Raw genomic sequence first — 54,850 nt, forward strand, 5'->3', positions numbered from 1 at the left:
GAAGAAGAAGGCGGGGGCGCGGGTCGGCAGGTCGGTGGCGATGGCCTGGCGCAGGTTCCAGTCGATCTGGCCCACCGCCGCCAGCACCGAAAGCCCGAGGCCGAGCGAGAGGACGACCGAGGTGGCGTCGGAGCGGGGCGCGCCGATGGCGGCCAGCGCCGCGCGGGTGGCGGGGCGGCCGCGGGTGAGGCGGGTGCGGGCCAGGCGCCTGGCGACGAGACGCAGCGCGCGCGCCGCGAGCGCAAGCACGAGGAGCGATCCGAGGACGCCGCCCGCTGCCCCGAGGGCAAGTTCGGGGATGCCGGAGAGCCAGGTGGCGGTGCCGATCAGGGCGACGGCGAGGAGGGCGAGGGCGGCGAGATAGCGTTTGCGGGGCCAGGCGCGGGTGCCGCTGCCGCCGCGATAGAGGGCGGCGGGGCGGATGCGCTCGGTCCGGGCGAGGGGGAGGAGGGTGAAGATCAGGGCGGAGAGGGCACCGTAGGCGGCGGCCTCGACCAGCGCGCCGGGAGCGAGGCGGATCGCGGCCGGGAAGGGGAGCGAGGCCTCGATCAGGGGCGCGGCGAGGATCGGGGCGACGGCGCCGAGGGCGAGGCCGATGGCGATGCCGAGGGCGGAGAGGATCGCGGTCTGCCAGAGATAGATGCGGAAGATCAGCCCGCCTTCCGCGCCAAGGGTCTTGAGGGTGGCGATGGTTTCCACCTTGCCGTCGAGATAGCTGCGGATCGCGGCCGAGATGCCGACCCCGCCCACCGCGAGGCCAGCGAGGCCGACGAGGACGAGGAAGCTGCCGATGCGGTCGACGAAATTCTCGACCCCCGGCGCGGCGCGGCGGCTGTCGGTCCAGCGCATCCCCTTGTCGCGGAAGGTGGATTCCGCCTCGGTCTCGAGGGTCTGCAGGTCGGCGCCGGGCGGCAGGAGCAGGCGGTAGCGGGTCTCGTACATCGAGCCTGCGGTGAGGAGGCCGGATGACGCCAGCGCCTCGGACCGGACCACGGTGCGGGGGCCGAGGGTGAAGCCGGCGGAGGCGGAGTCGGGCTCTCGGGTCAGGGCGGCGGTGAGGCGGAAGTCTTGCGTCCCGAGGCGGAAGGTGTCACCCGGTTTGAGAGAGAGGCGGTCGATCAGGACGGGGTCCATGATCGCGCCGGGGAGGCCATCGGTGTCGGCCAGCGCCTCGGCAACGGGAATCGGCGGGTCGAGCTGCGCGGAGCCGGTGAGGGGCCAGGCGCTGTCCACCGCCTTGATCTGGGTAAGGGCCTGGTCGCCGGGGGTCAGCGCCATGGAGCGGAAGTCGTAGACTTCGGAGACCTTGGTGGCGATCCGCTGCATATAGGCGCGTTCTTCCGTGTCGGCGCTGCGCCAGGTGAAGCGCATCTCGGCATCGCCGCCGAGGATCACCGCGCCCTGATCGGCGAGGCCCTGCTGGATTCCGGCGCGAAGGGTGCCGACGGCGGCGATGGCGGCGACGCCAAGGGCGAGGCAGGCGAGAAAGACGCGGAAGCCGCGAAGGCCGCCGCGAAGCTCGCGCCGGGCGATGGTGAGAGAGAGGCTCATTCGGCGGCTTTCGCGTGGGTCTCGGGCGCGAGGCGGCCGTCGGCGAGGCGGATGATCCGGTCGCAGCGCGCGGCCAGCTCCGGCGCGTGGGTGACCAGGACCAGCGTCGCGCCGTGGCGGTCGCGAAGGGAGAAGAGCAGGTCCATGATCGCCTGGCCGTTGACGCCGTCGAGATTGCCGGTGGGCTCGTCCGCCAGAAGGATTGCGGGACGCGGCGCGGCAGCGCGGGCCAGGGCGACGCGCTGCTGTTCGCCGCCGGACATCTGGCTGGGATAGTGATGCATCCGGTTGCCCAGGCCCATGGCGGCAAGCTCGGCCTCGGCGCGGGGGAAGGCGTCCGATGCGCCCGCCAGTTCCAGCGGCAGGGCGACGTTCTCCAGCGCGGTCATCGTCGGAATGAGGTGGAAGGATTGGAACACAACCCCCATATTCCCCCGGCGGAAGCGGGCGAGCGCGTCCTCGTCCATCGCGGTCAGGTCCTGCCCCAGGGCAAGCACGCGGCCTGCGGTGGCGCGCTCCAGCCCGCCCATGAGCATGAGGAGCGACGACTTGCCCGACCCCGATGGCCCGATGAGCCCGACCGTCTCGCCCTTGTGGACGGTCAGCGTGATGCCCTTCAGGATTTCCACCGGCCCGGCATTGCCCGCGAGGGTGAGGCGCGCGTCGGTGAGCGCGAGGATGTCGTCGGCCATGAAACGGTCCCTCGGGGCAATGGTTGCAAAGGGATATGGCGCGGGGCGGGGGCTGCGCAATGGGCTGGCGGTCACGTTGTTGACGGCCGGGCTTGCCTCGGCCGAGCCGGTGACGCTGGTGGCGCTGGGCGACAGCCTGACGGCGGGGTTCGGGCTGGCGGACCCTGCGCAGGGTCTCGTGCCGCAGCTGGAAGGCTGGCTGAAGGCGCGCGGGCATGAGGTGGTGGTGCAGAATGCGGGCGTTTCGGGCGACACGACGGCGGGGGGCCTTGCGCGGGTCGGCTGGGCGCTGGGGCCGGATGCGGACGGGGTGATCGTCACGCTGGGCGGGAACGATCTGTTGCGCGGGATCGACCCGGCGGCCTCGAAGGCCAACCTGGAGGGCATCCTGAAGGAGGCCGGGGCTCGGAAGCTGCCGGTGCTGCTGGTGGCGATGACGGCGCCGGGGAACTTCGGGCCGGAGTACAAGGCGGCGTTCGATGCGATGTATGGCGATCTGGCGGGCCGGTATGGCGCGCTTCTGGCCGAGGACTTCTTCGCCGGGTTGCGGGCGGCGGGGGCGGATCCTGCGGACCCGGCTTCGATGGCGGCCTACATGCAGGCGGACGGGCTGCATCCGGGCCCCGAGGGGGTGCGGCTGATCGTCGAGGGGCTGGGGCCGAAGGTCGAGGAATTGCTGGCGGAGATCCGGGCGGGGGGCGCGCAGGACCCTTGAACAAGGCCTGGCAGGTTCCTTGCGGGGAGGTGGCGGTGGAGCATGAGGTTCTCTGGCGGGTCGGGGTGTTCCTCGCGGTGCTTCTGGCGCTTGCGGGGCTGGAGCGGCTGGCCCCGCGACGGCCGCCGCTGCAGCCGAAGGCGCGGCGCTGGGCGACGAACCTCGGACTGGTGGTGATCGACACGCTGACGCTCCGGGCGCTGGCGCTGGCGCTGCCGATCCTGGCGGTCGCGGCGGCGCTGGATGCGGGGCGGCTGGGCTGGGGCCTGTTCAATGCGCTTGGCTGGCCTGCCTGGCTGGAGGTCGTGCTGGCGATGCTGATCCTGGACCTTGCGATCTGGACGCAGCATCTGGTGACGCACAAGGTGCCGATCCTGTGGCGCTTTCACCGGGTGCACCATGCCGACCGCGATTTCGACGTGACGACGGCCCTGCGCTTCCACCCGGTCGAGATCGCGGGCTCGGCGATGCTCAAGGCCGGGCTGGTCTATCTGCTTGGTCCCTCGGCGCTGGCGGTGGTGCTGTTCGAGATCGCGCTGAACGCCACGGCGATGTTCAACCATGCGAATCTGCGCCTGCCCCCCTGGCTGGACCGGGTGGTGCGGCTGGTGTTGGTGACGCCGGACATGCACCGGGTGCACCATTCGGTCCACCGTGAGGAGCATGACAGCAATTACGGCTTTGCCCTGTCGCTTTGGGACAGGCTCTTCGGGACCCATGTGCCAGAACCGAAGGCAGGGCAGGACGGCATGGTGGTGGGGCTGGAATGGCAGGACGACAGGACGATGCGGCTGGGATGGGTGCTGGGGCTGCCCTTCTTCCGGCGCTAGAGGCGCGGCTGGCCGAGGAGCGGCTGGAGGTGCTGGGCGGCTTTGCCGTCGCCGGGGACGAGGCGGGTTTTCCGCCGGGCACGCGGACGCTGCTGCTTCTGGGGCCGAGGGAGCCTGAGTTCTGGGCACATCTGACGGCGGCGCCGGAATGGGACGGCGCGCCCGATCCGGTGGACCGCTGGTCGCGGCGGGTGATCGGGCGGATCGCCTGCGACCTGGGGGCCAAGGCGCTGTTTCCCTTCGGCGGGCCGCCCTATCATCCGTTCTACCAATGGGCGCTGCGCACGGGGCGGGCCTGGGACAGTCCGGTGCGGCTTTTGGTCCATGCCGGGCAGGGGCTGATGGTCAGCTTTCGCGGCGCGCTGGCGCTGCGCGAGGCGGTGCCGGTGCCGCCTCCGGTCGCGAAGCCCTGCGGGACCTGCCCGGCCCCCTGCCTGAGCGCCTGCCCGGCCGGCGCGCTGGGTGCTGCGGGCTATGACGTGCCCGCGTGCCATGCTTTTCTGGACCGGCCCGAGGGGGCGGAATGCATGACTGGCGGCTGCCTGGTGCGCCGCGCTTGCCCGCTGTCGCAAAGCTATGCAAGACTGCCGGAACAGTCGGCCTATCACATGGGAAAGTTTCACAAATGAAGCGGTTGATCCTGACGCGGCACGCGAAATCCTCGTGGGACGATCCGATGATGCCCGACCACGACCGCCCGCTGAACGAGCGCGGCAAGGCGGCGGCGGCGGATCTGGGGCAATGGCTGGCCAGCCGCGACTATATCCCCGGCGAGGTGCTGTGCTCGGACGCGCTGCGCACGCGCAAGACCTTTTCCGGCATTGCCCCGGCGCTGCCCGGAACCCCGGTGCTGGAGCTGAAGCCCGTGCTTTACCATGCCGGGCCGGATGTGATGATGGCGGTCCTGCGCCATGCGACGGCGGATGTGGTGATGATGATCGGCCACAATCCCGGCATCGCCGAATTCGCCCAGCGGCTGGTGGCGCATCCGCCCGCGACGCCGGACTTCCAGCGCTATCCGACCGGGGCAACGCTGGTGGTCGATTTCGACGCGCCGGACTGGGCCTCGGTCGGCTTCGGCTCGGGCGTGGCGGCGGATTTCGTCGTCCCGCGCGAGATCGTGGCCTGAGGACATTGCCGCCGGAAGCGGAGCTGTGGCCGGGGGACTCCCCCGGCCCCTTCCGTCAGTGATCGGCGAGCGCGGCGGCCGATTTCGCCTCTGCGACCGAGCCCTGCGTGCCGTTGAAGAAGGCGTTCAGGATCACCGCCGCGATCGAGGCGAGCAGGATGCCCGATTCGATCAGCGGGTGGATCTCGTGCGGCATCCACTGCTTGAAGTTCGGCGCGACCAGCGGGATCATCCCCATGCCAAGGCTGACCGCGACGATGAACAGGTTGTTGCGGCGGCCGAAATCGACGCCGGCCAGGATGCGGATCCCGGTCGCGGCGACCATGCCGAACATCACCAGCCCCGCGCCGCCCAGCACCATGGTGGGGATCGATTCGACCAGCGCGCCCATCTTCGGCACCAGCCCCAGCACGATCAGGATCGCGCCCCCCGCGACGCAGACGAAGCGCGAGCGGACGCCGGTCACGCCGACGAGGCCGACGTTCTGGCTGAACGAGGTATAGGGGAAGGTGTTGAAGATGCCGCCGATCAGCGTGCCGAGGCCGTCGGTCCTGAGGCCCGCCGAGAGCATCGGCTGGGTCACCGGCTTGCCGGTCATGTCGCCGAGCGCGAGGAACATGCCGGTCGATTCGATCATCACCACGATCATCACCAGCACCATGGTCACGATCATCACCAGGTCGAAGGTCGGCATCCCGAAGTGGAAGGGCGTGATCATCCCGAACCAGGCGGCATCCGCCACCTTGGCGAAGGTCATCTTGCCCAGGGCGACCGCGATCATCGCGCCGATCACGATGCCGAGGAGCACCGAGATGTTGCACAGGAACCCCTTGGCATAGCGCGCGATCAGCAGGATCGAGACCAGGACCACGGTCGAGACCGCGACATTGCCGAGGGGGGCGTAGGCCTCGTTCGGCAGGGTCGCGGCGGCGGAGAATTTCGCGGGCAACTCGGGCAGGCCGGAGATCGTGCCGGCGGCGGCTCCCTCGGTCACGGCCTTCAGCCATTCGGCATGGGCCGGGTCGACGACCATCGGCGCGGTCGGGCCGACCGGGTTGCCGAAGATCCAGTTGATGCCGATCCGCATCAGGCTGACGCCGATCACCAGGATGATCGTGCCGGTCACCACCGGCGGGAAGAAGCGCAGCATGCGGCTGACGAAGGGGGCGATGAGGATCGAGATGATCCCGGCCGCGATGATCGCGCCGAAGATCGCCCGCGCGCCCTCGGGCCCGCCGCTCGCATTGGCCATGGCCACCATCGGGCCCACGGCGGCGAAGGTGACGCCCATCATCACCGGCAGCCTGATCCCGAACCATTGCGTCGCGCCAAGCGACTGGATCAGCGTGACCAGGCCGCAGACGAAAAGGTCGGCGGAAATCAGGAAGGCCACGTCGGCGGGCTCCAGCTTCAGGGCGCGGCCGACGATCAGCGGCACCGCGACGGCGCCGGCATACATGACAAGGACATGCTGGAGGCCAAGCGTGAATAGCTTGGGCGGGGCCAGAACCTCGTCCACGGGGTGGACCTGCTGGGTCATTCGTTCACTACCTTTCCCTCGGGGCTTTCTGTTCGCGCCGTCTGCACATCGCCCCGGGATGTGCTCCGGTTAAGGACCCCTCAGGGGGCCAGGACCGTCCAGGCCTGGCTGTAACGGTATTCTTCCAGGTTCGGGGTGCTGCCGATCCGGTCCACGACGGCGAACCGGCCGGGCGCGGAGAGCGGGGTGAGGACGCCGTGCCAGGTGCCGCGATGCAGGTTGATGCCCTGGGTGCCGTCGGTCAGGAAGGCCAGCGGGACCGCCTCCGGGCCGGGGGCGACGATGACGAGGAACGGGTGTTCCGTCATCGGCAGGAAGGCCTGGGAGCCTTCGGGGTGGCGCTCGATCAGGTCGAAGCTGTAGGGCAGGGCGCGGGGTTCGGCCAGGAAGATCGAGATGCCGGCGCGGCCCTCGGGTCCGAAGTCCAGCGCCGCGCGGTCGTGGTGGCGGCGGCAGAGGCCCGCGTTGATCAGGCGGTGCGCGCCGGTTGCGTCGAGCAGGTCGCCGAAGGGGGCGAAGGCCTCGGGCGTCAGGGGGGCGGGGCGGATGGACCTCATCGGCCGCTCCTCGTCGGTCTTCGACCGCTCGTCGCAGGGCGGGCGGCCAGCGAGGAGTGCCGAAGGCGCAGGCGCGCGGCGCTCATCGGGCGGGACCGAAGGCGCCGGGGCCGCGCAGCCTGGCGTGGCGGTTGACGTCCTTGTAGAGGAGATAGCGGAAGCGGCCGGGTCCGGCGGCATAGCAGGCCTGCGGGCAATAGGCGCGCAGCCACATGAAGTCGCCGGCCTCGACCTCGACCCAGTCCTGGTTCAGCTTGTAGACGGCCTTGCCCTCGAGCACGTAGAGGCCGTGTTCCATGACATGCGTCTCCTCGAAGGGGATCACGCCGCCGGGCTGGAAGGTGACGATGTTGACATGCGCGTCGTGGCGGATGTCCTCGGGTTCGACGAAGCGGGTGGTGCCCCAGCGTTCGCCGGTGTCGGGCATCCAGCGGACGGGGACGTCGCGTTCGTTGATGACGAAGGCTTCGGGCGCGGGGGTGCCGGGGGCGGGTTCGTAGATCTTGCGCAGCCAGTGGAAGCGGGCGGGTTGGGTGCCCTCGGCCAGGAGGGTCCAGCGCGATCCGGCGGGGATATAGGCGTAGGAGCCGTCCTCCATCTCGTAGCCGGTGCCGTCGATGGTGAGGGTGGCGAGGCCGCCGGTGAAGAAGAGCCAGGCTTCTGCGCCCGTCTCGGGATCGGGGGCGTCGGAGCCGCCGCCGGGCTGGACCTCCATCACATACTGGCTGAAGGTTTCCGCGAAGCCCGACATGGGCCGCGCGATCAGCCAGAGCTTCGTCCGGGTCCAGCCGGGCAGGCAACTGGTGACGATGTCGGAGAAGCAGCCCTTGGGGATGAAGGCATAGGCGGTGGTGAAGACCGCGCGCTGGGTCATGAGCGCGGTCTGCGGCGGCAGGCCGCCGGGCGGGGCGTAGTAGCCGGTCATGGCAGTTGATCCTTCAGGCGAAGCTCGGCGATGCGTTCCACCTGTTTGCAGGCAGTGGCGAATTCCGTGGCGGTGTCGTTGTCGATGCGGGTCTGGAAGGCCTTGAGGATCGAGGCCTTGCTGTTGTCGCGGACGGCGATGATGAAGGGGAAGCCGTGCTTGCGCACATACTCCTCGTTCAGCCGCTGGAAGCGGCTTCGCTCCTCGTCGGTCAGCGCGTCCAGCGCGGCGGAGGCCTGTTCGGCGGTGGACTCGGGCGTCAGCCGTCTGGCCGCCGCCAGCTTGCCCGCAAGGTCGGGATGGGCCTTCAGGACGCCGAGGCGTTCCTCGGGCGTGGCCGAGCGGAAGATGCGGGCCAGCGCGTTGTGCAGGCCCGTGGCGCTGTCATGCGCGGGGCCGAGCTCCAGATCGAAGGCGCGCTCGGCGATCCAGGGGGAATGTTCGAAAATGGAGCCGAAGCGGGTGACGAAGCGTTCGCGCGGCATCTGCGACGGCCGCTCGAACCGCTTGTGCGGATGGGTTTTTCTCCAGTGCTCGGCAATCTCGATCCGGCGCGGGAACCAGACGCCGTCATGCGATTTCGCATGGTCGAGGAAGCGTTTCAGCCCGGCGATCTTGCCGGGGCGGCCGATCAGGCGGCAGTGCAGGCCGATCGAGAACATCTTGGCCGCACCCGCCTCGCCTTCGGCATAGAGCGTGTCGAAACTGTCCCTCAGATACTGGAAGAACTGCTCGCCGGTGATGTAGCCCGGCGCGGTGGCGAAGCGCATGTCGTTGGCTTCCAGCGTATAGGGGATCACCAGCTGGTCGTGGTCGCCATATTCGCGCCAATAGGGCAGGTCGTCGTCGTAGGTGTCGGAAATCCAGGCCAGCCGCCGGGTCTCGGCGGTCAGCTGGACGGTGTTCATGCTGCACCGCCCGGTATACCAGCCCTGCGGGGCCTCGCCCACCACCTCCTCGTGCAGGCGGAAGGACTCGGCGATCTGGCGGGCCTCCTCCTCGGGGGCCATGTCGCGGTGGTCGACCCATTTCAGGCCGTGGCTGGCGATCTCCCACCCGGCGGCCTTCATCGCGGCGACCTGCTCGGGGTTGCGGGCAAGCGCCGAGGTCACGCCGTAGATCGTGACGGGAATCTCCATCCCGGTGAACAGCCGGTGCAGGCGCCAGAACCCGGCGCGGGCGCCGTAGTCGTAGATCGACTCCATGTTCCAATGCCGCATCCCCGGCCAGGGCGCGGCCCCGGCGATGTCGCTGAGGAAGGCCTCGGACTGGGCGTCGCCGTGCAGAAGGTTGTTCTCGCCGCCCTCCTCGTAGTTCAGGACGATGGAAACGGCGATCTTTGCGCCGCCGGGCCAGCGGGCATCGGGGGGCGTGGGGCCGTGGCCACGGAAATCTCGGGGATAGCGGTTCAAGGTCGGTCTCCTTCGCGGGAAGGTTAGGCCAGGAGGGGCGAAGATATTTTCAGGATTTCACGAAAGGTCATATGTGCGCAATGCAGGGTCGCGGGGGCGGGGGTTTCGTGGTCAGATGCAGGCAAATCGGGGGGGTGTCATGGGGCGCTTGTCGACGCATGTGCTGGATACCGCGCGGGGAAAGCCTGCCGCGGGCGTGGTGATCCTGCTTTACCGGCTGGAGGACACCGGACGGAGCCTCTTGCGCGAGGTCGTCACCAACGCCGATGGACGGACCGACGGCCCGCTGCTGGAGGGGGCGGCGCTGGCGGCGGGGAGCTACGAGCTTCTGTTCCGGGCGGGCGATTATCTGCGCGCCAGCGGGCAGGCGGGCGGGGACGTGCTGTTCCTGGACGAGATTCCGATCCGCTTCGGGGTGCCCGATGCCGGCCAGCATTACCATGTGCCGCTTTTGATCTCTCCCTTCGGTTATTCGACCTATCGCGGGTCCTGACACAAGCGTTATGATGGTCGTGAAACCGCCACTTGCGAAGGGCGGCGAGAGGGTATTTTGTGCAGCCGTCCATTGCAGGGGTTAAGGAGAAACCGCATGTTTCGTATGACGTCTTATTTGGTGGCGCCGGCTGCCGTCTTCCTGATGGGAAGCACCGCCTCGTTCGCGCTGACGGCGGACCAGGTGTGGCAGTCGTGGAAGGACGCGGGCGCCTCGGCCGGGCTGGAGGTGAAGGCCGCGACCGAGAACAATTCCGGCGGCGTGCTGACGCTGAACGGCGTCTCCATCGCTCCGGCCGGAGAATCGGGGATCACCATCTCGGACATGACCCTGACCGAGGCCGCCGACGGTTCGGTCAGCATCGCGCCGGGTGCGAATATCGGGCTGGAGCTCGCGGGCGAGACCAAGGGCTCGGTCAAGGTGACGCATGACGGGCTGACGCTTGTCGCGCGCGAGGCCGACGGCGGCCTGGCCTACGACTATGGCGCGGCGAAGCTGGACCTCGTCTATGACGCCACCTCCCCGGGCGTGTCGCTGGACGGCTCGCCCGCGCCGGAAGTGAAGAATTCCGGCACGGTCGGGCTTGCGGGCCTGTCGGGGACCTATTCCGACACCCCCGGCGCCAACCGCGCCTTCGGGCTGGACATGAAGGCCGAGACGCTGGCCTATTCGACCAGCATGGACGACCCGTCGCTGGAGATGAAGCAGACCAGCACCAGCACCACCGCCGCGGTGGAGATGGCCTTCGACCTGGTGCTGCCGACCTCGATGTCGGCGGCGGGCGGCATGGCGCCGGACTTCGCCACCGCGCTGAACGAGGGGCTTTCGGTCACCTTCGCCAGCAAGCAGGGCGAGACCAGCGGCACGATGAACCAGGAAAGCCCCTACATGCCGATGAACCTGACCATCAAGGCGGGTGGCGGCGAGGCTTCGGGCCTGTTCAACAAGGACAGCCTGTCGCTCAAGTCGGCCGGCTCGGGGCTGGAGATCGAGGGCACCTCGGGCATGATGCCGGCGCCGGTCAAGGTGACCTCGGGGCCGATCGAATTCGGGCTGAGCATGCCGGTGACGGCCGCCGAGGCCGCGGGCGACTATTCCTTCCTGGTCAAGCTGAGCCAGTTCAGCCTGAACGAGGAGACCTGGGCGCTGTTCGACCCGCAGGGCGCGCTGAAGCGTGACGCGGCGGATCTGGTGATCGACCTGTCGGGCAAGACCAGGATCGACCTGCCGGCGATGATCGCCGCGGAAGAGACCGGGGTCGAGCCGCCGGTGCCGCAGCCGGAAAGCCTGAACATCAACGAGGTCCTGCTGAAGGTCGCAGGCGCGGCCCTGACCGGGACCGGGGCCTTCACCTTCGACAACTCGATGGGCTTCCCGGCGCCGCTGGGCGAGGCGAACGTGACCGTGACCGGCGCCAATGCGCTGATCGACGGGCTGATCGCGACCGGGCTGATCACCGAGGACGATGCGATGGGCGCCCGGATGATGATGGGCATGTTCATGGTGCCCTCGGGCGACGATGCGCTGACCTCGAAGATCGAGGCCAAGGAGGGGATGCAGATCCTGGTGAACGGGCAGCCGCTGCCGATGTGATCCCGGATCGGGGCTTTGGGAAGGGCGGGGCTTTCGGGTCCCGCCCTTCTTCATGCCGGGAGGGCGGATCGCCTACCTTACGGGGCCGCAGATCCGGTGCCGGGGCAGGGTGGATGAGTCACCCACCTTGTGCGGGAAGACTGGCGCGGCGGAGGTCCTCGCGGATCTGGTTGGCCATGAAATCGGTGAAAAGCTGCACCTTGGGGTCCTTCAGCCGCCGGTGCTGGCTCAGCGCCGAAAGCTGCACCGGCAGCGGCGGCGTGGCGGCCGCGACCGGGACCAGCCGGCCCGTCCGCAGATGCTCGGCCACTTCGAACAGCGGTTTCAGCACGATCCCGTGCCCGTCCAGCGCCCAGCCGGTCAGCACGTCGCCGTCGTCGCTCTCGAACGGGCCCGAGATCTCGAACCGGCGCGGGCCCTCCGGGGTGAGGAGGGTCCATTGGAACTCTTTCGCGCCGGGGAAGCGCAGGTTCAGGCAGTCGTGCCGGTCATGGACCAGCGCCGCCCCGTCGGCCGGCATCCCCCGCCGCGCGACATAGGCGGGGGCGGCGCACAGCAGGCGCGGGCAGTCGGCGATGGTGCGGACCTTCAGCGTCGAATCCTCCAGCAGCCCGAGGTGGAAGGAGACGTCGATCCCCTCGGCCACCACGTCGATGCCGCGGTCCGACAGGCGCAGGCGCACGTCGATCTGGGGGTAAAGCTCCTTGAAGGACGGCACCCTTGGCGCGATCAGCCGCCGCCCGATTCCCAGCGGCGCCGCCACGAAGATCGTGCCGCGCGGGTTCTGCGTCAGGTCCATCACCGCGGCCTCGGCCTCGTCGATCGCCTCCAGCACCCGGCGCGCGCCGTCATAGAAGATGCGGCCGTTTTCCGTGGCTTGCAGGCTGCGCGTGGTGCGGGCGAAGAGCCTTACGCCGAGATGTTTCTCCAGTTCCGAAATCCGCGCCGAGGCGACCGCCGGCGAGGTCCGCTGGTCGCGGGCGGCGGCGGACATGCTGCCCAGTTCGTAGACGCGGACGAACATGCGGATATTGTTCACATAGGACATGCGGGGGCCATTTTTCGGCACGGCTTGAAAGTGATGCGGGCTTTCGCTGAATTAACAGAAAGGTGTGCGACGGTATAGCGTGAAGGCGGCAGACCGGGGGGGCGGGCATGTACGACTGGGCGGTGCTTTGGGATTGGGTCGAGATCGCGGTGCGCTGGCTGCATGTGGTCACCGCGATCGCCTGGATCGGGTCGAGCTTCTATTTCATCGCGCTGGACCTTGGCCTGCACCGGGACCGCAACCTCGCCTCGGGCGCGGATGGCGAGGAATGGCAGGTCCATGGCGGCGGGTTCTACCACATCCAGAAATACCTGGTCGCGCCCTCGGCGATGCCGGACCATCTGGTCTGGTTCAAATGGGAAAGCTATGCGACCTGGCTGTCGGGCTTCGCCATGCTGGTACTGGTCTATTACCTCGGGGCCGAGCTGTTCCTGATCGACCCGACGGTGATGGAGCTTTCGGTCTGGCAGGCCGTCGCGATCTCGCTGGCCTCGCTGGCCTTCGGCTGGCTGGCCTACAACACGATCTGCAAGGTCTTCGTGAACGCCAACCAGACGCTGCTGATGGTGGCCTTGTTCGTGGTCCTGGTGGGGATGAGCTGGTTCTACACCCAGGTCTTCAGCGGAAGGGCGGCGATGCTGCATCTGGGGGCCTTCACCGCCTCCATCATGTCGGGGAACGTGTTCTTCGTGATCATGCCGAACCAGCGCGTGGTGGTGGCCGACCTGAAGGCGGGGCGGAAGCCGGACCCGAAATACGGCAAGATCGCCAAGCAGCGCAGCACCCACAACAACTATCTGACGCTGCCGGTCGTCTTCCTGATGCTGTCGAACCATTATCCCCTGGTCTTCGCGACAAAGTGGAACTGGGTGATCGCCAGCCTCGTCTTCCTGATGGGCGTCACGATCCGGCACTGGTTCAACAGCCGCCATGCCCGCAAGGGCAGCCCCTACTGGACCTGGGGCGTCACGCTGGTCCTGTTCCTGGCCATCGCCTGGCTTTCGACCGCGCCGATGCGGCTGGTCGAGGGCGAGGCCAAGCTGGAGGGGGCCGCGCTGACCTATGCCTCGGCCGAGGGGTTCGAAGATGTCGTCGGCATCGTGCAGGGCCGCTGCAGCATGTGCCACGCGGCCGAACCCTCGTGGGAGGGGCTGCACCGGCCGCCGAAGGGCGTGGTGCTGGAGACCGAGGCCCAGATCGCGCATGAGGCGCGGCGGATCTACCTGCAGGCCGGTGTGACCCATGCCATGCCGCCGGGCAACCTCAGCTTCATGGAGCCCGAGGAACGCGCGGCGATCCTGCGCTGGTTCCGCGCGGCGGGCGCCGGCGCGCCGATCTGACGGCGGCAAGGACCCGCGCAGCGTCTTTTCCTGTTTCGGGGGCCCGGGAACAACCCGGCCCCGGCCCGGTTGGGGACGCGAACCTTGGCTGGAAGCGGCCCGCCCGGACGGCGGCCCCGCTCTTGCCCGGGGTTTGCCAAGGAGCCATCCAATCCGGAGATAGAAGATGAAACTCTATGCAACCCTTTTCGCTGCCCTTCTGGCCGTTCCGGCCTTTGCCCAGACCGAGGGCGACGCCACGGGTGAGGCCACCGGCAACAGTGCCGGCGCCGATGCCCGGATGGAGGCCGAGATGTCCTCGCGCGTGGGGCCGGCCTTCTATAGCGACACCGAGATGACCACGCTGCGCCCGGCGACCGAGATCCAGACCCAATGGGCCACGATCAGCCCCGAGGACCAGACCGCGCTGCGCGACCGCTGCGAGAAGCTGATGAACCAGGCGTCGGAAAGCGAGGGCGGTGACGCTTCGGCGTCGGGCGGCGGCACTGCGACCGACTCGACCACGGCCGGCACGACGGCGGCCGAGATCAACATGTTCGAGAACGACGCCCACATGCGTCAGATCTGCGAAGCGATCAAGGGTCTCTGACCCGGACCTCGGGCGGGGCTTCGCGGCCCCGCCCATCCGCAGGGTGGCACCCCGCCGGGCTTCGTGGCAATACTGGCCCAAGCCAGCCAAGGGGGGCCAGGGACATGACATTCGGCAAGGGCCACCACCTGCACCTGATCGACGGCTCGGCCTATATCTTCCGGGCCTACCACGCGCTGCCGCCGCTGACGCGCAAGTCGGACGGCCTGCCGGTGGGCGCGGTCGCGGGCTTCTGCAACATCCTGTGGAACGAGCTGTCGCGGTCGAACGGGTCGAACGGGGACAAGGCCGCCACGCATCTGGCGGTGGTTTTCGACCATTCCTCCAGGACCTTCCGCAACGCGATCTATTCCGACTACAAGGCCAACCGCCCCGAGCCGCCCGAGGATCTGCGCCCGCAGTTCCCCCTCACGCGCGAGGCGACGCGGGCCTTCAACGTCGCCTGCCTGGAGACCGAGGGCTTCGAGGCCGACGACATCATCGCCACGCTGGCGCGGCGCGCGGTGGCGGCGGGGGGAAGCTGCACGATCATCTCCTCGGACAAGGACCTGATGCAGCTGGTCGGGCCGGGGATCGACATGTTCGACCCGATGAAGTCCCGCACCATCGGCCCCGACGAGGTGATCGAGAAATTCGGCGTCCCGCCGGACCGGGTGATCGACGTGCAGTCGCTGGCCGGAGACAGCGTCGACAACGTGCCGGGCGCGCCGGGCATCGGGCTGAAGACGGCGGCGCTCCTGATCCAGGAATACGGCGACCTCGACACGCTTCTGGCCCGCGCCGGAGAGATCAGGCAGCCCAAGCGCCGCGATACCCTGATCGAGAACGCCGACCGCATCCGCATCAGCCGCGAGCTGGTGACGCTGCAGGATGACACGCCCGTCGACGCGACGCTCGAGGATCTGGAGATCCGGCTGCCCGAGGCCGACAAGGTTATGGAATTCCTCGCGAAGATGGAGTTCCGCACCCTGACGAAGCGCGTGGCCGACAAGCTGGGCATCGCACCCCCGTCGCTGCCCGAGACCTCGCAACTGCAGGTCACCCCCCGCGAGGAGGAGACGCAGTCGAACGAGGAGCCCCTGCCCTTCGACCACGCCTCCTATGTCCGCATCCGTGACTCCGCCACGCTGGACCGCTGGATCGCCCGCATCCGCGAGGTCGGCCATGTCGCCGTCGACACCGAGACCACCAGCCTTGACGAGATGCAGGCCGCGCTCGTGGGCATCTCGCTGGCCGTCGATCCGGGGCAGGCGGCCTATATCCCCCTGGGCCACACCACCGGCGGCGGCGACCTCTTCGGCGCGACGGCGCTGGCGCCGGACCAGCTGCCGCTTGCCGATGTGCTGGCGGCGCTGAAGCCGGTGCTGGAAGACCCGGCGGTGCTGAAGATCGGCCAGAACATGAAATACGACTGGAAGATCTTCGCCCGGAACGGCATCCGCATCACGCCCTTCGACGACACGATGCTGATGAGCTATGCCATGCAGGCGGGCCTGAACGGCCATGGCATGGACGAGCTTGCCGACCGCTACCTCGGCCACCAGTGCATCCCGATCAAGTCGCTCCTCGGCTCGGGCAAGTCGCAGATCACCTTCGACAAGGTCGCCCTCGACGACGCGGTGAAATACGCGGCCGAGGATGCCGACGTGACCCTGCGGCTCTGGCAGCTTTTCAAGCCGCAGCTCCACCGCGCCGGGGTGACCACCGTCTACGAGACGCTGGAGCGCCCGCTGGTCCCGGTCCTGGCCGAGATGGAGATGGCCGGGATCAAGGTCGACCGCGAGGTCCTGCGCGGCATGTCCAACGTCTTCGCGCAAAAGCTCGTGCAGCTCGAGGAGGAGATCCAGTCTATCGCCGGCGAACCGTTCAATGTCGGATCGCCGAAACAGCTGGGCGAGATCCTGTTCGACCGGATGCAGGTGCCGGGGGGCGAGCGCGGCAAGACCGGCGCCTATGGCACCGGCGCCGATGTGCTGGAAGACGTCACCACGCTGGAGGACAGCCATCCGCAGGGCGCGCGGCTGGCCGCCCGGGTTCTGGACTGGCGGCAGATCGCCAAGCTGAAATCCACCTATACCGACGCGCTGCAACAGGCGATCAACCCCGATACCGGCCGGGTCCATACCTGCTATTCCATCGCCGGGGCGAACACCGGGCGGCTGGCCTCGACCGACCCGAACCTGCAGAACATCCCCGTCCGTACCGAGGAGGGCCGCCGCATCCGCGAGGCCTTCGTCGCCCCCGCGGGCCGGGTCCTGGTGTCGCTCGACTACTCCCAGATCGAGCTGCGCATCCTCGCCCATATCGCCGACATCCCCGAGCTGCGCCGCGCCTTCGAGGAGGGGATCGACATCCACGCGCTGACCGCGTCCGAGATGTTCAACGTGCCCTTGGACCAGATGACCCCCGAGATCCGGCGCAAGGCCAAGGCGATCAACTTCGGCGTGATCTACGGCATCTCGGGCTTCGGTCTCGCCCGCAACCTGCGCATCCCCCGGGCCGAGGCGCAGGGCTTCATAGACCGCTATTTCGAACGCTTTCCCGGCATCCGGACCTATATGTCCGATACTGTCAAGTTCGCGCAGTCGAACGGCCATGTGCAGACGCTTTTCGGTCGGAAAATCCATACGTCCGAAATCAACGCCAAGGGTCCGGGGGCAGGTTTCGCCAAGCGCGCGGCGATCAACGCGCCGATCCAGGGCACGGCGGCCGACGTGATCCGCCGCGCGATGATCCGCATGCCCGCGGCCATCGCCGGGCTCGACGCGAAGATGCTGCTCCAGGTCCATGACGAACTTCTGTTCGAGGTGGCCGAGACCGACGTCCCCCGCCTGATCCCGGTCGCGAAGGAGGTAATGGAAAGCGCCGCCCGTCCCGCCGTCGCGCTGAAGGTCCATCTCGCGGTCGAGGCCGGGCAGGGCCCGACCTGGGCGGCGGCGCATTGATCGGGGCCTGACCCCCGGATTTCCCCTGGTGGAAATACTCCGGGGGTCCGGGGGCAGCGCCCCCGGCGGCCGGCCAGGGCCCCCCGCTCAGGCCGGCTCGATCATCCGGCCGATCGGGCGGCCGCCCAGGATGTGCAGGTGGTAGTGCGGCACCTCCTGGTGCCCGTGGTCGCCGGTGTTCGAGATCGCGCGGAACCCGTCCTCGCCCGACAGCCCCAGGATCGCGCAGGTCTTGGCGATGGTGCGGTGGAAATCGACGATCTCCTCCTCGGATCCTTCGGCCGCGAAATGGTCGAGGCTGACATAGGCGCCTTTCGGGATCACCAGGACATGCACCGGGGCAAGCGGCCGGATGTCGTGGAAGACCAGCGTATGCGGCGTCTCCATCACGGTCCGGTTCGGGATCTCGCCGCGCAGGATGCGGGCGAAGATATTGGTGGGGTCGTAGGTCCAGCCCATGGGCACAGCCTTTCTTCAATCGACGAACAGATAGTCGGTGGCCGCGATCTCGCGCGCCACTTCCACCGGGATACCTAGGAATTCCGCCAGGGGCGAGGCGTTTTCCTCGGGGCTGGCGGATTGGCGGATGCGATGGTGGCCGGAAAGGTCCATGTCGCGCAGCCGGTCGCTCTCGAAGCGCAGGTCGTAGCGGATCGTCGGCAACAGCCGCGCCAAGGCCGAGGCCGGGGTGTGCGGCCCGGCCAGCCCGACGCGGCGGGCGTGGCCGATCAGGTAGTCGTCGCTGAAGTCGCAGCCGATCTCCAGAAGCCGCACCTCCGCCCGGTCGGCGTAGAAGTCCTGGATCAGGTCGGTCGAGGCCGGATCGAGGCACAGCACCAGCCGGTCGGTCCCCCAGTAGTCGAAGAGCATCCGCACCAGCGCCCGGCGGTGGCGCATCCGCTTTTCCAGGCGGCTCTGGATGCCGCCAAGGTCGGGCAGGGGGGTGGCCTCCTCGTTGAACAGATAGTCCACCGCCGGCAGTCCGGTCGCCTGCCGCACCCTCTCGACCAGGCGCTTGGCCACATGCCATTTCTTGCAGGTCACCAGCATCAGCGTGCGCCTGTGGCCGAGACTGGCCTCGGCCTCCCAGAAGCGGGGGGCAAAGCGGCGCCCCTCGCGGCCGCGGGCGGTCAGGAACTCGAACTGCCGCTTGCCGTCGCCGCCGGTGTCGAAGCTGCGCCCGGTCTCGGCATAGAGCGCGCCAAGGCTGTTCTTCAGCAGCTTCGCTTCCGGGCTGATCTTGCGGGCGAACAGGTAATCCTGGCCGAGCAGCAGATCGAGATGGTCGTCGTGGAAGGTCACCGGCATCCCGTAATCGGTGAACATCAGGAAGGTCGGCGTGCGCTTGCGCAATTCGCGGTCGGGGACCAGATGGGCGACGAGGGTCTGGAAGAAGGTCTCGTCCGGGATCCAGCTGGTGCGGAAGAAGCGCACCAGGTCGCGCCGCCTTGCGACCAGCTCCAGCACCGCCTCGACCGTGCGGCGGCGCAGGCACCACCACTGGCTGCCGATGCGCATCTTCAGGTCCGCGGGCACCCGGCGCCTCAGCCCCAGCCGCTTCTGCCAGTCGAGCGAGGCATAGAACAGCCGCTTCCGCCGGCGCTCGTTGAACCAGTGGCGATAGATCAGCCGTTCTTCCCGGATCCCGGTCTTGATCCAGTCCGAGGTGAAGAAGTCGAAGCTCTCGATATGATCCACATCCTCGGCCTCCAGCCACCGATGCGCATATTCCGCCGTCTTGACCGGCATGCAGTCGCCCGAGAGCATGTAGAAATGCGTGGCCGCGGGAAAGGCGGCCTCGGCGGCGCGCAGGGCCTCCAGCGTCGCAGCCACCAGGCTCCACTCCCCCCAGCCGCATTTCACCCGCCGCCGGGTGAAGGTCACGCGCGGATTGTCCGCCAGCGCGCCGCGGATGCGGGCATGGTCGAAGGGATTGGCGCGGGCGTCGAAATGGATCGCAATGCAGTCGCCCCCGGCCGTCAGCCGCAGCGCCTGGGCGATGATCCCCTCGGGGTCCTTGTGACAAAGCAGGATAAAGGCAATCTGCGTCATGCTGCGCACTGGTTAACCGGGACCACGGCCTTGGGACCACGGTCCTCCCTAAACCGCGGCAAGCTTCCTTGAAAAGCCCCAACTTGTCTGCTTGATTGCCGCAGTCCTCGTGCAGTGCTCGTTTCTGCAGGATGCCTTTGGATGGAGCGTGGCATGGGTTTCCCCGGAACCTGGATGACCGAAAGCGAAAGCGTCGTCTACCGGGTGGTGCCGAAATGCGCCTGCTCGACCATCGGGCAGATCCTGTATTACTCCGACCACGGCCGGTTCTTCGACGGCGACATCCACGATTCCACCACCGGCCTGCACAAATGGGCGCAGGAGCATAGCCAGCCCCGGATCGAGGCGGTGGTGCACGGCCGCAAGGCGCCGGCCTTCACCTGCGTGCGCAATCCCTACACGCGGATCCTGTCCTCGTTCTTCGACAAGATCTGCGGCATCCAGCGCAACGGCCGGCGCTACCGGGGCAATCTGGTGCCGCTTCTGGTGCAGAAATACGGGGTCGAGGTCGGCGGCGAGGACGGCAGGCAGGAATTCGACCAGATCGCCAGTTTCCGCCGCTTCCTTCTGTTCGCGCGCGACACCATCCGCTTCAAGAAGCCGATGGAGCCCGACATCCACTGGTCGGCGATGGCGGGCCATGTCTCGACCTTCATCGTCAACGGCGGGCGCTACGACCGGATCTTCTTCACCGAGGATTTCAATGCCGGGATGCAAACGGTGCTGGAGGGGATCGACGCGCCGCATCCGGTGGATCTGGCCACGATCCCGCGCTTCAACGAGAGCGAGGGCCACGGGCCGAAGCGCGCCCATCCGGTCGAGGCCTATTTCGACGACCTCTCGATGCATCTGATGTGGGAAATCTACAAGCGGGACTTCCAGCTGTTCCGCTATGACTTCGACAACCCGGCCAACAAGATGCCGAAGGGCCCCGTCGACCTGGACGAGGTGCACGCCAAGCTGGGCGACTGAGGGGGAGCCCCCTCAGTGATCGTCGTGGGCGTGCTCGCGGTCGATGACGTAGCGCTTGTCGCAATAGCCGCATTCGACCCAGCCGATGTCGGCCGGGATCGTCAGCCAGACGCGCGGATGGCCCAGCGCGCCCTCGCCGCCGTCGCAGGCCACTTTCCAGCTGGTAACGATCTGGGTCTCGGGGGCATCATCGCGCATGGGCCGGGTCCTGTCTGCTGTCGCTGCCCGCTTTTAGCGGTCACCGCCCCCCGGACACAAGGGACAGAGCGCCGCCCGGCACCGAAAACCACCGCACGCGCGCTCTGCGACCGGCGCCGGCCGTCCATGGCAATGCGGGCTTGCCCCCCTCGATGGGGGGCAAGCCCGCCGCCCCTATCCCCCGATCAGCGCCCCGCGCGACTTCAGTGCCGCCAGCCAGCCCAGGCCCTGCGCGGTGCCCCTGGCCGGGCGGTATTCGGCGGCGATCCAGACCTCGGGGCAATGGGCGTCGATCTCGTCGCAGAGGTCGGGCAGCGAGAAGCCGCCGCCGCCCGGCTCGTTCCGCGCCGGGAAGCCGGCGATCTGGACGTGGTTGATCCGGTGGCGGTGCTCGGCCCAGACCGCGCCCGCGTCGCCATGCAGGCGCGCCGCGTGCCAGAGGTCGAACTGGAGTCCGATCCGCGGATCGCCGATGTCGTCCAGGATGCGGGCGGCCTGATCGTAGTCGTTCAGGAAATAGCCCGGCATGTCGTCGGGGTTCAGGGGCTCGACCGTCAGGGTCAGCCCCGGCACCTCGGCCAGCGCCCAGGCGAGGTTCTCCGCATAGCACTGCTCCGCCTGCGGACCCTTGGCGACGCCCGACATCACATGCACCCGCCCCGCCTTCAGCCGCGTGGCATATTCCGCCGCGCGCAGGAAACTGTCGCGGAAGCGCAACTCCATTCCCGGCACCGCGGCGAAACCCCGGTCGCCCGAGGCCCAGTCGCCCGGCGGCGTGTTGATCAGCGCCAGCGGCAGGCCGTTCAGTGCGGTCTCCCAGTCGCTCATCGGCTGGTCGTAGGGGAACAGGACCTCGACCCCGTCGAACCCCGAGCGCACCGCCCAGTCGGGGCGGTCAAGCATCGGAACCTCGGTGAAAAGAAGCGTCAGGTTGGCGGCGAAACGGGGCATGTCTGATCAGGGCAATTCCGACGAGGGGATGACCGGGAAGAACTGCCCCGAGGACCACAGGCCGAACCACTTATGCCCGTCATGCTCGTGATGGCAACAAAGATCGACCAGCCGGTAGAAGGATTTCCGGTCCACCAGCGCCCATAGATTGCTGCGGATCAGGATATAGGGCGACGGCTCGCCGCTCTCGGGGTCGCGCTCGACGCGCAGGGGATGGTCCGGGCCAAGCACCGCCACATCCTCGGTCCTGGTGGTGAAGGTCAGGGTCTGGTCGCGCTCCGCGCCCCTGGCGTCGAAGTCGATGGCGAGGAGCGGCGCGTCGTCGACCCGGATTCCGACCTTCTCGACCGGAGTGACCAGGAAATAGTCGTCGCCCTCGCGCTTCAGGATCGAGGAGAAGAGCTTCACCAGCGGTGCGCGCCCGATGGGTGTGCCAAGATAGAACCAGGTCCCGTCCCGGGCGATGCGCATGTCGAGGTCGCCGCAGAACGGCGGATTCCACAGGTGGACGGGCGGCGGGCCCTTGGTTCCGGCGGCCTTGGCGGCGGCGGCGAGCGTATCGGCGCTGGGTTTCGTCATCGGGCGCACTCTAGCGGCGTCTCGTGCGGGTGCAACGGGAGATGGGAGCCGGGGTTCCCGCATGGCGCGCGCAAATCTTTTCGAAAAGATTTGCAAAAGCCTTCGAAGGCTTTTGGTCCCGCTGACAAACCTCTCACGATCATTTGTGCCAAGGCGCCTTTTGCCATTTGTGCCCGGCGGGATAACTCGCTTTACTGACCGCGTATCACCCTGGAGGGAGCATCGGGCATGGCCGACACCAAGGCGCTTGTAGCGGAAATCGAGGCGCTGGGCGCGGTTCTGGGCCAGGCCAAGGCCTCGATCAACCGCCGCTTCATCGGGCAGGAGAAGGTGGTGGACCTGGTGCTGGCCAGCCTGCTTTGCGGCGGCCATGCGCTGCTGGTCGGCCTGCCGGGGCTGGGCAAGACCCGGCTGGTGGACACGCTCGGCACGGTGATGGGGCTGAAGGCCAACCGTGTCCAGTTCACCCCCGACCTGATGCCCGCCGACATCCTCGGCTCCGAGGTGCTGGAGACTGCCGCCGATGGCAGCCGCTCGTTCCGCTTCGTCGAAGGTCCGATCTTCTGCCAGCTCCTGATGGCGGACGAGATCAACCGGGCCTCGCCCCGCACCCAGTCGGCGCTGCTGCAGGCGATGCAGGAGAAGGAAGTGACCATCGCCGGCCAGCACCGCGCGCTCGGCCGGCCCTTCCACGTCCTCGCCACCCAGAACCCGATCGAGCAGGAGGGCACCTATCCCCTGCCCGAGGCGCAGCTGGACCGCTTCCTGGTGCAGGTCGATGTCGAATACCCCACGCGCCAGACCGAACGCGACATCCTGATCGCCACCACCGGGGCCGAGGAGGCCGAGGCGCATCAGGTCTTCACCGCCGGGGAACTGATCGCGGCGCAGGCCGTGATCCGCCGGATGCCGGTGGGCGAGCAGGTGGTCGAGGCGATCCTGGACCTCGTCCGCGCCTGCCGTCCCGGCGAACCCGAGGGGCGCGAGCTGGCGGATTCCCTCTCCTGGGGCCCCGGCCCCCGCGCGGCGCAGGCGCTGATGCTGACGGTGCGGGCGCGCGCGCTTCTGGACGGGCGGCTGGCGCCCTCGATCCCGGACGTGGCGGAACTGGCGCAGGCGGTGCTGGTGCACCGGATGGCGCTCAGCTTCGCCGCCCGCGCGCGGGGCGAGACGCTCTCCGGCATCATCGCCCGCACCACCGGCCGCGTGCTGGGCCTCGAGGCGGCGGCGTGAGCAGCAGCCCCGACCTCCGCTCCCGCGCCGAGGCGCTGGGGCAGACCCTGCCGCCCTTGCTGGCCGAGGCCGAGATGCTGGCGGCCACGGTCATGCTGGGTGAGCATGGCCGCAGGCGGGCGGGGCTCGGGGATGAGTTCTGGCAGTACCGGCCGGCGCATCAGGGCGATTCGGCGCGGATGATCGACTGGCGGCGCAGCGCCCGGTCGGACGCGCATTTCGTGCGCGAGCGCGAATGGCAGGCGGCGCAGTCGGTGACGATCTGGGTCGATCCCTCGCGGTCCATGGCCTTCACCGGCGACAGGTCGCGCCCGGCCAAGGCCGACCGGGCAAGGCTCCTCGGCCTCGCGCTGGCGGTCCTTCTCCTGCGCGGCGGCGAGAGGGTGGGCCTCGCGGGCCTTGCCGCCCCCCGCGCGGGGCGGACGCAGCTTCTGCGGCTGGCCGGGCGGCTGGCGGGCGAGGAGGGGACCCAGGACTACGGCGCCCCCGAAACCGAGGGCATGGTCAGCCACGGCCGCGCGGTTTTCCTGTCGGATTTCCTGGGCGACCTTTCCGGCATCGAGGCCGGGCTGGCCCGCGCCGCCGACCGCGGGGTGAAGGGCGTGCTCCTGCAGATCCTCGACCCGGCCGAGGAGGAGTTTCCCTTCGACGGCCGCACGATCTTTGAATCCATGGGCGGCAGCCTGCGGCACGAGACCCGCCAGGCCGGGGAATTGCGCAGCCGCTACCTCTCCCGCCTGGCCGAGCGCAAGGACCGGCTGGCCACCCTTGGCCGGGCGGTCGGCTGGCATTTCAGCACGCATCACACCGGCCAGCCGGCGCAATCGGCGCTTCTCTGGGCCTATGCGGCGCTGCAGGGGGGGCGGTAGATGTTCACCCTTGGGCCCATCGGCTTTGCGACCCCCTGGCTTCTCCTCGCGCTGATCGCGCTGCCGGTGCTGTGGTTCCTCCTCCGCGCCGTGCCGCCCGCGCCGATCCGCCGGCGCTTTCCCGGCGTGGCGCTCCTGCTGGGCCTGAAGGATGACGAGGCCGAGACCGACCGCACGCCCTGGTGGCTCCTGCTGCTGCGGATGCTGGCGGTGGGGTTGGCGATCGTCGCCTTCGCCGGGCCGATCCTGAACCCCGAGGCGCGGGTCGCGGGCTCGGGTCCGCTGCTGGTCGTGGTCGACGGCAGCTGGGCCGATGCCCGCGACTGGCCGCGCCGGGTGGAAAAGGCCGGGGCCCTGGTCGCCGAAGCCGGGGCCGAGGGGCGTCCGGTGGCGCTGCTCCGGCTGACCGATGCCCCCGAAGCTTTGACGTTCCAGACCGCCGAGGCCTGGACCGGCCGCGTCGCGGCGCTGGAGCCGCAGCCCTGGACCCCGGCGATGGAGCCCTGGGCCGGGACGCTGCCCGAGGGCAGGTTCGAGACCGTCTGGCTGTCCGACGGCCTTGACCACCCCGGACGCGGGGCGCTTCTGGACGCGCTGCAGGGCCGGGGCACGGTGCGGGTGATCGAAAGCCCGCGCCCCGTCCTTGCCCTGCATCCGGCGCGCTTCGATGCGGGCAAGGTCGTGCTGGCCGCCAGCCGGATGCCCGCCGCCGATGCGCTCCAGCTCGAGGTTCTGGCGCGCGGCCCCGACCCTTCGGGGATCGAGCGGGAACTGGCCCGCCTGCCCCTGGCCTTCGCCGCCGGAGAGGCGCGGGCCGAGGCCACGCTGGACCTGCCGCCCGAATTGCGCAACCGGATCACCCGCTTCGAACTCGCCGCCGGCCGGACGGCCGGGGCGGTCAGCCTGGCCGACGACAGCCTGAAGCGGCGCAAGGTCGCGCTGATCGGCGCCGGGCCGGACCAGGAGGGGCTGCAGCTCCTTTCGCCGCTGCACTACCTTCGCCAGGCGCTGGAGCCGGTGGCCGAGCTGATCGAGGGCAGCCTGTCGGACGTGGTGCTGGCCAATCCCGACGTGGTGGTCCTGGCCGATGTCGCCCGCCTCACGCAGGGCGAATCCGATGCCCTGACCGAATGGGTCGAGGAGGGCGGCCTCCTGCTCCGTTTCGCCGGGCCGCGCCTTGCCGCCTCGGACATCAGCCGCTTCGAGGAAGACCCGCTCTTGCCCGTCCGCCTGCGCGAGGGCGGCCGCACCGTCGGCGGCGCGATGAGCTGGGGCGAGCCGAAGGCGCTGGCCCCCTTCGCGGAAGGTTCGCCCTTCTATGGCCTCGTGGCGCCTCCGGATGTGGTGGTGCGGGCGCAGGTGCTGGCCCAGCCCGACCCGCAGCTTGCCGAACGCACCATCGCCGCGCTGGAGGACGGGACCCCCCTCGTCACCCGCAAGGCGCTTGGCGACGGGCAGGTGGTGCTGGTGCATGTGACGGCGAATGCGGAATGGTCCTCGCTGCCGCTCTCGGGCCTTTTCGTGCAGATGCTGGAGCGGCTGGCGGTCTCGACCCGCGCGGCGCTGCCGGGGGCGGCGGATCTGGCGGGCCAGACCTGGGTGCCCGAGGAACTCCTGGATGCCTACGGCCAGTCGCAGGACGCCGGCGAGATGGGCGGCGTCGCGGGCGAGGTTCTGGCCGAAGCGATCAGCGGCGGCCCGACGCTGGCCCTGCCGCCCGGCCTTTACGCCGGCGAGGATCGCCGGGTGGCGCTGAACGTGATGGGGCCGGAGACGAAGCTTCTTCCCGCCGACTGGCCGCCCTCGGTCCCGGTCGAGGGGCTGGAACGGCCCGAGGCGCAGGCGCTGAAAGGGGCCTTCCTGACGGCGGCGCTGGCGCTTCTGCTGCTGGACGTGCTGGCGGCGCTCTGGGTCGCGGGTCGGCTTTCCGGCCTGCGTCGCGGGGTGGCCCTGCTGGCCCTGGCGCTGCTGCCGCTGGCCCCCGAGGCCCGCGCGCAGGACGCGATGCCCGACGATGCGCTGGCGCTGGAGGCGACGACCGCCGTCGTGCTGGCGCATGTGCTGACCGGCGACGCCAAGGTGGACGACATCGCGCAGGCCGGGCTGCTGGGCCTTGGCGACAAGCTCTGGCAGCGCACCTCGGTCGAACCGCAGCTCCCGATCGGCGTCGATATCGAACGCGACGAACTGGCCTTCTTTCCCTTCCTCTACTGGCCGGTGACGGCGGACCAGCCCACACCCTCGGCCAAGGCCTACGACAAGCTGAACCAGTATCTGCGCACCGGCGGCATGATCCTGTTCGACACCCGCGACGCCGATGTGGCGGGCTATGGCGCAACGACGCCGGAAGGTCAGGCCCTGCAGCGCATCGCCGCCGGGCTGGACGTGCCGCCCCTGGAGCAGATGCCGCCCGACCATGTGCTGACCCGCACCTTCTATCTCCTGCACGATTTCCCCGGCCGCCATCCGCGTGGCCCGATCTGGGTCGAGGCCGCGCCCATGGCCGAGGCGGAGGCGCCCGAGGGGATGCCGTTCCGCAACCTGAACGACGGGGTGACCCCGGTGGTGATCGGCGGCAACGACTGGGCGGCGGCCTGGGCGGTGGATGACGGCGGCGTGCCGCTGCTGCCGGTCGGCCGCGGCATGGCGGGCGAGCAGCAGCGCGAGATCGCCTGGCGCTTCGGGATCAACCTGATCATGCATGTGCTGACCGGCAACTACAAATCCGACCAGGTCCATGTGCCAGCACTTCTGGAAAGGCTGGGGCAATGAGCGCCTCGCTCGCCTATGCGCCGCTGGTCGGCTGGGGAGTGATCCTGGCGCTGGCCGGGCTTGCCCTGGCGCTGTTGGCGCTCGCGCTCTGGCGCGGGCTTCCGGGCTGGTGGCTGCGGGGGCTGGCCCTGGCCGCGCTTCTGGGCGCGCTGGTCAACCCGGCGCTGCAGGAGGAGGAACGGGCGGGCCTGTCCGACATCGTGATCCTCGTCGTCGACGAAAGCGCCAGCCAGTCGCTGGGCGACCGCAGGGCGCAGACCGCGGCGGCGGTGGCGGCGGTCGAGGCCGAGGTCGCCGCGCTGCCGAATACCGAGCTTCGCATCCACCGCCTCGGCGACGGCGAGGAGGACGCCGGAACCCTGGCGCTGACCGCCCTGGCCGAGGCGCTGGCCGAGGAACCCCGCGCAAGGGTCGCGGGCGCGATCCTGATCACCGACGGGCGCACGCACGACCTCGGCCTGGTCCCGAACCTGCCCGCGCCGCTGCAGGTGCTGCTGACGGGGCATGAGGACGACTGGGACCGCCGCCTCGTGGTGAAGAACGCCCCCGCCTTCGCCATCATCGGCGAGGAATTCGTCCTCGACCTCCGCATCGAGGACGTGGGCGCCCCGCCGCCCGGCGCGACCGAAGTCGCGCTGACCATCAGCGTCGATGCCGAGGAACCGGCCACCTATACCGTGCCCCTGAACGAGGATCTGGAACTGCCCGTCACCCTGCCGCATGGCGGGGCGAACGTGCTGCAGTTCAGCGTGGCCCCGGTCGAGGGGGAACTTACCGACCGCAACAACGCCACCGCGATCCAGATCAACGGCGTGCGCGACCGGCTGCGGGTGCTGCTGGTCTCGGGCGAGCCGCACGCCGGCGAAAGGGTGTGGCGCAACCTCCTGAAGTCGGATGCCAGCGTCGATCTGGTGCACTTCACCATCCTGCGCCCGCCGGAAAAGCAGGACGGCGTCCCGGTCGAGGAACTGTCCCTCATCGCCTTCCCGACGCGCGAGCTCTTCGTCGAGAAGATCGAGGAATTCGACCTGATCATCTTCGACCGCTACCGGATGCGGGGCATCCTGCCGATGTCCTATATCGAGAATGTGGTGAACTATGTCAGGAACGGCGGCACCGTGCTGGTCGCCGCCGGGCCGGAATATGGCGCGGTGGACAGCCTCTACCGCTCGCCCCTGGCGCAGATCCTGCCGGTCGCCCCCACCGCGCAGGTGGTCGAGGAGGGGTTCCGCCCGAAACTGACCGACCTTGGCCGCCGCCATCCGGTGACCGAGGGGCTGGAGGAGGCGGCCCCCGAAGGCGGCTGGGGCCGCTGGTTCCGCGCGATCGAGGTCGAGCAGCTGGACGGCCAGGTCCTGATGACCGGCCCGCGCGACCTGCCGCTTCTGGTGCTGAACCGGGTCGACCAGGGCCGGGTGGCGGTGCTGGCCTCGGACCACGCCTGGCTCTGGGGCCGGGGGTATGAGGGCGGCGGGCCGCAGCTGGAGCTTCTGCGGCGGCTGGCGCACTGGATGCTGAAGGAACCCGAGCTGGAGGAGGAGACCCTGACCGCCACCGTCTCGGGCGAGGCGATGACGATCACCCGACGCTCGATGCTGGAAGAGCCGCCGGGGCCGGTCACGATCACCGGGCCGGACGGGGCGCAGGTCGTGGTCGAGATGCCCGAGGTCAGTCCCGGCAAGCATGAGACCGTCTGGCTGGCCCCCGCCCTGGGCCTCTACCGGCTGGAGCAGGGCGATCTGGTGCGCGTCATCGCCGTCGGCCCCGCCGCCCCGCGCGAATTCGTCGAGACCATCGCCTCGGGCAGCGATCTCGCCCCGCTGGCCGAGGCGACGCGGGGCGGGGTGACGCGGATCGAGGCCGGGCTCCCGGACATCCGCGCCGTGTCCCCCGGCCGCCCGGCCCTGGGGCGCGGCTGGATCGGCGTGACCCCGCGCGAGGCCTATCTCACCACCGACGTGACCGTGGTGCCGTTCCTGCCCGCCTGGGCCTGGCTGCTGCTGGCGGCGGGGCTGGCGGTCCTGGCCTGGCTGGTCGAGGGCAGGAAGGGGGCGAAGGCGGGCTGAGGGATACCCCGAAGCCTCGCGCGGCGGCCGGGCAAGACGGTCGAAGCACTTGGCTCGAATCGCCGCCCGCCCCATTCTTGCCGCATTTCAGGGCGGGATTTCGCGATGACGGATGCGGATGTGGTGGTCGTCGGCGCGGGCGCGGCGGGGCTGGCGGCGGCGAAGCGGCTGATCGGCCAGGGCCTGCGGGTCACGGTGCTGGAGGCGATGGACCGGATCGGCGGCCGGGCCTGGACCACCTCGACCGATTTCGGGGTGGCCTTCGACATCGGCTGCGCCTGGCTCCATGCCGCCGACCGCAACCCCTTCTTCCCCGAGGCGGTGGCGGCGGGCTGGACCCTGCGGCATCACGACATGGGGCTGGATCACCTCTGGTTCGGCAAGCGCAAGGCCGGTGCGGCGGAAATGGCGGCCGAGGTGCGGGCGGCGGCAGAGCTTGCGGCCTGCATCGAGCGGCACCGGGGCGCGAGCGACCGGCTGTCGACGCTGGTCGAGGCCTGCCACGGCCTTCGGGCCAGCGCGACCTTCGCCGGGCCGATGGATTATGGCGCCGACGACGACGAGATCAGCGTGACCGACTTCCGCAGCGCGGCCGAGCTGGACCCGAACTACCTCACGAAGGAAGGCTTCGGCGCGCTGATCCACCGCTGGGGCGCCGATGTGCCGGTGACGCTGGCCACCCCGGTCCGCCGCATCCGCTGGGACGGCCCGGGGGTGGAGGTGGTGACCGACAAGGGCACGATCCGGGCGAAGGCGGCGATCGTGACGGTCTCGACCGGGGTCCTGGCCTTCGAGGAGATCGCCTTCACCCCCGACCTGCCCGACGGCCATCTGGAGGCGATCTTCGACCTGCCGATGGGCCTTCTGACCAAGATCCCGCTGCGTATCGAAGGCACCCGGCTGGGCCTGCAGCCCTTCGACGACCTGCTGATCGAACGCCACGCGCGGCACGACCTCTATTTCCTCGCCTTTCCCTTCGACCTCGACCTGATGGTCGGTTTTGTCGGCGGCGACTTCGCCTGGGAGATGGAGGCGGCAGGCCGGGCGGCGGCGGTGGATTTCGTCACCGACCGGCTGGTGGAGGTCTTCGGCGCCTCGGCGCGAAAGGCGGTGACCGGCGGCGCGATGACGAACTGGAGCGCCGAGCGCCATGTCCGGGGCGCCTATGCCGCCGCCCGGCCCGGAAAGGCCCATGCGCGGGAGGTCCTGTCGCGCCCGGTGGGCGAGCGGATCTGGTTCGCCGGCGAGGCGCTGGCCGGGGGCCTGAAGCAGACCGCCGGCGGGGCGCGGCTGTCGGGCGAGGCGGTGGCGGGGAAAGTGGCGCTATGGCTCTCGCATCAGGATGACGCGGCGTGACTGGCTGGCGAATTCGCGCCGCAACAGGACGCCGGTCGCCAGCGTGTTGCCGATGATCAGGCCCCAGGGACCCAGCAGCCAGCCAAGCGCCGCCAGCGCGAAATAGATCGACCGCAGGCCCCGGTTGAAGCTTCTCGCCGCGGTGATGTTGATCTCGGCCGCCTGTCCGGCGCGGTGGAAGGCGACGGGATCGGCGGGGTCGTTCGGCACGGCGGCCATCAGGATCGAGCAATAGCCGAAAAGGCGATGCGCCCAGACGAATTTCAGAAGCGCATTGGCCAGGAAGCCGATCACCGGCAGCATCCGCAGCGCGAGGTCCGGCCCGGTCCCCGCCAGCGGCAGGTCGCCCGCGAGCCGCTGCACCGCCCCCGCATTGCCGATCAGCGCCACCCCGCCGCCGATCGCGATCATCGAGGCCGAGGCGAAGAAGGCCGTGCCCTGCCGCAGCGAGTCGATCAGCGTGGCGTCGAAGATCCGGGGCTGGCGGGTGACGAAGGTCCGCATCCAGTCGCGCCGGTAGTCCTGCATGATCAGCGAGACCGAGGGATAGCGGCGCGGCGGGCTTTCGATCAGCCAACTCGCCAGGAACCAGGCTGCCACAAGATAGCCAAGCGCGGCGGCGTCGAGCAGCGGAAGGGGACCGAAGGGCAGCATGGCCGCAGGTTAGGCGGGCGGCGGCGCTTTGGGAAGCGGATCGATTTCGGCTTGTGATCTGGGGGATTGGTTATATTATCTTACCAATCATCAGGGGGCTTGCCGATGCAGATGCCAGAGCCAGACGGGGGCGTGCTCGCCCGCAAGGCGCGGATCGTGGCGCTTCTGCGCGCCATCCTGCCCCCCGACGCGGTGATCGACGCGCCCGAGGAGTTGCGTGCCTACGAATGCGACGCGCTGACCGCCTACCGCTGCCCGCCGCTGGCCGCCGTCCTGCCACGCTCGACGGCAGAGGTCTCGGCCGTGCTGCGCACCTGCTGGGAGGAAGGCGTGCCGGTGGTCCCGCGCGGCTCGGGCACCAGCCTGGCCGGTGGCGCGATGCCGACGGCCGACAGCGTGATCCTCGGGGTCGCGCGGATGAACGCGGTGCTGGAGACCGACTACGAGAACCGCTTCATCCGGGTGCAGTCGGGCCGGACCAATCTCTCGGTCTCGGGCGCGGTCGAGGCGGAAGGGTTCTTCTACGCCCCCGACCCCTCCAGCCAGCTTGCCTGCGCCATCGCCGGGAACATCGCGATGAACTCGGGCGGGGCGCATTGCCTGAAATACGGGGTGACGACGAACAACCTTCTGGGCGTGACGCTGGTGCAGATGGACGGGACCGTGGTCACCCTGGGCGGGCCCTGGGGCGAGCCATGCGGCATCGACCTTCTGGGCGTGGTCTGCGGCTCCGAGGGGCAACTCGGCGTGGTGACCGAGGCCTGCCTGCGCATCCTGCCCAAGCCCGAGGGCGCGCGGCCGGTGCTGGTCGGCTTCAACTCGAACGAGGTCGCCGGGGCCTGCGTCGCAGACGTCATCCGCGCGGGCATCCTGCCGGTGGCGATCGAGTTCATGGACCGCCCCTGCATCCGCGCGACCGAGGCTTTCGCGAAAGCGGGCTACCCGGACTGCGAGGCGCTGCTGATCATCGAGGTCGAGGGATCGGAGGCAGAGATCGGCGAACAGCTCTCCCGCATCCGCCAGATCGCCATGGCCCACGACCCGGTGGAATTCCGCGAGGCGGCGGACGAGGACCAGGCCCGCCGCATCTGGCTGGGTCGCAAGTCGGCCTTCGGCGCGATGGGCCAGATCAACGACTACATGTGCCTCGACGGGACGATCCCGGTGTCGTCGCTTCCCCATGTCCTGAAGCGCATCGGCGAGATGAGCCGCGACTTCGGCCTGGACGTCGGCAATGTCTTCCACGCCGGCGACGGCAACATGCACCCCCTCATCCTGTTCGACGCCAACAAGCCCGGCGACCTGGAACGCTGCGAGGCCTTCGGGGCCGAGATCCTGAAGCTGTGTGTGGAGGTCGGCGGCTGCCTGACCGGCGAGCATGGCGTCGGGATCGAGAAGCGCGACCTGATGGCGGTGCAGTTCACCGGCCCGGACATGGAGGCGCAGATGCGGGTGAAGGACGTGTTCGACCCGAAATGGCTTTTGAACCCGGCCAAGGTATTCCCGCTGGCGGCAAGCGCGCCCCGGCGCACCGGATGACCGCCCTGAAAATTTTCGACGAAAATTTTCAGGGCCCAGGATGGAATGATGCGACCCAAGACCGAAACGGAACTGGCAGAGGCCATCGCGGGGACCAGGACCCCGCTTCTGCTGCGCGGCGGCGGCACCCGCACGCTGGGCCATGCGGTGGGCGAGGTGCTGGAGACCGGCGGCCTGGCGGGGGTGGAGCTTTACGAGCCGGGCGCGCTGACGCTGGTGGTGCGGGCGGGCACCCCGCTTGCCGAGGTGGAGCGGGTGCTGGCGGCGGAACGGCAGCGGCTGGCCTTCGAGCCGCCCGATCTGCGCGGCCTCCTGGGGCGCGAGGGCGTCTCGACCATCGGCGGCGTGCTGGCCGCCAATGCCTCCGGCCCGCGCCGGGTGCAGGTGGGCGCGGCGCGCGATGCGGCGCTTGGGGTGCGCTTCGTCGATGGCGCGGGGACGGTGGTGAAGAACGGCGGCCGGGTGATGAAGAACGTCACCGGCTATGACCTGGTGAAGCTTCTTGCGGGCAGCCGGGGCACGCTGGGCATGCTTACGGAAGTCGGCTTCAAGGTCCAGGCCCTGCCCGAGGCGGAAGCCACGCTGGTGATCGAGGGGCTGGACCGCGAGGCCGGGCTCGCGGCGCTGCGCCGGGCGCTCGGCTCGCCTTTCGACGTCTCGGGGGCGGCGCGGCATTCCGGGCGAAGCCTGATCCGGGTCGAGGGTATGGCCGGCTCCGTCGCCTACCGGCTGGGCCGGTTGCGCGCGCTTCTCGGCGGCGAGGTGACGGTGGCCGAGGGCGCGGCCTCCGCCGCGCTCTGGCGCGAGGTGCGGGACGTGGTGCCCTTCCACGGCAAGCCGGGCGAGGTCTGGCGCATCGCCACCCTGCCCACGCTTGCCGCCGAAGTGGTCGCGCGGCTGGAGGGGCAGGCGCTCTGGGACTGGGGCGGCGGGCTGGTCTGGCTCCTGGCCGAGCACGGCCGTGGGGCCGAGGTCGCCGCCACCCTTGCCGGACGCGGCCATGCGACGCTGGTTCGGGGCGAGGGCGGGCCGGTCTTCCCGCCGGAAGCGCCCGAGGTGGCGGCGCTGGTCGCGGGGCTGAAGGCGAAATTCGACCCGCGCGGGATCCTGAACCGGGGGATGATGGGCTGATGCAGACGAATTTCACGCCCGAGCAGCTGCAGGATCCCGGCATCGCCCGCGCGAACGAGATCCTGCGCGCCTGCGTCCATTGCGGCTTCTGCACCGCGACCTGCCCGACCTATCAGGTGCTGGGCGACGAGCTCGACTCGCCTCGCGGCCGGATCTACCTGATCAAGGACATGCTGGAAGCGGGCCGCCCGGCCGACGAGAAGACGGTCAAGCATATCGACCGCTGCCTGTCCTGCCTCGGCTGCATGACCACCTGCCCGAGCGGCGTCCATTACATGCATCTGGTGGACCACGCCCGCGCCCATATCGAAAAGACCTACCGCCGGCCCGTCATGGACCGCGTCTTGCGGGCGGTGCTGGCGCGGGTGATCCCCTATCCGGGCCGCTTCCGGCTGGCGCTCTTCGGGGCCAGGCTCGCGAGACCCTTCGCGCGCTTCCTGCCGGATGCGCGGCTCCGCGCCATGCTGGCGATGGCGCCGAAGCAGATCCCGCCGGTCAGCCGCAACGACGATCCGCAGGTCTTCCCGGCGCAGGGGGAACGGCGGCTGCGGGTCGCGCTGATGACCGGCTGCGCGCAGAAGGCGCTCAATACCGACATCAACGACGCCACGATCCGCCTGCTGCGCCGCCTCGGCTGCGAGGTCGTCGTGGCCAGGGGCGCCGGCTGCTGCGGGGCGCTGACGCATCACATGGGGATGGAGAAACTGTCCCATTCCAGCGCCGCCGCCAACATCCGCGCCTTCATGGCCGAGAAGCGGGCCGGGGGGCTGGACGCCATCGTCATCAACACCTCGGGCTGCGGCACCACGGTCAAGGATTACGGCCACATGTTCCGCAATGATGCGCTGGCCACGGATGCGGCCACCGTTTCCGGGCTGGCGAAGGACGTGACCGAGCTTCTGGCCTGGATCGGCCTGCCCGAGGGCGCGCCCAGGGATCTGCGTGTCGCCTATCACGCCGCCTGCTCGCTCCAGCACGGCCAGCAGATCAAGTCCGCGCCGAAGGATCTTCTGAAACGGGCGGGGTTCGAGGTGGTGGAGCCCGCCGACAGCCATCTCTGTTGCGGCAGCGCGGGGACCTACAACCTTCTGCAACCCGCGCTCAGCGCCGAGCTGAAGCGCCGCAAGGTCGCCACGCTGGAGGCGAAGGCGCCGCAGGTGATCGCGGCGGGCAACATCGGCTGCATGATGCAGATCGGCTCGGGCACCGGCGTGCCGGTGGTGCATACGGTGGAACTGCTGGACTGGGCGACCGGAGGGCCAAGGCCGCGCGCTTTGGGTTGAATGTCCGGAAAGTGATATTCCATGCAGTGAAGTGAGCGCGAAAGCCGCGGAAATGGTTCGGAATATCCTGGCCATCCCGGGCCTCCGCTCGCCTGGCCGACCACATGCTTCCTGCACCACGGCCCGCTCCGCTCTTGCGCGACGGGCCAAAAGAGCGCCTAACTGGATGCGAACAGGGGGGAAGCGATGCGTCATCTTGGTCCCGTGCTGGTCGCTCTGGCGCTGGTCCTCTCCGGCCGGGTGGCGGCGCAGGAGACGGGGATGGTCAGCCTCCAGACCGCCGACGACGCCCGCGGCTGGGATGCCGTCGGCAAGCTGGTCCTGGGCGATCATGGCTTCTGCACCGGCGCGCTGATCGCGCCGCAACTCGTCGTGACCGCCGCCCATTGCCTTTACGACCGCAGCACCGGGGTGCAGATGCGCGCCGAGGAGATCGAGTTCCAGGCCGGGTTCCGCAACGGCCGCGCCGTCGCCTACCGCAGCGTCGCCCGCGCCGTCGCCCATCCCGACTACCGCTATGTCCAGGACGACCAGCTGGAGCGGGTCTCGGCCGACCTGGCGCTGCTGGAGCTCAGCCAGCCGATCCGCCTGCCCTCGCTCATCCCGTTCGAGACCGGCGCCACCCCGGTCGAGGGCGACGAGGTTGGCGTCGTCTCCTATGCCCAGGGGCGCGAGGAGGCGCCCTCGATCCAGGAGGTCTGCGCGGTGCTGGCCGAACGGCCCGAGGCGCTGATCCTGACCTGCGACGTCGATTTCGGCGCCTCCGGCTCGCCGGTCTTTTCGCTCGGCGACGGGGTGGCGCGGGTTGTCTCGGTGATCTCGGCCAAGGCCGAGATCGACGGGCGGAAGGTCGCCCTGGCCGTGCCGCTGGCCGAGCCCCTGGACCGGCTGCGCAGCGCGCTGGCCGAGAGCAAGGCGCAGGGCAGCGCCGGGGTCGGAACGGTACGGATGCTCTCGGGCGGGCAGGGGGCCGGGGCAAAGTTCGTCCGGCCATGAGGGTTTCGCTTCTGGCCCTGCTGCTGGCCGCGCCCGCGCTTGCACAGGACGGTCTGGACCGGCTGACCACGCGCGAGGATCTGCGCGGGTTCGAGCCGGTGGGCCGGGTCGATCTTGCCGAAGGCGGCTTCTGCACCGGGGCGCTGATCGCGCCGGATCTGGTGCTGACGGCCGGCCATTGTGTGCTGCGCGACGATGGCACCCCGGTTCCCGCCGAAACGATCACCTTCCGCGCCGGGCTGGCCGAGGGGGTGGCGTTGGCCGAATTCGCCATCCTGCGCACCGTGGTCGATCCCGGCTTCACCGCCCGCGACCCGGCCCCGGCGGCAGAACTGGCGCTGGACGTGGCGCTGCTGGAACTGGCGACGCCGATCCCGACCGGCCTGATCTCGCCCTTTTCCGTGGCCCTGCCCGGCACGGGCGACGAGGTCAGCGTCGTTTCCTATGCCACCGGGCGCGAGACGGCGCTGTCCTGGCAGCCGCTCTGCCATGCGCTTGAACGGCAGGGCGCGTTGATCGTCTTCGATTGCGACGTGGACCACGGCTCCTCGGGCGCGCCGGTGCTGGACCGCTCGCATTACCGGGCGAAGATCGTGTCGATCATCTCCTCCGGCGGCGTGATGCAGGGACGGCGCGTCGCCATCGGGATGGAACTGCCCTCGCGCGTCGCGGCGCTCAAGGCAGAGTTGCGCGCCGGACGGGCGACCAGCGTTGCCGCCTCGGGGCCCGAGCGGAAGGCGGGCAAGCGCATCACCCCCGGCAGCGGCAAGGACGGGACCGGCGCCCGCTTCGTCACGCCCTGACGGGTCTTGAAAGGCCGTTTTCCGCTTCCTACCTCAGTCGCATCCGGGTGCCATGACGGGCCCGGGGAAACCTGCCTTGCCCCGCAAAGGGAAGGCCCCTGACATCGCTTCCAGGAGGATGACAATGCGCAGCCTTGATTTCGCGCCGCTTTACCGTGCCACCGTCGGCTTCGACCGTATCGCCGACATGATGGACCGTGTTCTTTCCAGTGACGGCGCCCAGCCGACCTATCCGCCCTACAACATCGAGAAGACCGCCGAGGATGCCTATCGCATCTCGATCGCCGTCGCCGGTTTCGCGCCGGAGGAGCTGAGCGTCGAGGTCAAGGACGGCAACCTGCATGTCTCGGCCCGCAAGGCCGCCGACGAGACCGGGCGCAGCTACCTGCACCGCGGCATCGCCACCCGCGCCTTCGAGCGCCGCTTTGCGCTTGCCGATCACGTCCGCGTCGCGGGCGCGGTGCATGAGCACGGGATGCTGCACGTCGATCTCCTCCGCGAGACGCCCGAGGCGCTGAAACCGCGCCGGATCGAGATCGCCCGCGCGAACGACACCACCCCGGTGCTGGAAGCCAAGGCCGAAACGGTCAACTGATCCGCCCTGTCGGGATGTTCATCGGGCGCGCCGGATCTTCGGCGCGCCCTTTGTCCGTTCAGGGTTTGGCAACGTGCCAGACGCCGTTGACGCCGTCGCCGGTCATGTCGCCCGGCTTTGCGTCCTTGACCCAGAGATAGAGCGGCATCTGCTTGTAGGTCCATTGCTTCGTGCCGTCGGTGCGGTCGGTCAGGCCGTAGTCGCCCTCCGCGGCCGCGTCGGCGGCCGCCGCCAGCGGCGGCCAGTTCGCGGCGCACTGGTCATAGCAGGACGACATGCCGTCCTTGTCCTCGTCATAGGTGTAAAGTGTCATGCCGTTGGCATCGGTCAGGATGCCGTCCTTCTCGACCACGGCCGTGACTTCGGCAAAGGCCGGGGCGGCCAGAAGGGCCAGTGAAAGGGCAAGAGCGGGAAATCGGGTCATGGGAACCTCCCATAGGCTTCGCGGGCCGGAAGCCGGGCAGGGGGCCGGAGCGGCCTCCCGGCGCAACAACGCGGCCGGGCGGTTTTCGCCCCGTCCCGGCCCCGCTCTCACGCGGAAGTGAAATCAGCGGTCCAGGGCCTGTGCCAGCCGCATCAGGTTGACCGCCTCGCTCCGGTAGCCGAAGCCGTCCTCGCCCCGGTTCGCCTGTGCCAGGGCGATCGCCTCGTCCCAGCCCCAGTCGCCCAGATAGACCGAGCCCTGCAGAAGCTGCCCGAAGCCGGCGATGGCGGCGGCAAAGCGGGTCTCGGCCGTGGCCGCCTCCTCTCCGGTGATCGGGGTTTCCGCCAGGGTCGAGACCTCGGCCCCCGGCGCCTTCCAGCGCAGCCGCAGGAAGCCCAGCTCCTCGCCCGTGCCCCCGGCCGGGGCCGCACCATAGCGCAGCGGGTCGTTGAGCAGCGCCTCCGACCCCGGAGCCGTCACCTCATAGAGCGCCGTGACCTGCGTCCCCGCGCCGATCTCGCCCGCGTCCACCTTGTCGTTGTTGAAATCCTCGCGCCGCAGCGACCGGGTCTCATAGCCGATCAGCCGGTATTCCGCGACCGTGGCCGGGTTCCATTCCACCTGGATCTTCACATCGTCGGCAATCGGGAACAGCGCCCCGGTCAGCTGGTCCACCAGCACTTTGCGCGCCTCGGACAGGGTGTCGATATAGGCCGCCGTCCCGTTGCCGTTCTGCGCCAGGGCCTGCATGATCGCGTCGTCCAGATTGCCGCGCCCGAAGCCCAGGACCGACAGATAGGTCCCCGTCTCGCGTTTCCGCGCCACATAGGCTTCCAGCCCCTCCGGGTCGTCGATGCCGACGTTGAAGTCGCCATCCGTGGCCAGCAGGATGCGGCTCACCTCGCCCTCGGCCTTCATCCCCTCGGCCACGCGGTAGGCCAGCTCCAGCCCCTCGGCCCCGGCGGTGGATCCGCCCGCCATCAGGTTGTCCAGCGCCGCCAGGATCGCGGCGCGGTCGGCGGCGGCGGTCGGCGGCAGCACCTCGCCGGCCGAACCGGCATAGGCGACGATGGCGACCTGATCCTCGGGGCGCAGTTCCGCCAGCATCAGCGACAGCGACTGCTTCAAGAGCGGCAGCTTGTTGGCATCCTCCATCGAGCCGGAGGTGTCGATCAGGAACACCAGGTTCAGCGGCGGCCGCGCGGCCACCTCGGGCAGCGCCCCCTGGATGCCGATGGTGACAAGCCGCGTGCCGGGGTTCCAGGGCGTCGGCATCACGCTGACCGTGGAGGCGAAGGCCTGTTCGGGCGTGGGCGCGGGATAGGCATAGGGGAAATAGTTCACCATCTCCTCCACCCGCACCTGCTCCGGTCCCGGCAGGTAGCCCGAGGTCAAGGAGGACCGCACCACCGCATAGGAGGCCGTGTCCACGTCGATGGAGAAGGTCGAGACCGGCTCCTCCGCCGTCACCTTCACCGGATTCGGCGCGTCGTTCGCGTAGGCCTCGGTGTTTTCCGGCGGGGCGAGCATGGCATCCGGGGCAGGGGCCGCGGCATAACCCTTCACCCCGCCGCCCTCGGCCGGGGCCTCGGCGCGCAGCCGCATCTCGCCTTCGGCGGCCAGGCCTGCGACGGGCGCGGAGGGCAGCGCCTCGGGCATCGCGGCCTCGGCCTGGGGCTCGGGCGCGGCGGCGACGGCGGAAGAGGCCGCGTCGCTTTCCTCGGTCCGGGCCAACTCGTCCGCAGCGACGGCCTTCGCCTCGGGCTGCGGCGCGGCATCGGCAAGCGGCGCGGCGGTGCGGTCCGCCGACAGCGTCGCCTCGGCGGGCCCAGGTTCGGCGGTCCTGGCGACCGGCGTCTCCGGGGGCAGCTCGGGCTTGCCGAGGCGCAGGTCGGCCACCGGCAGGATCACCGCGACACCGATCACCAGCGCGGCGACCGAGGTGGTGGCGGCAAGGGCAGGGCGGGAAGTCAGGGCGTGGAACATGCGACGTACTCCGTTCAGGGGGGCCGCCTTCGGGCGGTCCTCACTGGAACGGCCTGCTTCCGCCGATCCTTGGAGCCGGTCGAAATTTTCCATCGCAAGCGCCATGGCGCGCGCCTTGGCATCGGCATCCGGCGCCGGTGCGGCCTTCAGCGCAGCGCGGAGGGCGTCGAGGCCATCATTCATGTCGCGTCCTCCCTGGCCTTGGCCCGCAGGCGTTTCTTCACTTCGCTCATCCGCCAGGCGATTGTCCCCTCACTGACGCCCAGCACAAGCCCCGCCTCGGCCTGGGTCATCTCCTCGCCCAGCACCAGCGCCAGCGTGTCGCGCAACTCCGGTGCAAGCCCGGTCATCGCCTGGGCCAGCCAATCCTGCGCCTCGGCCTGCACGGCGATCTCCTCCTGCCGCGCCATCTCCCAGTCGCCCCAGCCCAGGGACGCCTTCGCGCGGGTCGTCTGCCGGCGCCGCAGGTCATGCGCGGCATTGACCACCACGCGGTAGAGCCAGGTGGTGAACCGCGCCTCGCCGCGCCAGTGGCGCAGCTTGGCCGGAAGCGCGGCGCAGATGTCCTGCGCCAGATCCTCGGCCTCGGCCCGCACGCCCGTCAGCCGCCAGGCAAGCCCGTGGATCCGGTCGTAATGCCGCCCGACCAGCGCGGCAAAGGCCGCCCGGTCGCCAGTGGCGGCGGCAGTCGCAAGCATCTCGTCGGACCTGTCCATCTGCATCACGTTAGCTGTGACGCAGCCGCCCCCGCAATCCTTGGGTCGGGCCCGGAAATCCCGACCCCGGACAAAAAATCCCCCGGCCCGAAGCGGATCCGGGCCGGGGGAACGGGGTCTGCCAAGTTCTTCCATCACCTGGGGGTCGGCGATCAGAACAGCAGCCCGTCGTAGACGCCATAGGCCCCCGAGGTCGACCGCAGGCTGGCCGACTGGCCCTCGTCCCGGGCATAGGCGGTGACCGCATTATAGGTGCCGGGGCCGAAGGCGCCGTCGATGCCGCCGCGATAATAGCCCCAGGCGCGCAGGTTGCGCTGGATTGCCTTGCGCTCGCTCAGCGAATAGCTCTGGAACGCCTTCGCCGCGGGGGTGGCATAGACCGAGGTCGAGCGGTAGGCGGGCTCATAGGTGCTGCGCGGCTCGACATAGACGGTCCGCGGCGCGCGGCGCGCCTCGCGGGCCATGCGGCCCTGTTTCAGCAGTTCGTCCACGATCACGGCGGTGGCGACGCCGGCGACGAAGCCCTGTTCCTTGTCGCCCCAGGCCAGCGCCGGCGCGGCGGGCACGGCGGCGATGGCGGCGGCGGTGAGGGCGGCGACCAGAGAGGTGCGGGCCTTGGTGACAGAGAGCAGCATGTCATGTCCTTTCGTGGTTCACCCGAGCAGTTCGGGTCGATGCCAAAAGGTATGGGCATTCGGGCCACGCTAGGCAAAAACGCCGGCACGTTAGGGGAAAACGCGGGTCTGTTATCGGATAACGCGAATGAAATCAGTCATTTGAGGAAAGCGGCCGCCACCCCTGCGGATGGCGGCCAGACAGCGCAGGGACCGGATGTCAGGCCGGGGCCTTCGGCAGCGCGTCGAAATCGGCGGCCGAGTGGCGCTCGGGCAGCTGCTCCCAGGCTTCGCCCCAGTTGCGGTTGACCTTGCGGCCCCGGATCACCGCCGGCCGCGCGTCGATGCGCTTCGCCCATTCCATGACGTTGCGGTAGCCCGCCGCGTCCAGGAACTCGGCCGCGTTGTAGGCCCGGCCCAGCACAAGCCCGCCGTACCAGGCGAAGATCGCCATATCGGCCAGCGAATACTCGCCCGCCATCCACTCGTTCCGCGCCAGATGCCGGTCCAGCACGTCCAGCTGGCGCTTGGCCTCCATCGCATAGCGGTTGATCGCATATTCGATTTTCACCGGAGCATAGGCATAGAAATGCCCGAAGCCGCCGCCGAGGAAGGGCGCGGAACCCATCTGCCAGAACAGCCAGCTGAGCATCTCGGTCCGCTGGCGCGGGTCCTTCGGGATGAAGGCGCCGCCGAACTTCTCGGCCAGGTACAGCATGATCGAGGCGCTTTCGAACACCCGCTGCGGCGGGCTGACGGAATGGTCCATCAGTGCCGGGATCTTCGAGTTCGGGTTCACCTCGACAAAGCCGCTGCCGAACTGGTCGCCCTTGCCGATCTCGATCAGCCAGGCATCGTAGTCCGCGCCATGCCCGGCCTCCAGCAACTCCTCCAGCAGGATCGTGACCTTGATCCCGTTCGGAGTTGCCAGCGAATAAAGCTGCAACGGATGCGCGCCCACCGGCAGCGCCTTGTCATGCGTCGGCCCGGCGACGGGGCGGTTGATATTGGCGAAGGTGCCGCCCGAGGGCTGCTCCCATGTCCAGACCTTCGGCGGGGTATAGTCGTTCGGCATCGGTCCTGCCCTTGCTGTGGCGTCTGGAACCGAGATAGTGCGCCGCCGTCCCTCGTGCCAGAGCCCTGTGCTGCGGCCGCCCCCTGCGCGAATGCACATGAATGCAAAAGGGGCGACCCTGCGGCCGCCCCCCTGGATCCCGTTCCGCCCGGTCAGATCGAAAGGCAGACGTATTTCAGCTCCATATAATCGTCGAGGCCATGGCGGCTGCCCTCGCGGCCCAGGCCCGACTGCTTGACCCCGCCGAAGGGCGCCATCTCGTTGGAGATGAGGCCGGTGTTCACGCCCACCATGCCGTATTCCAGCGCCTCCTGCACCCGGGTGATCCGGCCGATGTCGCGGGCGTAGAAATAGGACGCGAGGCCGAAGATGGTGTTGTTCGCCATCTCGATCACCTCTTCCTCGGTGTCGAACCTGAACAGCGGCGCGAGCGGGCCGAAGGTTTCCTCCTGCGCGACCTTCATGTCGGGCTTCACCCCGGTCACGACGGTCGGCTGGAAGAAGGTCCCCCCCAGGTCATGCCGCTTGCCGCCGGTCACGACCTGGCCGCCGCCCTTCACCACGTCGGCGATATGCTCCTCGACCTTCTCGACCGCGGCCTCGTTGATCAGCGGGCCGGTGGTGATGCCGGACTTCAGCCCGTCGCCGATGCTCAGCTTCTCGACCGCCGCCGCCAGCTTCCTGGCGAAGGTGTCATAGACCCCGGCCTGCACATAGATCCGGTTGGCGCAGACGCAGGTCTGGCCGTTGTTGCGGAACTTCGAGATCATCGCCCCTTCCACCGCCGCGTCCAGGTCGGCGTCGTCGAAGACGATGAAGGGCGCGTTCCCGCCCAGCTCCATGCTGCATTTCAGGATCTGGTCCGCCGCCTGCTTCAAGAGGATGCGCCCCACCTCGGTCGAGCCGGTGAAGGTCAGCTTGCGGATCAAGGGGTTCTCGCAGAATTCCTTGCCGATGTCCGAGGACCGCTTCGAGGTGATGACCGAGAAAAGCCCCGCCGGAACCCCGGCCCGCTCCGCCAGCACCGCCAGCGCCAGCGCCGAGAGCGGCGTCTCGGCCGCAGGCCGCGCCACGAAGCCGCAGCCCGCCGCCAGCGCCGGGGCCACCTTGCGCGCGATCATCGCGTTGGGGAAGTTCCAGGGCGTGATGGACGCGGCCACCCCGATCGGCTGCTTCAGCACATGGATGCGCTTGTCGCGCTGGTGGCCGGGGATGATGTCGCCATAGGTGCGCTTGGCTTCCTCGCCGTAGAACTCGATGTAGCTGGAGCCATAGGCGATCTCGCCCTTGGCCTCGGCCAGCGGCTTGCCCATCTCGGCGGTCAGGATCGTCGCCAGGTCGTCCTGGTTCGCCATGCACAGGTCGAACCACTTGCGCAGCACCTGCGCCCGCTCCTTCGCCGTGCGGGCGGCCCATTCGCGATGCGCCTTGTGCGCCGCCGCGATGGCGCGCGCGGTCTCGGCCCGGCCGAGGTTCGGCAGTTCACAGATCACGTCGCCGCGCGCCGGGTTGGTGACCGGGAAGGTGGTGCCGTCATCGGCGGCAACCCATTCGCCGGCGACATAGGCCTTGGTCACCAGAAGCGAGGGGTCTTTCAGAAGCGACGCGAGGTCGGTCACGGAATCGAGCATCAAAGCCTCCATTGATTGCCGCAAGGCCTGCCATGCGGGCGGCCGAATGTCCAGTTTCACCGGCCGGATCGGGCCAGCGTTGCTGCGGATCGCCCATGGACTGGCACCATTCGCCGGGCAGGGGCGCAAATCTTTTCGAAAAGATTTGCAAATTCCTTCGAAGGAATTTGGCCCCCCGGTCAGCCGTTGGCGTGCATCCGCTCGATATAGCCGCGCATCTCCTCGGCCTCGTGCCGCGCCTCGCGCAGCCCTTCCATCGCGGCCTTCAGTTCGGCCTCGGTCTGGCTGATGTGGTTGGTCAGCTCGGCCTCGCGCTGCTCCATATAGGCCAGCGCCTGGTCGCGCAGCTCCTCGGCCTCGTGCAGCGATTGCGCCAGCTTGTCCATCTCGGCCATGTCGCCGCCCTTCACCCGGGTGAAGCGGTGCAGCACCCAATGGGCGAACCAGCCCATCGCGAAGGCGACCATGAGGATGACGGCAGTGGCGACGACGTATTCGGTGCGGTTCATGGGCTTCCCTCGGCCGCAAGGTCATCGGGCCGCGGCAAGGGTCGTATCGTCTTTTCCGTCGGAGCAACAGAGGGGCTGGTGTCGAGCGCCGCGCCGGCCCCGGCCGTCCCGGCCGCTCCGGTCGTTTCGACCGCCGGTGTGGGCGCCGGATGGCCCTTGAGGACGAATTCGATCCGCCGGTTCTTCTCGCGCCCCGCGTCGGAATCGTTCTCGGCGATCGGCTGCGATTCGCCATAGCCCACCGCCGTCATGCCCGAGATGTCCACGCGCCGCCCCTGCAGCGCCAGAAGCACCGCCTCGGCACGGGCCTGGCTCAGCGCCTGGTTCCCGCCTTCCGAGCCCTGCGCATCGGTATGGCCGCCGATCTCCAGCTGCATCGGCGGGCAGCTGGTCAGGATTCCGGCCAGCTCGTCCAGCACCGGCCGCGCCGTCGTGGCGATCTCGGCCGAGGCGGGGGTGAAGGTGATCTTGGTGCGCGCGATCACCCGGTTCACGTCGGCCGCGCATTCCTCGGGCGTCGGCAGCGAGGCGACCGGGTCCAGCGCCTCGTCGTAGCGGACGTTCACCCGGAAGGTCTGGCCCTGGCCCAGTTCGCCCGACAGGATCTGCGTGATCTTGCCCCGCGCCTCGGTCGAGCCGGTGACGCCCGTCACCTCCACCGTGTCCGCCCGCACCAGAAGCGCGCCGTTGTCCACCAGCGACAGGGCCTGCAGCCCGGCCAGCACCCGGATCGGCCAGCCGTCCGGCAGGGTGGCGTCCACCCGCGTCGCGGTCACCACCTCGGCGCCCTCGAAGGCGGCACGGGCGAAGGCATCGACCGCCTGGCGCTGCATCTCGTCGGTCAGGCGGCCGCGCAGGATGACCTTGCCGTCCCCGGACAGGGTCGCGGTGAACTCGGCCGGGCCTTGGGCCGCGGTTTCCTTCTTCTCCAGCGTCGAGGTCAGCGAGAAGGCATCCGGCAGCCCGGTCTCCAGCTCTCCGACCACCTTGTCGAAGGCCGCCTGGGTCACGTCGCTGCCGGCCAGCAATGTCACGTCGCCGTCCGAGAAGGTGACCGAGCCCGAGCCGAGCTCGGCCAGCGCGGCGATGGCCTGGACCACCGCCTCGGCCCAGCGCGGGGTGGGGGTGCCCAGGCCGATGGTGCAGGCGGGCGCGCCTTCCACCCCGGCCCTGGCCGCCGCCGCAAGGATCTGGCGCTGCGCCCGGTCGGTGTCGGCCGAGCAGCTGTCGAACCGCGCGCCCTCGGCATCCACGACGAAGCGCAGGGTGAAGGGGGTGATCACCGGGCGCGGGGCCGAGATGTCCAGCACCAGTCGCACGCCCTCGGGCGCAAGATCGCGCAGCCTGCGTTCCAGGTCGCGCTTCTGCGCCGCGCTGTCCGAGATCGCCGTGACCTCGACCACCGTCGCCGTGACTGAGACCTTGGAGCGCGGCAGCCGCCGCAGCGCCTCCAGCCCGAAGTCGAGTGCGGGCCCCCAGGTCGCGGGCGCGGGGTAATCCGCGCTTTCCAGGATGTTCTTCGGCTCGATTCCCGGCGTCAGGGCGGCGGCGGCCTCGGCCAGGGCCTCCTCCGACAGCGCGCCCTCGGCCGCTTTCAGCGGCATGAGGCCGATGAGCTGGATCCCGTCCTCGGTGCGCAGCATCTGGACCGAGAAATCCGGCGCCCTGATCGCCGAGGCCGGGGCCACGTCCAGCCCGTCGCGGATACGCGAGCTGTCGATGATCGCGCCGACCATGTTGACCGCCCGGAACCGCGCCGCCTCGTTCGGGGCGGTGCCGGACAGCCGCACCTGCAGCCCGTCGGTCTGGACGGTGATCCAGTCGATCCCCTGTTCGGCCAGCCGGGCCTCGACCGCGTGGCGGCTGCGCGCCTCGATGACCAGGGCGGTGCCATAGGCGACCGAAACCATGACGATCGCCGCCAGGATGAACGCCAGCAGCGCCAGCGTGGTCGAAGAGAACTTGCGGATCAGGGGCAGCACGAAAACCGGCAGGGGCGACTCAGGCGCAGGGCGCGCGCCAGGGGCTTCCTAGGGGTTTGGGGCCCCTTGTTCAACCAAGCCATCCGGCGACGGCAAGAAACGGCACAGGGATCAGCCCGGCATTGCGGTTCGCCCGGAACGCCGCCAGGCACGAGGCCGGGTCGTCCAGGTCCAGCCGCAGCATCTGCCCCACGATATGCCAGCCCATCGCCCAGACCCCCAGCAGCCCCACGGCCAGCGGCACCAGCGCCACATGCGCCGCCACCACCGCCGCCGCGAACAGCAGCACCGTCAGCACGAAGAAGCCCCAAAGCCAGGCCCGGCTGTTCTCGCCGAACAGCCGCGCGGTGGACTTCACCCCGATCAGCGCATCGTCCTCGCGATCCTGATGCGCATAGATCGTGTCGTAATACAGCGTCCAGACGATCCCGGCGGCGTAAAGCAGCACCGCCGCCGGGGCGACCTCTCCCGCATGGGCCGCCCAGAGCAGGATCGCGCCCCAGTTAAACGCCAGCCCGAGGAAGACCTGCGGCCACCAGGTGAAACGCTTGGCGAAGGGATAGATCGCCACCAGCGCCAGCGAGGCCACGCCCAGGCCCACCGCCAGCCGGTCGTAGGTCAGCAGAATCCCGCCCGCGACCAGCGTCTGCACCACCATCCAGACCAGCGCCTGCCGCACCGTGACCTGGCCCGAGGGGATCGGCCGGCTCCGCGTCCGCGCGACCGAGCCGTCGATATGCCGGTCGGTGATGTCGTTCCAGGTGCAGCCCGCCCCCCGCATCAGGAAGGCCCCCGCCCCGCAGGAGACGGCAAGCCACAGGTCCCACGGGGTGAACCCGCCCGCGCCCCCCGCCAGCGCCAGCGCCCAGAGGCAGGGGATATAGAGCAGCCAGGTCCCGATCGGCCGGTCGGCGCGGGAAAGCCGCAGATAGGGCCGCGTCCAGGGCGGGGCGTAGAGGTCCACCCAGTTGCCTTTCGGCGCATCGGCCACGGCGCCCGCGGGCTCTGGAAATTGCGACGGCAGGGACATAGGGTCACGCTCATGTCGGAGATCAGGCTTCATGTAGACCAGCCGCTTGCCCAGGGGCAAGCCGTGGCCCTGTCACAGGACCAGGCGCATTACCTTGTCGGCGTCATGCGGCTGGCGGTGGGCGACCCGGTGCTTCTGTTCAACGGCCGCGACGGGGAATGGCGGGCGACCCTTGCCGCCGCGGGCAAGCGCAATGCCATCGCCACCTGCGAGGCGCAGACCCGGCCCCTGCACCTGCCTCCCGACCTTTGGCTCCTCTTCGCGCCGATCAAGAAGGCCCGCACCGATTTCATCGTGGAAAAGGCGGTGGAACTGGGCGTCGCCCGCATCCTGCCGGTCCAGACCCGCCACACCAATTCCGAGCGCATCCGCCAGGACCGCCTCCAGGCCCATGCCACCGAGGCCGCCGAGCAATGCGGCGCGACCTGGGTGCCCGAGGTCGCCGGGCTCCAGCATCTCGACCGCCTCCTCGCGCAATGGCCCGCGGATCGCCGCCTCTACTGGTGCGACGAGACCGCCCTCGGCCAGCCCGCCGCCCTGGCCCCCGCGACCGGCCCCGCCGCCATCCTGATCGGCCCCGAAGGCGGCTTCTCGGCCGAGGAGGCCGCCAGGCTCCGCAACCGCCCGGATGTCGTCCCCCTCAGCCTCGGCCCCAGGATCCTGCGCGCCGATACCGCCGCCGTCGCCGCCATCGCCCTCTGGCAGGCCGCCTGCGGGGACTGGCGGTGATCCGGCCCGAGCTGCAGGCCGGGCTCCTGCGCTGGCGCGAACTGATCGCCGCGCTTGGCCTCGCACTGTTCGGCCTCTGGACCGCCTGGCAGGGCGGCTTTCTCCTCACCCCCCTCGGCCTCGCACTTCTCGCCATGGGCGCGGGCTGGGCGCTCACCTCCTGGCGCCGCCTGCGTTTCCACCAGCCGGGCGAGGCCCCCGGCATCCTGCGCGTGACCGAGGCGCAGATCGCCTATATGGGTCCGCGCACCGGCGGCTTCATCGGCCTGCCCGACCTGATCGAGATCCGCCTCCTCACGCTGCGCGGCCGCCGGATCTGGAAGCTGAAACAGGCCGACGGCCAGCTTCTCCACATCCCGGTCGAGGCCGACGGGGCCGACGCTCTCTTCGACGCTTTCGCCGCCCTGCCCGGCATGGACACCGCAGCACTCCTTGCCGCCCTCGGATCCGAAGGCCCCGCCTCCGACAGCCGCGTCATCGCCCTGGCCGAGGTCGACCACCTGATCTGGGCGCGCCGGGGGCGGGGCGTGGTCGTGCGCTGACGCAAAGGTCGCACCGACGCCCCTTGACTTGGCCCTTGCCGCTTGACACCTGTTGGCGCCCGGCCTAGCCGCCGGTCCCAACGCATCCAGCCCCGGAGCCTGCCCATGTCCATCCCCCAGTCCGGCGGCGGACCCATCGAAAGCTTCGATCAGCTGGCCGGCCTGCTCGAATCCGGCTGCAAGCCGCGCGACCAGTGGCGCATCGGCGCCGAGCACGAGAAATTCGGCTGGCTCACCGACAGCCGCCTGCCCTTGCCCTATGCCGGCGACCGCTCGATCTCGGCGATCTTCGACGCGCTCGTCGCCCGCTACGGCTGGCACCCCCTGCGCGAGGGCGAGAACATCATCGGCCTCACCCGCGACGGCGCCAACATCAGCCTCGAACCCGGAGGCCAGTTCGAGCTTTCGGGCGCGCCCCTCGTCTCGACGCTGGAAGTCGCGGCCGAGTTGCAGCAGCACCTGGACGAGGTCCGCTCGATCGCCGGGCCGATGGGCGTGCGTTTCATGGGCATCGGCGCGCCGCCGGAATGGACCCACGACCAGATGCCGGTCATGCCCAAGGGCCGCTATCGGCTGATGACCGACTACATGGGCCGCGTCGGCACCCATGGCACGCAGATGATGTACCGCACCTCGACGGTGCAGGTGAATCTCGACTACGCCTCCGAGGCCGACATGGTCCGGAAGCTGCGGGTGGCGCTGGCGTTGCAGCCGGTGGCGACGGCGCTCTTCGCCTCGTCGCCCTTCTTCGAGGGCAAGCCCAACGGCCACCGCAGCTGGCGCAGCCGGATCTGGCGCGGGCTGGACGACAGCCGCACCGGGATGCTGCCCTTCGCCTTCGATGAGGGGATGGGCTTCCAGGCCTATGTCGACTGGGTGCTGGATGTGCCGATGTATTTCGTCTACCGCGACGGCAAGTACATCAACGCGCTGGGGCAGAGCTTCCGCGATTTCCTCAAGGGCGAGTTGCCCGCGCTGCCGGGCGAGAAGCCCACGCTCTCGGACTGGGCCGACCACATGACCACCGTCTTCCCCGAGGCGCGGGTGAAGAAATACATCGAGATGCGCGGGGCGGATTGCGGCGACCAGGCCCATATCGCCGCGCTTCCGGCCTTCTGGGTCGGGCTGATGTACGACCAGACCGCGCTGGATGCGGCCTGGGACCTGGTGAAAGGCTTCGACGCCGACACGCGCGAGGGCCTGCGGGTCGCGGCCTCGGTCTCGGCCCTGGCCGGAGAGGCGGAGGGCGTGAAGCTTCTCGACCTCGCCCGCGCGGCGGTGGGCCTGTCCCACGCCGGCCTCGCCGCGCGCGGCTTCGGCGAAGAGGCGCAGCTGCGCCCGCTGGTCGAAAGCCTGAAGACCGGCAAGGTGCAGGCCGACAGGTGGCTGGAGTTCTACAACGGCCCCTGGAACCGCGACCTCACCCCGCTTTACGAGGCGTCGAGCCTCTAGCCCTCCTCCTCGTTCGACTTCGTCTCCTCGTCGGCAGTGGTCCGGCGGGGACCGAAGGGCAGGTCCCGAAAACCGCCCGCGAGGAGTGACGAAGTCATCGACGAGCAGCCCGAAGTCTTGCCGAAAGGTAAATGCCTACGGGCAAGCCATTGATTTAATTTGGAGAATAACCCTGTCCGCGTGTGGACGGTCAGGCCTTCTTCTGCCCGATGCGCGGCTCCGTCCCGGCCTTGATCCGCCGCAGGTTCCCGGCGTGCCGGATGTAGACCAGGATGGTCAGCACCACGGCCAGGATCAGAAGCCGGCCCTCGCCGAACCAGAACACCCAGCCCGCGCTCGACGCCGCCGAGACCAGCGCCGCCGCCGAGGAGATCCGCAAGAGGGCTGCCGCCACCAGCCAGGTCGCGCAGGCCGCCAGCCCCACCGGCCAGGCCAGCGCGAGCAGCGTGCCCAGGAAGGTCGCAACCCCCTTGCCGCCCCGGAAGCCCAGCCAGACCGGGAACAGATGGCCCAGGAAGGCCATCAGCCCCGCCAGCTGCGCCGCATCCTCGGCCAGAAGCGCCCGCGCGATCAGCACGGCGATCCCGCCCTTGCCCGCGTCCAGAAGCAGCGTCGCCAGCGCCGCCCCCTTGCTGCCGGTCCGCAGCACGTTGGTCGCCCCGATGTTGCCCGAGCCGATCTTGCGCAGGTCGCCCAATCCCATCGCCCGGGTGATGACCAGCCCGAAGGGAATCGCGCCCAGAAGATAGGACAGCACCGCCGTCAGAAGCAGGTAAAGGGTCGGACTGGTGATCTCGGGCATCGGCTATTCCGCGGCGAAGACCTGCGTCCCCGCGACCCAGGTGGCCAGCACCTTACCTTCCATCCGCGCGCCGTCAAACGGCGTGTTCTTCGACTTCGAGCGCAGCTTGAAGCGGTCCATCAGGAAGGGCGCCTCGGGGTCGAACAGGATCAGGTCGCCCGGCGCGCCAAGCGCCAGCCGGCCCTGCGGCAGGCCCAGCCGGTTGGCGGGGTTCAGCGCCATCGCCCGGAAAAGCGCCGGCAGGTCCAGGTGCCCGGCGTGATAGAGGCGCATCGCGGCGGGAAGGAAGGTCTCCAGCGCGACGGCGCCGGGTGCGGCCTCCTCGAACGGCAGGCGCTTCGATTCCTCGTCGGCCGGGGTGTGCATCGAGCTGATCACCTCGATCGCGCCCTCGGCCACCGCCGCCACCATGGCCAGCCGGTCAACCTCCGACCGCAGGGGCGGCGTGACCTTGAAGAAGGTCCGGTAGTCGCCCACGTCGAATTCGTTCAGCGTCAGGTGGTGGATCGAGGTCCCCGCCGTCACGTCCAGCCCCGCCGCCCGCGCCCGCGCCAGCGCGGGCAGGGACTTCGCGGTGGTGATCTGGTCGGCGTGGTAGCGCACGCCCGTTATCTCGACCAGGGCGAGGTCGCGCTCCAGCCCCATCCGCTCGGCCATGGGCGAGACGGCGGGGATGCCGCGCAGGCTGGCGAACTTGCCGCTCGTCGCCGCAGCGCCCTGCGACAGGCCCGGATCCTGCGGATGGCCCACGACCAGCGCGCCCAGCGATTTGGCATAGGCCATCGCCCGGGTGATCGCCTTGGCCTCGGTCGAGACGCGGAAGACGTCGGTGAAGGCGATCGCGCCCGCATCGCGCAGGAAGCCGATCTCGGTCATCTCGCGCCCCTCGCGGCCCTTGGTCAGGGCGGCCATGTGGCGGATGCGGACCGGGCTTTCCGCCGCGCGGCGGGTGACGAATTCCAGCGTCTCGGGCGTGTCGATCGCCGGGCTGGTGTCGGGCCGGGCGATGATCGTGGTCACACCCCCCGCCGCCGCTGCCTGGCCTGCCGAGCCGAAGCTCTCGCGGTGCCGCTCGCCGGGCTCGCCGATCTTGACGCCCCAGTCGACGATCCCCGGCGCCAGGCATCTGCCGCCGCAATCCACCATCACCGCGCCCTTGGGGGCCTTCTCGTCGCGGGCCAGGATCACGCCGCCCCTCACCGTCAGGCTGCCGGGCGCGTCGGTCCCCGCCTCGGGGTCGATCAGGCGGGCGTCGTGGAAATGCAGCGTGGTCATGGAGGGTCCGTTCCTGGCTGATCCGCCGCCATATGCGGCCTTGCGCGCCGCCTGTCCAGCCATGCTCAGCGCCATGCGAGGACGAGGGCCGCGAGGCCCGCGAGGAGCAGCGCCGCGCCCAGGGCCAGCGCCCTGCGCGGCAGGCGGGGGGCAGGGGCCGAGGGGCCGGGCGCCGTCAGACTGCCTTTTGCGGCATCCGAGGGCAGAGGCTCGAAATGCACCGGGGGGCGCTCCTCGGTATAGCCGGCAAGCAGGGTCAAGCGCGGGTCGGGGATCAGCGTCACCGCGCGGCCGTGCAGGGCGCGGGAGTGCAGGATCAGCACCGGCCCCCTGACCGCCTCCAGCCGGGCGCGGTCGGGGGCAAGCGCGGCATCCGACACGCCCAGCCCCTCGGCCAGATAGCCCGCAAGGCCGACCCCGGCCAGGTCGGCGGTGTCGAACAGCTCGACATGCGCCGGGTCCAGGTCCGGGTCACCGAAAAGCGCCGCCACCAGCCCCGCCTTGTCGCGCTGCATCTCCTCGGGCGACAAGGCGGCGGCAAAGACGCGGATGCCGTGACGCTCATGCGCGGGGATGGCAAGCGGTGTCATCGGCGGTTGCCCAGGCGATTGGCGGTGGCGGCGGGGTCGGACTGGTACTTGATCAGATGCCGCTCGCCTGTCGTGGTGGTGATCTGGACCGCGCCGAGGAAGGGCCGGGCCGAGTGCAGCCGCGCCAGCGGGATCGCCCTTCCGCCGGGGCCGACCAACCGGCGGTCGGTCAACAGCCAGACCTCGGCCAGCGCCTCGGACGAAAGGTAGGCCGCCCGTGCCCCGATGGCCAGGACCGCGCCCACCGGGCCCATCACCGGCCAGGCGCTGCCCTCCCACAGAAGGATCAGCCCCGCCGCCACGCCCAGGACCACCGCAAGGACCAGATGCCCGCGCCAATAGGCCTGGCGGTCGGCGGGAAACTCGGCCACCAGCCGCTCGCCCTCCTGCAGGGGGGCGGGGTGGCCCATGATGCTGTCGGGTTCGATGCGGGCCATCAGGCGATCCAGACGATGACGAGGGTGAAGACCGCGAGGAAGACGAGGACGGCGGCGGCGACCATGCCGCCCTGGCGCATCTCGGCCTTCGTCGGCTTGCGGTCGGGGATCATTGGCCGGCCCTTTCCTGTACGTCCCGGATCAGGTGAAAGACCTTCTCACCCTCGGCGATGTTTTCAAAGCCCGACTTGATCGTGCCGGAGTCGCCATCCGAATCCCGCTCCAGCCGCGCATGCAGCCAGACCGTGTCCGCAAGCCTGCCCGGTTCCAGCTCCAGCGCAGTCGCCGGCACGATCGGATAGACCTTGAGGCTGGGAAACGGCCCGCTGCGCAGGACATAGGCGGCGCGGGTGGTGAGCGCATAGCGGATGTACCGGCTGGCGGTGCGGGCCTCGACGAAGGGGCCGAGGACGAGGAAGCCGCCGAGCCCGAGGAAGGGCAGGCCGAAGGCGGCGAAGAAGACCGCGAGGCCGGCGTCCGAGGTGCTGGCGGCTTCTGTCAGGCGGTGGAGGCCGAGGAAGAAGACCGCTAGGCCGATGAGGAGGAACGGCAGGCCGAAGACCATCAGGAACAGCCGCTTGCCGCGCTGGTGGAAGCCGGGGGCGGGCCGTCCCTCCCAGAGCAGGGTCTCGCCGGGCCGGAGGGGGAGGGGGATGGCGGTCATATCACGCGATCCGTATGATTGTAGGGTGCGCTGTAGCGCACCATTGGCCGGGCGGAACGGTGCGCTGTAGCGCACCCTACGCCAGCGACGCCGGTCACGCCATCATGTCCACGATCTTCCGCCCCCGCTCCGCCCGCAGGTTCCGCGCCAGGAGGTCCATGCAGGCCATGCGGACGGCCACGCCCATCTCCACCTGGTCCTGGATCACCGAGCGGTTGATGTCGTCGGCGAGGTCGCCGTCGATCTCCACCCCCCGGTTCATCGGGCCGGGGTGCATGACGATGGCATCCGGCGCGGCGTGGGAAAGCTTCTCGGCGTCCAGCCCATAGCGGTGGTAGTATTCCCGCTCCGAGGGGATGAAGCCGCCGTCCATCCGTTCCTTCTGCAGCCGCAGCATCATCACCACGTCGGCGCCCTTCAGCCCGTCTCGCATGTCGTCGAACACCTCGCAGCCGAAATCCTCGACGCCCGAAGGCATCAGCGTCGGCGGCGCGATCAGGCGCAGGCGGTTCTCCATCTTGCCGAGCAGGATCAGGTTCGACCGGGCGACCCGGGAATGGGCGATGTCGCCGCAGATCGCGACGGTCAGCCGCTGGATCCTTCCCTTGGCGCGGCGGATGGTCAGCGCGTCCAGCAGCGCCTGGGTCGGATGCTCGTGCCGCCCGTCGCCCGCGTTCAGCACCGCGCAATCCACCTTCTGCGCCAGAAGATTGACCGCGCCCGAGGAGCCATGCCGCACCACCAACAGGTCCGGGTGCATCGCGTTCAGCGTCATCGCGGTGTCGATCAGGGTTTCCCCCTTCTTCACCGAGGATGTGGCGACCGACATGTTCATCACATCCGCGCCCAGCCGCTTGCCCGCGAGTTCGAAACTGGACTGGGTGCGGGTCGAGGCTTCGAAGAACAGGTTGATCTGCGTCATCCCGGCCAGCACGTCCGATTGCTTGACCGTGCGGCGGTTCAGGTCGACGTATCGCTCGGCCA

Annotated in this window: 52 protein-coding genes (2 of these 52 running past the window's edge); 24 read left to right on the forward strand and 28 right to left on the reverse strand. The window is 69.6% G+C overall.

The genetic code is table 11. The annotated features are described in order from the left end of the window. Positions 1 to 1,551, reverse strand: the 5' portion of a protein-coding gene (locus I7S92_RS06170) for an ABC transporter permease (RefSeq protein ID WP_197642610.1). 963 nt of this gene lie to the left of the window's left edge; the window shows 1,551 of its 2,514 coding nt (coding positions 1-1,551); its start codon is at positions 1,549 to 1,551; its stop codon lies off the left edge, out of view. After that, positions 1,548 to 2,243 (reverse strand): ABC transporter ATP-binding protein, encoded by a 696-nt coding sequence (locus tag I7S92_RS06175; protein WP_197642611.1) that lies wholly within the window; start codon positions 2,241 to 2,243, stop codon positions 1,548 to 1,550. The genes I7S92_RS06170 and I7S92_RS06175 overlap by 4 nt, the downstream gene beginning before the upstream one ends. Between I7S92_RS06175 and I7S92_RS06180 the strand changes: the two genes are divergently transcribed. From I7S92_RS06180 to I7S92_RS06195, 4 genes are read left to right on the forward strand one after another with little or no spacing between them, the layout of a single operon-like run. Continuing rightward, positions 2,242 to 2,958 carry an arylesterase gene (locus I7S92_RS06180; RefSeq protein WP_197642612.1) on the forward strand — a complete coding sequence of 239 codons (717 nt, stop codon included), beginning with the start codon at positions 2,242 to 2,244 and terminating at the stop codon, positions 2,956 to 2,958. The genes I7S92_RS06175 and I7S92_RS06180 overlap by 2 nt on opposite strands. Positions 2,959 to 2,993: 35 nt before the next feature. Further along, on the forward strand, positions 2,994 to 3,788 hold the full coding sequence (locus I7S92_RS06185) for a sterol desaturase family protein (RefSeq protein ID WP_197642613.1): 795 nt from the start codon (positions 2,994 to 2,996) through the stop codon (positions 3,786 to 3,788). After that, complete coding sequence (locus I7S92_RS06190; RefSeq protein WP_197642614.1) at positions 3,755 to 4,417, forward strand: ferredoxin; 663 nt, start codon at positions 3,755 to 3,757, stop codon at positions 4,415 to 4,417. Before I7S92_RS06185 ends, I7S92_RS06190 begins: the two co-directional genes overlap by 34 nt. Further along, entirely contained in the window at positions 4,414 to 4,917 is a 504-nt protein-coding gene (locus I7S92_RS06195) for a SixA phosphatase family protein (RefSeq protein WP_197642615.1), read from the forward strand. Before I7S92_RS06190 ends, I7S92_RS06195 begins: the two co-directional genes overlap by 4 nt. 55 nt (positions 4,918 to 4,972) lie before the next feature. On the opposite strand, the gene I7S92_RS06200 is transcribed toward I7S92_RS06195, so the two are convergent. From I7S92_RS06200 to puuE, 4 genes are all read right to left on the reverse strand, one after another. Further along, positions 4,973 to 6,457 carry a nucleobase:cation symporter-2 family protein gene (locus I7S92_RS06200; protein ID WP_197642616.1) on the reverse strand — a complete coding sequence of 495 codons (1,485 nt, stop codon included), beginning with the start codon at positions 6,455 to 6,457 and terminating at the stop codon, positions 4,973 to 4,975. Positions 6,458 to 6,537: 80 nt separating this feature from the next. Beyond that, positions 6,538 to 7,014, reverse strand: a complete 477-nt coding sequence (locus tag I7S92_RS06205; protein WP_197642617.1) for an ureidoglycolate lyase — start codon at positions 7,012 to 7,014, stop codon at positions 6,538 to 6,540. A gap of 82 nt (positions 7,015 to 7,096) precedes the next feature. Beyond that, positions 7,097 to 7,939, reverse strand: a complete 843-nt coding sequence (locus I7S92_RS06210) for a bifunctional allantoicase/(S)-ureidoglycine aminohydrolase (RefSeq protein WP_197642618.1) — start codon at positions 7,937 to 7,939, stop codon at positions 7,097 to 7,099. After that, positions 7,936 to 9,351, reverse strand: coding sequence for an allantoinase PuuE (gene puuE, locus I7S92_RS06215; RefSeq protein ID WP_197642619.1), 1,416 nt, complete (start codon positions 9,349 to 9,351; stop codon positions 7,936 to 7,938). Before puuE ends, I7S92_RS06210 begins: the two co-directional genes overlap by 4 nt. Positions 9,352 to 9,490: 139 nt before the next feature. Here puuE and uraH point away from each other — a divergent pair, with 139 nt between their 5' ends. Both uraH and I7S92_RS06225 read left to right on the forward strand, forming a co-directional pair. After that, positions 9,491 to 9,844: a hydroxyisourate hydrolase gene (gene uraH, locus I7S92_RS06220; protein ID WP_197642620.1), complete on the forward strand. Its 354-nt coding sequence runs from the start codon at positions 9,491 to 9,493 to the stop codon at positions 9,842 to 9,844. 96 nt (positions 9,845 to 9,940) lie between these two features. Then, entirely contained in the window at positions 9,941 to 11,437 is a 1,497-nt protein-coding gene (locus tag I7S92_RS06225) for a DUF2125 domain-containing protein (protein ID WP_197642621.1), read from the forward strand. 118 nt (positions 11,438 to 11,555) lie between these two features. Here the strand turns inward: I7S92_RS06225 and I7S92_RS06230 are convergent, their stop codons facing one another. Next, positions 11,556 to 12,485 (reverse strand): LysR family transcriptional regulator, encoded by a 930-nt coding sequence (locus I7S92_RS06230; protein WP_197642622.1) that lies wholly within the window; start codon positions 12,483 to 12,485, stop codon positions 11,556 to 11,558. A gap of 107 nt (positions 12,486 to 12,592) precedes the next feature. Between I7S92_RS06230 and I7S92_RS06235 the strand changes: the two genes are divergently transcribed. The 3 genes from I7S92_RS06235 (at position 12,593) to polA (ending at position 17,359) form a co-directional block, all read left to right on the forward strand. Next, positions 12,593 to 13,825, forward strand: coding sequence for a urate hydroxylase PuuD (locus I7S92_RS06235; RefSeq protein ID WP_197642623.1), 1,233 nt, complete (start codon positions 12,593 to 12,595; stop codon positions 13,823 to 13,825). A 166-nt stretch (positions 13,826 to 13,991) separates the two neighbouring features. Then, positions 13,992 to 14,414 carry a hypothetical protein gene (locus I7S92_RS06240; protein WP_197642624.1) on the forward strand — a complete coding sequence of 141 codons (423 nt, stop codon included), beginning with the start codon at positions 13,992 to 13,994 and terminating at the stop codon, positions 14,412 to 14,414. 104 nt (positions 14,415 to 14,518) lie between these two features. Beyond that, positions 14,519 to 17,359 (forward strand): DNA polymerase I, encoded by a 2,841-nt coding sequence (polA, locus tag I7S92_RS06245; RefSeq protein WP_197642625.1) that lies wholly within the window; start codon positions 14,519 to 14,521, stop codon positions 17,357 to 17,359. An 87-nt stretch (positions 17,360 to 17,446) separates the two neighbouring features. Here the strand turns inward: polA and I7S92_RS06250 are convergent, their stop codons facing one another. Both I7S92_RS06250 and I7S92_RS06255 read right to left on the reverse strand, forming a co-directional pair. After that, on the reverse strand, positions 17,447 to 17,818 hold the full coding sequence (locus tag I7S92_RS06250) for an HIT domain-containing protein (protein ID WP_197642626.1): 372 nt from the start codon (positions 17,816 to 17,818) through the stop codon (positions 17,447 to 17,449). A 15-nt stretch (positions 17,819 to 17,833) separates the two neighbouring features. Beyond that, positions 17,834 to 19,411, reverse strand: a complete 1,578-nt coding sequence (locus I7S92_RS06255; RefSeq protein ID WP_197642627.1) for a DUF5928 domain-containing protein — start codon at positions 19,409 to 19,411, stop codon at positions 17,834 to 17,836. 153 nt (positions 19,412 to 19,564) lie between these two features. On the opposite strand from I7S92_RS06255, the gene I7S92_RS06260 reads away from it, so the two are divergent. Further along, positions 19,565 to 20,383, forward strand: a complete 819-nt coding sequence (locus I7S92_RS06260) for a sulfotransferase family protein (protein WP_197642628.1) — start codon at positions 19,565 to 19,567, stop codon at positions 20,381 to 20,383. A gap of 12 nt (positions 20,384 to 20,395) precedes the next feature. On the opposite strand, the gene I7S92_RS06265 is transcribed toward I7S92_RS06260, so the two are convergent. The 3 genes from I7S92_RS06265 to I7S92_RS06275 all read right to left on the reverse strand — a co-directional run bounded on the left by I7S92_RS06265 (position 20,396) and on the right by I7S92_RS06275 (position 22,111). Then, the gene (locus I7S92_RS06265; RefSeq protein ID WP_197642629.1) at positions 20,396 to 20,581 is read right to left on the reverse strand and encodes a zinc-finger domain-containing protein; all 186 of its coding nucleotides are present in this window, start codon (positions 20,579 to 20,581) and stop codon (positions 20,396 to 20,398) included. Positions 20,582 to 20,755: 174 nt separating this feature from the next. Continuing rightward, complete coding sequence (locus tag I7S92_RS06270; RefSeq protein WP_197642630.1) at positions 20,756 to 21,532, reverse strand: hydroxypyruvate isomerase family protein; 777 nt, start codon at positions 21,530 to 21,532, stop codon at positions 20,756 to 20,758. A gap of 6 nt (positions 21,533 to 21,538) precedes the next feature. Beyond that, a complete protein-coding gene (locus I7S92_RS06275) occupies positions 21,539 to 22,111 on the reverse strand; it encodes a DUF1285 domain-containing protein (protein ID WP_197642631.1) in 573 nt (190 codons plus the stop codon). A gap of 228 nt (positions 22,112 to 22,339) precedes the next feature. Between I7S92_RS06275 and I7S92_RS06280 the strand changes: the two genes are divergently transcribed. From I7S92_RS06280 to I7S92_RS06300, 5 genes are all read left to right on the forward strand, one after another. Beyond that, a complete protein-coding gene (locus I7S92_RS06280) occupies positions 22,340 to 23,344 on the forward strand; it encodes an AAA family ATPase (RefSeq protein ID WP_197642632.1) in 1,005 nt (334 codons plus the stop codon). After that, positions 23,341 to 24,213 carry a DUF58 domain-containing protein gene (locus I7S92_RS06285; protein WP_287865937.1) on the forward strand — a complete coding sequence of 291 codons (873 nt, stop codon included), beginning with the start codon at positions 23,341 to 23,343 and terminating at the stop codon, positions 24,211 to 24,213. The genes I7S92_RS06280 and I7S92_RS06285 overlap by 4 nt, the downstream gene beginning before the upstream one ends. After that, complete coding sequence (locus I7S92_RS06290; RefSeq protein WP_197642633.1) at positions 24,214 to 26,985, forward strand: DUF4159 domain-containing protein; 2,772 nt, start codon at positions 24,214 to 24,216, stop codon at positions 26,983 to 26,985. After that, complete coding sequence (locus I7S92_RS06295; RefSeq protein ID WP_197642634.1) at positions 26,982 to 29,051, forward strand: hypothetical protein; 2,070 nt, start codon at positions 26,982 to 26,984, stop codon at positions 29,049 to 29,051. Before I7S92_RS06290 ends, I7S92_RS06295 begins: the two co-directional genes overlap by 4 nt. 105 nt (positions 29,052 to 29,156) lie before the next feature. Beyond that, complete coding sequence (locus I7S92_RS06300) at positions 29,157 to 30,407, forward strand: flavin monoamine oxidase family protein (RefSeq protein ID WP_197642635.1); 1,251 nt, start codon at positions 29,157 to 29,159, stop codon at positions 30,405 to 30,407. Here the strand turns inward: I7S92_RS06300 and I7S92_RS06305 are convergent. Then, entirely contained in the window at positions 30,375 to 31,061 is a 687-nt protein-coding gene (locus I7S92_RS06305) for a DUF599 domain-containing protein (protein WP_197642636.1), read from the reverse strand. The genes I7S92_RS06300 and I7S92_RS06305 overlap by 33 nt on opposite strands. A 105-nt stretch (positions 31,062 to 31,166) precedes the next feature. Here I7S92_RS06305 and I7S92_RS06310 point away from each other — a divergent pair, with 105 nt between their 5' ends. The 6 genes from I7S92_RS06310 to I7S92_RS06335 all read left to right on the forward strand — a co-directional run bounded on the left by I7S92_RS06310 (position 31,167) and on the right by I7S92_RS06335 (position 37,408). Further along, positions 31,167 to 32,600 carry an FAD-linked oxidase C-terminal domain-containing protein gene (locus tag I7S92_RS06310; RefSeq protein WP_197642637.1) on the forward strand — a complete coding sequence of 478 codons (1,434 nt, stop codon included), beginning with the start codon at positions 31,167 to 31,169 and terminating at the stop codon, positions 32,598 to 32,600. A 48-nt stretch (positions 32,601 to 32,648) separates the two neighbouring features. Beyond that, positions 32,649 to 33,731, forward strand: a complete 1,083-nt coding sequence (locus I7S92_RS06315) for an FAD-binding protein (protein WP_197642638.1) — start codon at positions 32,649 to 32,651, stop codon at positions 33,729 to 33,731. Continuing rightward, positions 33,731 to 35,014, forward strand: coding sequence for a glycolate oxidase subunit GlcF (gene glcF, locus I7S92_RS06320; protein WP_197642639.1), 1,284 nt, complete (start codon positions 33,731 to 33,733; stop codon positions 35,012 to 35,014). Before I7S92_RS06315 ends, glcF begins: the two co-directional genes overlap by 1 nt. Positions 35,015 to 35,200: 186 nt before the next feature. Then, positions 35,201 to 36,010 carry a trypsin-like serine peptidase gene (locus I7S92_RS06325; RefSeq protein WP_197642640.1) on the forward strand — a complete coding sequence of 270 codons (810 nt, stop codon included), beginning with the start codon at positions 35,201 to 35,203 and terminating at the stop codon, positions 36,008 to 36,010. Continuing rightward, positions 36,007 to 36,813: a trypsin-like serine peptidase gene (locus I7S92_RS06330; protein WP_197642641.1), complete on the forward strand. Its 807-nt coding sequence runs from the start codon at positions 36,007 to 36,009 to the stop codon at positions 36,811 to 36,813. The genes I7S92_RS06325 and I7S92_RS06330 overlap by 4 nt, the downstream gene beginning before the upstream one ends. Before the next feature lie 124 nt (positions 36,814 to 36,937). Next, the gene (locus I7S92_RS06335; protein ID WP_197642642.1) at positions 36,938 to 37,408 is read left to right on the forward strand and encodes an Hsp20 family protein; all 471 of its coding nucleotides are present in this window, start codon (positions 36,938 to 36,940) and stop codon (positions 37,406 to 37,408) included. 58 nt (positions 37,409 to 37,466) lie between these two features. Here the strand turns inward: I7S92_RS06335 and I7S92_RS06340 are convergent, their stop codons facing one another. The 9 genes from I7S92_RS06340 to ubiA form a co-directional block, all read right to left on the reverse strand. Further along, entirely contained in the window at positions 37,467 to 37,832 is a 366-nt protein-coding gene (locus I7S92_RS06340; protein WP_197642643.1) for a COG4315 family predicted lipoprotein, read from the reverse strand. A gap of 123 nt (positions 37,833 to 37,955) precedes the next feature. Next, positions 37,956 to 40,001 (reverse strand): VWA domain-containing protein, encoded by a 2,046-nt coding sequence (locus tag I7S92_RS06345; protein ID WP_197642644.1) that lies wholly within the window; start codon positions 39,999 to 40,001, stop codon positions 37,956 to 37,958. After that, positions 39,998 to 40,534, reverse strand: a complete 537-nt coding sequence (locus I7S92_RS06350) for an RNA polymerase sigma factor (RefSeq protein WP_197642645.1) — start codon at positions 40,532 to 40,534, stop codon at positions 39,998 to 40,000. Before I7S92_RS06350 ends, I7S92_RS06345 begins: the two co-directional genes overlap by 4 nt. Before the next feature lie 152 nt (positions 40,535 to 40,686). Further along, positions 40,687 to 41,169 (reverse strand): peptidoglycan-binding protein, encoded by a 483-nt coding sequence (locus I7S92_RS06355; RefSeq protein WP_197642646.1) that lies wholly within the window; start codon positions 41,167 to 41,169, stop codon positions 40,687 to 40,689. Positions 41,170 to 41,368: 199 nt separating this feature from the next. After that, positions 41,369 to 42,223: a glutathione-dependent disulfide-bond oxidoreductase gene (gene yghU, locus I7S92_RS06360; RefSeq protein WP_197642647.1), complete on the reverse strand. Its 855-nt coding sequence runs from the start codon at positions 42,221 to 42,223 to the stop codon at positions 41,369 to 41,371. Positions 42,224 to 42,375: 152 nt separating this feature from the next. Next, a complete protein-coding gene (locus I7S92_RS06365) occupies positions 42,376 to 43,854 on the reverse strand; it encodes an NAD-dependent succinate-semialdehyde dehydrogenase (RefSeq protein WP_197642648.1) in 1,479 nt (492 codons plus the stop codon). 179 nt (positions 43,855 to 44,033) lie between these two features. Further along, positions 44,034 to 44,363, reverse strand: coding sequence for a hypothetical protein (locus I7S92_RS06370; protein WP_197642649.1), 330 nt, complete (start codon positions 44,361 to 44,363; stop codon positions 44,034 to 44,036). Beyond that, on the reverse strand, positions 44,360 to 46,345 hold the full coding sequence (locus I7S92_RS06375) for an OmpA family protein (RefSeq protein ID WP_354001309.1): 1,986 nt from the start codon (positions 46,343 to 46,345) through the stop codon (positions 44,360 to 44,362). Before I7S92_RS06375 ends, I7S92_RS06370 begins: the two co-directional genes overlap by 4 nt. 70 nt (positions 46,346 to 46,415) lie before the next feature. Beyond that, entirely contained in the window at positions 46,416 to 47,375 is a 960-nt protein-coding gene (gene ubiA, locus I7S92_RS06380) for a 4-hydroxybenzoate octaprenyltransferase (RefSeq protein ID WP_197642650.1), read from the reverse strand. 12 nt (positions 47,376 to 47,387) lie between these two features. On the opposite strand from ubiA, the gene I7S92_RS06385 reads away from it, so the two are divergent. The 3 genes from I7S92_RS06385 (at position 47,388) to I7S92_RS06395 (ending at position 50,098) form a co-directional block, all read left to right on the forward strand. Further along, positions 47,388 to 48,104 carry a 16S rRNA (uracil(1498)-N(3))-methyltransferase gene (locus I7S92_RS06385; protein WP_197642651.1) on the forward strand — a complete coding sequence of 239 codons (717 nt, stop codon included), beginning with the start codon at positions 47,388 to 47,390 and terminating at the stop codon, positions 48,102 to 48,104. Then, on the forward strand, positions 48,101 to 48,646 hold the full coding sequence (locus I7S92_RS06390; RefSeq protein ID WP_197642652.1) for a hypothetical protein: 546 nt from the start codon (positions 48,101 to 48,103) through the stop codon (positions 48,644 to 48,646). The genes I7S92_RS06385 and I7S92_RS06390 overlap by 4 nt, the downstream gene beginning before the upstream one ends. A 105-nt stretch (positions 48,647 to 48,751) precedes the next feature. Further along, positions 48,752 to 50,098 (forward strand): glutamate--cysteine ligase, encoded by a 1,347-nt coding sequence (locus tag I7S92_RS06395; protein ID WP_197642653.1) that lies wholly within the window; start codon positions 48,752 to 48,754, stop codon positions 50,096 to 50,098. 190 nt (positions 50,099 to 50,288) lie between these two features. On the opposite strand, the gene plsY is transcribed toward I7S92_RS06395, so the two are convergent. The 6 genes from plsY to I7S92_RS06425 all read right to left on the reverse strand — a co-directional run. Next, complete coding sequence (gene plsY / locus I7S92_RS06400; RefSeq protein WP_197642654.1) at positions 50,289 to 50,900, reverse strand: glycerol-3-phosphate 1-O-acyltransferase PlsY; 612 nt, start codon at positions 50,898 to 50,900, stop codon at positions 50,289 to 50,291. A 3-nt stretch (positions 50,901 to 50,903) separates the two neighbouring features. After that, complete coding sequence (gene pyrC, locus I7S92_RS06405; protein WP_197642655.1) at positions 50,904 to 52,175, reverse strand: dihydroorotase; 1,272 nt, start codon at positions 52,173 to 52,175, stop codon at positions 50,904 to 50,906. A 65-nt stretch (positions 52,176 to 52,240) separates the two neighbouring features. Continuing rightward, positions 52,241 to 52,765 (reverse strand): hypothetical protein, encoded by a 525-nt coding sequence (locus tag I7S92_RS06410; RefSeq protein WP_197642656.1) that lies wholly within the window; start codon positions 52,763 to 52,765, stop codon positions 52,241 to 52,243. After that, positions 52,762 to 53,202 carry a hypothetical protein gene (locus tag I7S92_RS06415; protein ID WP_197642657.1) on the reverse strand — a complete coding sequence of 147 codons (441 nt, stop codon included), beginning with the start codon at positions 53,200 to 53,202 and terminating at the stop codon, positions 52,762 to 52,764. The genes I7S92_RS06410 and I7S92_RS06415 overlap by 4 nt, the downstream gene beginning before the upstream one ends. A gap of 109 nt (positions 53,203 to 53,311) precedes the next feature. Beyond that, positions 53,312 to 53,866 (reverse strand): hypothetical protein, encoded by a 555-nt coding sequence (locus I7S92_RS06420; RefSeq protein WP_197642658.1) that lies wholly within the window; start codon positions 53,864 to 53,866, stop codon positions 53,312 to 53,314. Positions 53,867 to 53,960: 94 nt separating this feature from the next. After that, a protein-coding gene (locus I7S92_RS06425) for an aspartate carbamoyltransferase catalytic subunit (RefSeq protein WP_197642659.1) crosses the window boundary here: on the reverse strand, positions 53,961 to 54,850 show its 3' portion. Its footprint extends 73 nt past the window's final position; only the last 890 of its 963 coding nucleotides appear in the window; the start codon falls outside the window, past its right edge; it ends in the stop codon at positions 53,961 to 53,963.

This window comes from Tabrizicola soli, assembly GCF_015999335.1.
Lineage (GTDB): Bacteria > Pseudomonadota > Alphaproteobacteria > Rhodobacterales > Rhodobacteraceae > Tabrizicola > Tabrizicola soli.

Bases quoted from the DNA above. Each gene is read 5' to 3' on its own strand.
- glcF (WP_197642639.1), top strand. From the start codon at position 33,731: ATGCAGACGAATTTCACGCCCGAGCAGCTGCAGGATCCCGGCATCGCC.
- I7S92_RS06260 (WP_197642628.1), top strand. From the start codon at position 19,565: ATGGGTTTCCCCGGAACCTGGATGACCGAAAGCGAAAGCGTCGTCTAC.
- yghU (WP_197642647.1), bottom strand. From the start codon at position 42,223: ATGCCGAACGACTATACCCCGCCGAAGGTCTGGACATGGGAGCAGCCC.
- I7S92_RS06230 (WP_197642622.1), bottom strand. From the start codon at position 12,485: ATGTCCTATGTGAACAATATCCGCATGTTCGTCCGCGTCTACGAACTG.
- I7S92_RS06225 (WP_197642621.1), top strand. From the start codon at position 9,941: ATGTTTCGTATGACGTCTTATTTGGTGGCGCCGGCTGCCGTCTTCCTG.
- I7S92_RS06350 (WP_197642645.1), bottom strand. From the start codon at position 40,534: ATGGACAGGTCCGACGAGATGCTTGCGACTGCCGCCGCCACTGGCGAC.
- I7S92_RS06335 (WP_197642642.1), top strand. From the start codon at position 36,938: ATGCGCAGCCTTGATTTCGCGCCGCTTTACCGTGCCACCGTCGGCTTC.
- I7S92_RS06410 (WP_197642656.1), bottom strand. From the start codon at position 52,765: ATGACACCGCTTGCCATCCCCGCGCATGAGCGTCACGGCATCCGCGTC.
- I7S92_RS06395 (WP_197642653.1), top strand. From the start codon at position 48,752: ATGTCCATCCCCCAGTCCGGCGGCGGACCCATCGAAAGCTTCGATCAG.
- I7S92_RS06235 (WP_197642623.1), top strand. From the start codon at position 12,593: ATGTACGACTGGGCGGTGCTTTGGGATTGGGTCGAGATCGCGGTGCGC.
- I7S92_RS06330 (WP_197642641.1), top strand. From the start codon at position 36,007: ATGAGGGTTTCGCTTCTGGCCCTGCTGCTGGCCGCGCCCGCGCTTGCA.
- I7S92_RS06280 (WP_197642632.1), top strand. From the start codon at position 22,340: ATGGCCGACACCAAGGCGCTTGTAGCGGAAATCGAGGCGCTGGGCGCG.
- I7S92_RS06190 (WP_197642614.1), top strand. From the start codon at position 3,755: ATGGGTGCTGGGGCTGCCCTTCTTCCGGCGCTAGAGGCGCGGCTGGCC.
- uraH (WP_197642620.1), top strand. From the start codon at position 9,491: ATGGGGCGCTTGTCGACGCATGTGCTGGATACCGCGCGGGGAAAGCCT.
- I7S92_RS06175 (WP_197642611.1), bottom strand. From the start codon at position 2,243: ATGGCCGACGACATCCTCGCGCTCACCGACGCGCGCCTCACCCTCGCG.
- I7S92_RS06200 (WP_197642616.1), bottom strand. From the start codon at position 6,457: ATGACCCAGCAGGTCCACCCCGTGGACGAGGTTCTGGCCCCGCCCAAG.
- I7S92_RS06415 (WP_197642657.1), bottom strand. From the start codon at position 53,202: ATGGCCCGCATCGAACCCGACAGCATCATGGGCCACCCCGCCCCCCTG.
- I7S92_RS06345 (WP_197642644.1), bottom strand. From the start codon at position 40,001: ATGAATGATGGCCTCGACGCCCTCCGCGCTGCGCTGAAGGCCGCACCG.
- I7S92_RS06255 (WP_197642627.1), bottom strand. From the start codon at position 19,411: ATGACGCAGATTGCCTTTATCCTGCTTTGTCACAAGGACCCCGAGGGG.
- I7S92_RS06180 (WP_197642612.1), top strand. From the start codon at position 2,242: ATGAAACGGTCCCTCGGGGCAATGGTTGCAAAGGGATATGGCGCGGGG.
- plsY (WP_197642654.1), bottom strand. From the start codon at position 50,900: ATGCCCGAGATCACCAGTCCGACCCTTTACCTGCTTCTGACGGCGGTG.
- I7S92_RS06265 (WP_197642629.1), bottom strand. From the start codon at position 20,581: ATGCGCGATGATGCCCCCGAGACCCAGATCGTTACCAGCTGGAAAGTG.
- I7S92_RS06365 (WP_197642648.1), bottom strand. From the start codon at position 43,854: ATGCTCGATTCCGTGACCGACCTCGCGTCGCTTCTGAAAGACCCCTCG.
- I7S92_RS06315 (WP_197642638.1), top strand. From the start codon at position 32,649: ATGCGACCCAAGACCGAAACGGAACTGGCAGAGGCCATCGCGGGGACC.
- I7S92_RS06275 (WP_197642631.1), bottom strand. From the start codon at position 22,111: ATGACGAAACCCAGCGCCGATACGCTCGCCGCCGCCGCCAAGGCCGCC.
- I7S92_RS06250 (WP_197642626.1), bottom strand. From the start codon at position 17,818: ATGGGCTGGACCTACGACCCCACCAATATCTTCGCCCGCATCCTGCGC.
- I7S92_RS06195 (WP_197642615.1), top strand. From the start codon at position 4,414: ATGAAGCGGTTGATCCTGACGCGGCACGCGAAATCCTCGTGGGACGAT.
- ubiA (WP_197642650.1), bottom strand. From the start codon at position 47,375: ATGTCCCTGCCGTCGCAATTTCCAGAGCCCGCGGGCGCCGTGGCCGAT.
- I7S92_RS06420 (WP_197642658.1), bottom strand. From the start codon at position 53,866: ATGACCGCCATCCCCCTCCCCCTCCGGCCCGGCGAGACCCTGCTCTGG.
- I7S92_RS06205 (WP_197642617.1), bottom strand. From the start codon at position 7,014: ATGAGGTCCATCCGCCCCGCCCCCCTGACGCCCGAGGCCTTCGCCCCC.
- I7S92_RS06310 (WP_197642637.1), top strand. From the start codon at position 31,167: ATGCAGATGCCAGAGCCAGACGGGGGCGTGCTCGCCCGCAAGGCGCGG.
- I7S92_RS06295 (WP_197642634.1), top strand. From the start codon at position 26,982: ATGAGCGCCTCGCTCGCCTATGCGCCGCTGGTCGGCTGGGGAGTGATC.
- I7S92_RS06340 (WP_197642643.1), bottom strand. From the start codon at position 37,832: ATGACCCGATTTCCCGCTCTTGCCCTTTCACTGGCCCTTCTGGCCGCC.
- I7S92_RS06300 (WP_197642635.1), top strand. From the start codon at position 29,157: ATGACGGATGCGGATGTGGTGGTCGTCGGCGCGGGCGCGGCGGGGCTG.
- I7S92_RS06325 (WP_197642640.1), top strand. From the start codon at position 35,201: ATGCGTCATCTTGGTCCCGTGCTGGTCGCTCTGGCGCTGGTCCTCTCC.
- I7S92_RS06270 (WP_197642630.1), bottom strand. From the start codon at position 21,532: ATGCCCCGTTTCGCCGCCAACCTGACGCTTCTTTTCACCGAGGTTCCG.
- I7S92_RS06240 (WP_197642624.1), top strand. From the start codon at position 13,992: ATGAAACTCTATGCAACCCTTTTCGCTGCCCTTCTGGCCGTTCCGGCC.
- I7S92_RS06385 (WP_197642651.1), top strand. From the start codon at position 47,388: ATGTCGGAGATCAGGCTTCATGTAGACCAGCCGCTTGCCCAGGGGCAA.
- I7S92_RS06210 (WP_197642618.1), bottom strand. From the start codon at position 7,939: ATGACCGGCTACTACGCCCCGCCCGGCGGCCTGCCGCCGCAGACCGCG.
- I7S92_RS06290 (WP_197642633.1), top strand. From the start codon at position 24,214: ATGTTCACCCTTGGGCCCATCGGCTTTGCGACCCCCTGGCTTCTCCTC.
- I7S92_RS06355 (WP_197642646.1), bottom strand. From the start codon at position 41,169: ATGCTGCTCTCTGTCACCAAGGCCCGCACCTCTCTGGTCGCCGCCCTC.
- pyrC (WP_197642655.1), bottom strand. From the start codon at position 52,175: ATGACCACGCTGCATTTCCACGACGCCCGCCTGATCGACCCCGAGGCG.
- I7S92_RS06305 (WP_197642636.1), bottom strand. From the start codon at position 31,061: ATGCTGCCCTTCGGTCCCCTTCCGCTGCTCGACGCCGCCGCGCTTGGC.
- polA (WP_197642625.1), top strand. From the start codon at position 14,519: ATGACATTCGGCAAGGGCCACCACCTGCACCTGATCGACGGCTCGGCC.
- I7S92_RS06370 (WP_197642649.1), bottom strand. From the start codon at position 44,363: ATGAACCGCACCGAATACGTCGTCGCCACTGCCGTCATCCTCATGGTC.